Genomic DNA, 55,491 nt, shown 5'->3' on the forward strand with positions numbered 1-55,491 from the left:
CCGGCGACAGCGTCCTCCTCACGGAGGGCGGACCGAGCGACCGCTACGACGAGTCGTGGCGGGTGCTCGCACCGTTCGGACCGTTCCCGCGCCACCTCTCGGAGACCTACCCCCTGACCGCGGAGGTGCCCGAACGGATGGACGCCGAGGGACACCGGTCGGCCGCGAAGGGAGTCGCCCGACTCGCCGAGGCCAACCCCGAGACGGAGTTCACGCTCGCACACCACGACTGGCCCGAGCGCGCGCTGGCGGCCGTTCCCGACCGCGTGGCGACCGTCGACCTCGCGGAGTGAGGCGGTCAGGACCGCCGACGGCGTCGTCGAAGGATCGTCGTTACTCCCCCGCAGAGCCCCCCAGAACGAAGCTGTCGATCGGCACGGCCGGCGGCTCGAAGGTGACGACGACCCCCGTCCACGCGCCCGCGACCCCGAGGATGACGATCGCCCGGCCGAGCGCGCCGATCCCGCGGAACCACGCTCCGACGCGCCGGCCGAATCGGCTGGCCGCGACCGGTCCCGTCGCGGCCGCCCACGAGACGACCCCGATACCGAACCACACAAGCGAGACTCGTCCGGCCTCGTAGAGGTCGAAGGCTGGCGAGAGCGCGACGAGCGCCACCGTCCACGACGGCGCCAGGCGGCGGGACTCGCCGGACCCGGCGTCGGGGCGGTTGTCGGCCATCAGATCGACCGTCGCACGTCACCGACCTAACTGTTTTGCCACGTCCCACCGGCCGTTCGACGCGCGGCGTGTCTCGCAAGATAGTTGCGTCTCGCCCCCCGACCGGACGGTATGACCGACTACTTCGAGATTCACCGTCGGGACGGCCCGGCGCGGATCGCCGAGTTGCGCCTCGCCGAGCCGGTGACGACGCCGGCGATCGCGGAGGCGGAGCCCCGCTCGGCCGACGGGCCGCCCGGCGGTCGCCGGGGAACCGTCGCCGTCGCCGACGCCGGCAGTCTCTGGACCGCCGACCGCGACCTGCCGGAGGGCAACGACGACGCACTGACCGTCCTCCCGCACCGGGGGTTCCCGAGCGGGACCGACGAGGCCGTGATGGACTCGTTCGCGGTCGAGTACCCCGACGTCGACTACCCGAGCGCGGCGGTCGTCGCGCCCGAGACTGCCGGCGACTACGGGACCGACGCCTACGTCGCCTCGGGCGCACAGGGCTTTGTCGGCCACGGCGCGGGGTTCAAAGACGCCGTCGTCGAACTCCGCGAGTCGATCCCCGCCGACAGCGCGCTCTACCTGCCCGGCGTGGCGACGCCTGCGAACGTGGCGACGCTGGTCTACGCGGGCGTCGATCTGGTCGACGCCGACCGGGCGGTCGTCGCGGGGACACAGGGCAAGTACCTCACCACCGAGGGGACCCACTACCTCGAGGACCTCTCGGAACTGCCCTGCGCGTGTCCGGCCTGCCGGACGCCCGTCTCGGAGTTCACCCGCGCCGACTGCGCCGAGCACAACGAGAACGCGCTCCGGGCCGAACTCGGCGTCGTCCGCGAGCGCATCCGGGCGGGCCGACTCCGCGACTACGTCGAGGGGCAGGCCCGTCACGACCAGTGGCTCACCGCCGCGCTCCGGGAGTTCGACCAGCAGTGGTCGTACCTCGAACAGCGCGCGCCGGTGGTCCGGGACGCCGAACTCGCGGTTGCGACCGAAGACACCCTGCGGCGGGTCGAGATCCAGCGGTTCGCCGAGCGCGTGACGACCCGGTATCGCAACCGCTTCGACAACCCCCTCGTGTTGGTGCCCTGTTCGGCGACCAAGCCGTACAGCGACTCCCAGAGCCACGGCCAGTTCCACGACGCGATCCAGTTCCGGGGCCACACCGTCTCGATGACCTCGCCGATCGGCGTCGTCCCCCAGGAACTCGAACTCACCTACCCGGCCCAGCACTACGACGCGGTGGTGACCGGCCGGTGGTCCGAAGACGAAACGGCGTTCGTGGCGTCGGTACTCCGGCGGTACCTCGAACGAAACGACTACCCGCGGGTGATCGCCCACGTCCCGCCGGAGGGGTACCGTGAGGTCTGTGAGCGCGTCGAGGCCGACCTCGGCGTGGAGTTCGAGTACACGGTCGAAGACCACCCCACGACGACCGAGTCGCTCGGCAACCTGATGCGGACTCTCGACGGCGAACTCAAGTACGGCAAGCGCGAGCGCCAGCACAACACGGTGAAGGCGATCGCCGACTACCAGTTCGGACCGGGCGCGGGCGACGCGCTCTTCGAGGAGATCCGGACCGAGAGCCGCTACCCCAAGCTCCGGGTGCAGGATCGGGACGGCGTCCAGCTCGCGGCGATGGTGCCCCAGTACGGCGTGCTCTCGTTCACCCTCGCGGGCGCGCGCCGGTGGGTCGACTCGGAGGCGCCCACCAAGCGGGTCGAGATCGACGCGTTCGCGCCCCACGGGAGCGTGCTCGCGCCGGGAGTCGTGGACGCCGACGACGACGTCAGGGTCGGCGACGAGGTCGTCATCGAGGGCCCCGAAGCGTTCGCTGTCGGGCGCGCCGAGATGTCCGGCCCGGAGATGTCCGAGAGCACCCGCGGGATCGCCGCCAACGTCCGCCACGTCGAGGAGAAGTAGCCCGCGAAGCGGGCCCGTGCTCGGGCGTATCGCCCCAATACCCATGCCGATCGGCGGCGTAGCCACCGGCGACATGGGAACGACGCAACTGGAGTTCGACAGCGACGTGGAACGTCGCGTCTACGAGTACGTCGAGGTCCGCGGGGCGGCCGCCCGCGAGGAGGTCCGGGACGCGGTCCGGGTCGCGGAGACGCCGGGCGCGAAGCCGCCCCGGTCGGGAATCGAGTCGGCGACCCGGCTCTCGGTGCCGGCGTGCAACGAGCACATCGACGAACTGCTCGACGACGGGGCGCTGGCCGAGCGCGACGGGACCCTCTACGTCTCGCCCGACGCCGGGACCGACCGCCACGAGACCGACGAGTTCGAGTACGTCGTCCGCCCCGCCGACGAGCGCGACCGGGCGGCGGTCGCCGACCTCATCCGATCGGTCGCCGCCGAGGGGGCCATCGTCGTCGACGAGCGCGTGGCCGACGCCGTCGAGCCCCGCTCGACGAACCGCCGGACGCGGTCCGACGCCCCGACCGACCGCGAGGGCGCGCTGATCCGGCTGAACGACCGGGAGTCGCGGATGTTCTTCGTCGCCGAGATCCCGGGCGAGGAGGACGCGGCCGACGAGACGATCGGGTGGGTCAACGTCCACGGGTTCGAGCTTCCGGCCCGAGAACACACCGCCGAGCTCACCGTCGGCGTCGCCCCCGAGTACCGCGAGCAGGGGGTCGGCGGGGCGCTCCTCGAACGCGGGATCGCGTGGGCCGACGACGCCGGCTGTCTCAAGGTGTACCAGAGCATCCCGGCGACCAACGAGGAGGCCCTCGACCTGCTCGAAACCCACGGCTGGGAGCGGGAGGCGACCCGGGCGGACCACTACCGGATCGACGGCGAACTCGTCGACGAGGTCCAGCTCGCGACCCGCCTCGACGAGTCGGATTAGCGCTCGGCGAACACGCCGCCGATCAGAGACGCGAACAGGAGCGCACCGGCCAGCGCGCTCGCCCGGCCGGCGGTCACCGCGCCGGTCGACCCCGCTATCGCCCCCGAAAGCTCGGCGGCCAGTCCCGCGCCGACCAGCCCGATCGACGCCAGCGCGGTCCGGTCGGACGCCCCGGGAAACGAGCCCACCGTCGGCGGGTAGAACTGGTAGGTCGCCCCGACGATCGTCAGCCCGAGAAACCCAAGCGCGTTGAGCCGGAAGTGGACCGCCGTCAGCCCGCCCGCGACCCCGGCGAACGCGAAGTGAACCCCCAGCCCGACCCCCGCGAGCCCGCAGACGCCCCCCGCGAGCGGGCCGTACAGCCCGACCCGCCGGCGCTCGGATCGGGCGAACAGCCCGGCGTAGGCGGCCCCGAACCCGATCACGGCGACCGCTTCGAGCACCGCGCCGACCCGGAACCACGCCCCGCCGTAGAAGTGCCACGCGAGCACTCCGGGGCCGAGCGCGCCCGCGGGGAGGACGACCGCGACCAGCGCGCGCGGGGGCGCGGCCACCAGAAACCGCGGGAACAGCCGGAAGCCGACCGCGAACACCAGCAGGGCGGCGACGCCGGCCGCGAGCAGGTGGGCGGTCGGCGCGGCCCCGAGCGCCATCGGCCGCGGGCCGCCGACGCGGGTCGCCAGCGTGGCGTAGCTCCCCGCCAGCAGGTACGCGAGCGCGACCGGCACGAACGCGTTGGCGTACCGGTCGACCGACTCGCGGTGGGCGTTCGGGCCGCCGGTCCCCGTCTCGCGGCCCGTGGGGTTGTCCCGGAGCGTCCACGCGAGCGCGCCGACGAACACCGCGACCCCGCCGGCCCACAGGACCGCGCCCGCGACCCCGACCCAGTCGGGGACGCCGGCGAGCGGTTCGACCGCGAGACAGCCGGCGGCGAGCGCCGCGAGCGGGAGGTGGATCGCGGGCGCGGCCGGGGTCGCGAGCGTCCGGTCGAAGTACGACGGCACCAGCGAGTAGGCCTTCCCGAACACCGCGTGGAGGACGAACCCGTAGACCGCGAGTACGACGCAACTCCGACGGGGCAGGCCGGCGAGCGCGGCCGCCTGCCACGCGACCAGATAGCCGGCGCTCGCCGCGAGGAACCGCCGGGCCCGTCGGGACACCGCGTCGGCGGCCATCCTAGCAGCAGAAGATGAACGGGTACATCAGCGAGACCCGGTCACCGTCCGAGAGCTCGGTGTCGAGCCCCGCGAGGTGTTCGTTGAAGGTGCCGTCGATCGCCACCCGGGCGTACTGGCGGGTCTGCTCGCCCTCGGGGTTCTTGTGCCACGTCCCCGGGAGCTCGTCGGGCGGGTCGGCCCAGCCGTCGGTGGTCGCTTCGTCCTCGGTCTCGGCGATGAGCAGGTCTTTCACGTCGTACGCCTCGAAGAACGCCTCGAGGAGCGCCCGGAGGGTCGTCCCCTCGAAGGTGAACTCCAGTCCGGCCGCCCCGACCGCCTCGCGGACGTGGCCGGTACAGCGCACCTCGACGGTGGTCGTCTCGTGGGTCTCGCCGGTCGGCCGCTCGGCGCCGCGCTCGGTCGTAGTGGTCATAGTTGTGGCTACGTGAGCCACGGGGGAATAGGACCTTCCGAACATGTTCGGACGGATCCGGAGCGATCTGCCGTACCTATTTCAGCGACCAGCCACAACCACCGGACATGGACGAGATCTCGCTCACGCTACCCGAGGCGATCGTCGAATCGCTCCCGTCCGACGGCGACGACGCGGCCCGTGACATGGAGGAGGCGGTCGCCGGGTGGGAACGCCGGCTCAACCGCGCCATCGCGGCCGCCGACGCCGACGACGACGCCGCGGCCGCGGTCGTCGACGCCCTCGAACGGTTCGAGAACCGCTTCGAGCAGTACGACGACTTCGTGGCCGAACTCCGGGCGTGGGGCCAGTCGCCGATCTACGCGATGGCGTGGCGCGACCTGATGGGAGCGCTCGCCCGACAGCTCTACGACCACGAGGACCTCGGCGAGCGCATCGACCGCGAGCGCCACGCGCGGCTGGTCAGCGACGGCATCCGGTTCGGCGACTGAGGATGGGCGACCCCGACGGCGACGCCCCGAAACCGCTGGATCGGGTCCGGCGCGCGAAGGCCCGCCCGAGCGCCGACCGGTGGCTCGACGGCGGCGCCGTCGCGGCCGGGATGGTCGCCGCGCTCGGCCCGCAGGTGGTTCCCTCGATTCTGTTCGCCGCGAGCGTCCCCGAGACCGTCCTCACCGCGACGGCCGGGCTGACGGCGCTTTGCGTCCCGCTCGGGGGCGTCGTCGCGGGACGGCTCGGCGGCCCGGGTCGGGAACGGGGCGCCCGCCACGGGGCGGTCGCGCTGGTCGCGTCGACGCTCGCGGCGGCCGGGACCGCGGTCCTGCTGGTCGGCCCCTCGGTGCTTTCGATTCCGTTCGCGGGGCTCGCGCTCGCCGACTGGCTGGCGCCGGGCGTCGCGGCCGCCGGCCTCGCGGGCGGGGCGGTCGGCGCGCTCGGGGCGGGCCGGCGTCGTCCCGACGACTGAGGGTTTATGTCCGGGGCGGCGCAACCGTTCCCCATGGACGTGGAACTGCGGTTTTTCGCCACCTTTCGGGAGGCCGTCGGACAGAAAGTGCTCGAACGCGAGGTCGAGCCGGGAACCACGGTCGGGGAGGTGCTCGACGACCTCGTGGCCGAGTACGACCTCGACGTCTACGAGGACGGCGACATCAGATCGCAGGTGTCGGTGATGAAAAACGGGACGGACGTCTACCACCTCGACGGGATCGACACCGCGCTGGCCGACGGCGACGCGGTGAGCGTCTTCCCGCCGGTCGCGGGGGGATAGATGCGGGTCGAGAAGTCGTTTCGCGGCATCTCCGAGCGACTCGCGCGCCGGTACCTCTCGAACCTCGGCGGCGAGATCGAGGGCGGGGACCCCGAAGGCGACGGCGACGTGATCGCCGACGAGTGGCGCGCGAGCCTCTCCTCGGAGAAGGTCTCGATCGGCCCGTCGGTCAAACTGACCGAGGTGACGGTCGTCTTCGAGGGCGACGCGGAGCGCCTCGACGACCTCGTCGAGGCCTTCTCCCAGAAGGCGATGCGCGCGGGGGGATGACCGAGGACAACCCCGTCGAGGGGCAAGTGCTGGTCCTCACGGCCGCGAAGGCCAGCGTCGACGGCCGGCGGTTGCCCGAGCTGGTCGCGGCGGGCCGGCGGGCGGTCGAGCCGCGGGTCGACGAGTTCCGGCGCCGGTTCGAGTGCGTCCACGAGGACGACGTCCGGGCGGTCTTTCTCGCGCCCGAGGGGTTCTGGGCGGAGGTCGGCGAGGCGCTCGGGTGGTCGCGGCGCGAACACGAGGCGGTCGCGCGCGCCCACGCCGAGCAACTGCTCAGGGTCGGCGGTCGCGAGGACCGCCGCGAGGAGTTCGAGACCGCCCTCGACCTGCGGGCGGCGGTCGTGGTCGGCGCCGACGCGTAGGCGGCGTCAGTCCATCGACGCCGAGGCCTCGGAGGGGTCGGCGTCCCGGGGGTCGGTTTCCGCGGCGTCGATCGCCTCGAAGCCGCGTTCGAGGTCCGCGAGCAGGTCTTTCGGGTGTTCGACTCCGACCGAGACCCGCAACAGCGTGTCCGTGATACCCAGTTCGGCGCGCTCCTCGGCGGGGAGCGGCGAGTGGGTCATGCTCGCGGGGTGTTCGATCAGGCTCTCGACGCCGCCGAGGCTCACCGCGAGGGTGAACGCCTCTAGGGCGGCGACGAACCGCTCGACGTCGGCGAGGTCGCCGTCGATCTCGAACGACAGCACCCCGCCGTAGCCGTCCATCTGGTCGGTCGCGAGGTCGTGTTGGGGGTGGGCGTCGAGTCCGGGGTAGTGGACGGCCCCGACCCGTTCGTGGGAGTCGAGGTACGCCGCGACCTCCGCGGCGTTGGCCTCGTGCTGGCGCATCCGCATCGGGAGCGTCTTCAGCCCGCGCAACACCATGTAGGCGTCGAACGGCGCCATCACGTTGCCCATCCCGACCTGCTGGAGGAACCCGATCTCCTCGGCGTAGGCGTCGTCCGAGAGGACCGCGACGCCGCCGAGCGAGTCGCTGTGGCCGTTGATGTACTTGGTGGTGCTGTGGACGACCACGTCGGCGCCGAGTTCGAGCGGCCGCTGGAAGTACGGCCCCATGAAGGTGTTGTCGACCCCGAGCAGGGCGTCGTGGTCGTCGGCGACCGCGGCCATCTCCTCGATGTCACAGAGCCGCAACAGGGGGTTCGTCGGCGACTCCATCCAGAGCAACGCGGTGTCGTCGGTGGTCGCCGCCCGCACCGCCTCGGGGTCGGTCGCGTCCACGAACTCCACCGCGACGTTCAGCCTGTCGCGAAACAGCTCTTTCAGCATCGTGTTGGTGCCGCCGTAGAGGTCCTCGAACGCGACGATCCGGTCGCCGGGTTCGACCGCGGCCATCACGCTCGCGACGACCGCGCTGGTGCCCGAGGCGAACGCCATCGCGTGGTCGCCGCCTTCGAGGGCCGCGACGCGCTTCTCGACGGCGTGGCGGGTCGGGTTCGACAGCCGGGTGTAGAGAAACTCGTCGGCGTCGGGGTCGAGGTCCTCGAGCGCGGTGTCCATGTCGATGCCGTCGACCGCGTACGTCGACGCGAGGTGGATCGGCGACGTGACGTCGCCGACGCCGTTCGAGAGGTCGGGCTCCTCGCCGTGGGTCACCGCGAGCGTTTCGAACCGCCGGCCGTCCTCGCCCGAGAAGTTGTCAGGGCTCATGCGTAACACTCTCACGGTATCACGACCCGCCATATTATTCCTTCGACTATTTAATGCACTGAAAGAATGTGTGCGAGCCAGAGATAACCGTGGAGAATACCGGCGGTTTTCGCCGGGACGAGCGGGGAAATTTCAGCGGTCAGCGCGGTCGGATGGAACTCGCGCGCGGTCACCGCGCCTTCGCGTAGACGTTTTCGGTTCGGGTCGTCCCGTCGAGTCTGGTCTCTGCCTCGTCGGTCTTCTCGAAGCCGCGTGACTCGTAGAAGGCCTTGCCGATCTCGTTGTCGGCCAGCACCATCGCCTGCAGGCGCTCCATCCCCATCTCGGTCAGCCGCTCCTCCATCGCCTCCAGCAGGGCGGTGCCGATCCCCTCGTTCCACCGGCCGGGACGGACGTACAGACGCAGGATGTCGCCCTCGGTGTCCCGGGTCGCGCCGTGACAGAATCCGACCACCTCACGGTCTTCGACCGCCACCAGACACACCTGCTCGTCGTCGCCGATGAGTCGGGTCATAGTCTCGTCGGCGTACCACGCCGAGACCGCGTCGTCGACGACCGACTCCGGGACCGCGTCGGCGTACGCCTCGGTCCACGCCTCCCGGGCGACCGACCGGACGGTCGAGACGTCTCGTTCGCTCGCTTCGCGAATGTCCATGCGAAAAGATAGCACGCAAGGTGGATTAGCAGTAGCGGTCGGTTTCGCGGGTGGACGTGACCGAGCGAAGACGAATCGCGAATCCGACAGCGAGCGACGCGACCACACGGGCAACTGTACCGCGAGCGGCCCAAGCGAGGACCGTCGGGAAGAGCGCCGTGTCTGCGTGAACGGAGTGAACGCAGGCTCGGGAAAGCGAAACTCTCCCGGCGTTTTTGGTCGAGCGTTTGCAACGGCGCGGCGCTCGTGTCCTGCCCTTGCAAACGGTCGCTAGTCGTCGCTCGGAGCGGCCGCGCCGCCGGAGCTCACGCCGGTGCCCGGGCCGACCTCGATGCCGAGCTCGTCGAGCTTCTCGTCGGGGACGACGCCGTCCTCCCAGTCACGCACCTCGTAGTACTCCGCTTTGAGCTGGTCGAGTTCGACGAGCGCGCCCTCGGAGCCGCCCTGTCCTGGGATCGCCTTGGGATCGCCCTCGACGAACCGGGCGGGCAGGTCGTCGTCGCTCCCGTCGAAGCCGACGAGGTTGTTGTAGTAGCGTTCGAGGTTGTAGATGCGCTCGCCGGCTTCCAGCAGGTCGTCCTCGGTCACGTCGAGGCCGGTCATCCCGCTGTACTGGAGCACGTACTCCTCGATGCCCTCCGCGAAGGCGTTGAACTTACAGATGTCGAACGAGTCGCTGATCGCGTGGAGGTCCTGGAAGGTCGCACAGAGTTCGCCCTTCCCCTCGGGCTCGCTCGGGTCGACCTTTTCGGGGATGCCGAGGATCTCGGCCGCCGGGGTGTACCCCCGGAGGTGGCAGGCGCCGCGGTTCGAGGTGGCGTAGCCGATCGCCATCCCCTTCATCGCTCGCGGGTCGTAGGCCGCCATCGTCTGGCCCTTCACGTCGAGGGACATGTCCGGGTCGCCGAACTCGGCGGCGGCCCGACCGGCGCCCTCCGCCAGCGTGTCCGGGAGGCCGTCCTCGCGGTGGGCGATGCGCTCGATCATCTCGATCATGGTGTCGGCGTCGCCCCAGTCGAGGCCCTCCTCGATGTGGCCTTCCTCGGTCGCCTCCATCGCCATCGCCATCGTGTTGCCCACGTCGATGGTGTCGACGCCCATGTCGTTACACCGGTCGATCATCATCGCGACCTTGTCGCGGTCGTCGCTCATCGAGTTCGGGCCGAGCGCCCACGCCGACTCGTACTCGTAGGACTCCATCCGGACGTTGTGGTCCTCGCCCTTGTGGTGGACGTCGACCTCGACCTCCTTCTTGCACGCGACCGGACACGAGTGGCAGGTCGGTTCGTCGACCAGGATGTTCTCCCGGACGTTCTCGCCCGAGACGTTCTCGGCGTCGATGTTCGGCGCCGAGTCGTCGCCCTCCTGCTCGCTGTGGGTCGAGGTGTACTGGGCGTTCCGCGTCGGCAGTCCGTCCATCTCCTCGGTGAGGTTCATCAGGACGTTGGTGCCGTACATCGACAGTCCGCCCTCGTTCGGGGCCGTGACGTCCGACTCCTGGATCACCTGCATCGCCTGCTTGTGGCCCTCCTGGAACGTCTCCTTGTCGGCGGGCTTGGGCATCTTGGTGCCGGACTTGACCACGACCGCCTTGAGGTTCTTCGAGCCCATCACCGCGCCGGTGCCCCCGCGGCCCGACGCTCGGTCGTCCTCGTTGATGATACAGCCGTACCGGACCTGATTCTCGCCGCCGGGGCCGATCGCCATCACCGAGACGTTCTTGCCGACCTCGCCGTCAACCTCCTCGCCGAGGTGGTCGATCGTGTCGTGGATACCGGTCCCCCAGAGGTGCGAGGCGTCCCGGAGCTCTACCTCGCCGTCTTCGACGTAGGCGTACACCGGCTCGTCGGCCTTCCCCTCGAAGAGGAGGCCGTCGAAGCCGGCCCACTTGAGTCGCGCGCCCGACCAGCCGCCGTGGTGGGAGTCGGTGACGGTGTTGGTGAGCGGGGACTTGGTGACGATCGCGATCCGTCCGCTCATCACGGTCTGGGTCCCCGTGAGCGGCCCGTTCATGAACGCGAGCAGGTTGTCGGGTCCGAGCGGGTCTACGTCCGGCCCCTTGTCGAAGAGGTACTTCACGCCGAGGCCTCGCGCGCCGATGTACTTGCGCGCGTCCTCGTCGTCGATGCTCTCGTAGTCGACGCCGGCCTCGGTCAGATCGACTCTCGCAACGTTGTCTTGGAATCCGCCTAAATCAGTCATAAGTAACGTCGTACGCTTATATTGGGCCGCAAGTGAGTTAGTCATTGCCGTGTGGCCGTAACTGGAACCGGTTACGCCGGGGTGGGGTCGTCGACCGCCGTCTTTTACTTGCGGTCCCGAGAACGTCTCGCCGATGCGATTCGAATCACTGGGACCGCCCGGGTGGGTTCGCTGGCTCGGTGTCGCGGTCGTCGCCGGCGTCCTGTTCTACGGGTCGGTACTCGACGCGCCCGGTTCGGGGCTGTCGCCGCTCGGTCCGTTCGGCACGTTCGGCCTCGACAAGTGGCTCCACGGTCTCGGGTACGCGGCGCTGGCGGCCGCGCTGGCGTCGGCGCTGGCGGCCGACCGGAGCGCGCTCGTCGCGGCCCTGCTGGCGGCCGCCATCGCGGTCGCGTACGGCGTCGGCATCGAGTTCGTTCAAGCGTCGATCCCCGAGCGGTCCTTTTCGGTCGGCGACATGGCGGCCGACGCCGTCGGCGCGGTGCTCGCGGTCGTCTGCTGGCGCCTCGCGGTCGGCGGCCTGCGGCGCTTCGAGTCACCCCCATCGGAGGGCTGAGGAGACGACTCGGACGCGCTGAACCGTCGACGAGTCGCGGTCCCGACGGCCGTTCGGGGTTTCGGGGTTGCGAGGCCGTCGGGGACCCGAAGCCGATTTACGCCCCCGACGACTACTCGTGGCCAATGAGCGAACCGAGTCCGGAGGTCTACGAGCAGGGCCGGGGGATGGACGCCCACAACGAGGTGATGCGCTCCATTCGCGCCCAGAAGGACAAAACGTACGACCCGCACGAGCCGACCCGGGTCTGGATCGACGAGGACCGGACGCCCGGCGGCGTCTACCAGAGTCTCACCATCATCCTCAACACCGGGGGCTGTCGGTGGGCGCGGGCGGGCGGTTGCACCATGTGTGGCTACGTCGCCGAGTCGGTCGAGGGCGGGTCGGTCGCCCACGACGCGCTGATGGACCAGATCGACGCCTGTCTGGCCCACGAGCGCGACCAGATCGAGGCCGGGGAGGCCGACGGCGAGTCGGGGCTCGTCAAGATCTACACCTCCGGGTCGTTTCTCGACGAGCGGGAGGTCGGAGCCCAGACCCGGCGGGCCATCGCCGAGACGTTCGCCGACCGCGAGCGCATCGTGGTCGAGAGCCTCCCGGACTTCGTCGACCGGGCGAAGATCGAGGACTTCACCGAACGGGGCCTCGACACCGACGTCGCGATCGGACTCGAAACCGCGACCGATCGGGTGCGCCACGACTGCGTGAACAAGTACTTCGACTTCGAGGACTTCGTCGAGGCGAGCGAACACGCCGAGGCGGCCGGCGCGGGGATCAAGGCCTACCTCCTGATGAAACCGCCGTTCCTCTCCGAATCCGAGGCCGTCGCGGACATGAAATCGTCGGTCCGGCGGTGTGGCGAGTACGCCCACACCGTCTCGATGAACCCCACGAACGTCCAGCGCTACACCATGGTCGACGAACTGTACTTCCGGGACGGCTACCGCCCGCCGTGGCTCTGGTCGGTCGCCGAGGTGCTCGAAGACACCGCCGACGCCGACGCCATCGTGGTCTCGGACCCGGTGGGCCACGGCTCGGATCGCGGCCCGCACAACTGCGGGGACTGTGACGACCGGGTCCAGAAGGCGATCAAGGACTTCGACCTCCGGCAGGACCCCTCGGTGTTCTCGGAGGTCTCCTGCGAGTGCGAGGCGACGTGGGAGGCGGTTATGGAGCGCGAGACGAGCTACAGCCTGCCGCTGGCGCGGTAGCGCGCCGCTCGACCCCGGTTCAATCTACAATTCTGCATCCTAAGACGACCGTACCGCCCGGATACGCTCCGGATAACAAAGGTGGCGTCGCTCCTTGGAGACGCCCGGGGGTGGCACATCCGGGGCGTCCCGGCGACCGACCGGTCGCCGGTCCGATGTGCGGACGACTATGTCACATGGACGGAGCGACTACGAGACGATCTTCTGCTCGAACGGCTGGATAGAGATACGAAACCGCGAGGAGACCGACGACCAGTGGATCGCGAGCGACGCGCCGATCGAGATAGAGCGATGACGGTCACGGCCGGGCCAATCTCGTCGTGGTCGCTCGTCGTGCTCGTCGGCTGGGTGCTGGTCGTGGCGTTCGTCTGGCTGTTGCTCTTCGCGCACGGCCGCCAGTCGCCGGGCTAGGCCTCGAACCCGCGGAGGACGCCCTGTCCGTCGGTCTTCCCGACGTCGGGGAGCGTGATGCGCTCGGGGTGGGGCATCAGCACGGCCACGTTCTCGCGCTCGCCGAGCACGCCCGCCACGTTCTCTTTCGACCCGTTGGGGTTGGCCGCGGGCGTCACCGCGCCGTCGGCCTCGCAGTATCGGAAGAGCACGCGGTCCTCGTCGTTCAGCGTCGCGAGCCGGTCGTCGGTGACCTCGAACCGGCCCTCGCCGTGGGCGATGGGAAGTTCGATGACTTCCCCTTCCTCGTAGGCGGCGGTCCACGGCGTGTCGGCGTTCTCGACCCGGACGGTGACCCGCTCGCACTGGAACCGCGCGGAGGCGTTCGTGGTGAACGCCCCGGGCGTGAGCCGCGACTCGGAGCCGATCTGGGCGCCGTTGCAGACCCCGAGCACCGGCGTCCCGTCGGCGGCCGCTTCGCGGACTTCGGCCATCACGGGGCTGTTCGCGGCGATCGCGCCAGCCCGGAGGTAGTCGCCGTACGAAAAGCCCCCGGGGAGCAGAATGCCCGAGGCGTCGTCGGGGATGCCGTCCTCGTGCCAGACGAGTTCGGCGTCGATTCCGAGATGGTCCAGCGCGCGCTCGGCGTCGCGGTCGCAGTTACTGCCCCCGAACTGGACGATGGCGACCGTCACGCGGATCGCCTCCCGTGGCATCCGCAGACGGTCGGCGTCGGATGGGTCGGGACAGTCATTCGCGGGGCTCGACCTCCACGGCGTAGTCGTGGATGGTCGGGTTCGCCAGCAGGCGCTCGGCCATCTCGTCGGCGCGGTCGGCCGCGTCGTCGGCCGACTCGGCGTCGAGGTCGAGTTCGAACCGGTCGGCCGAACGCAGGCTCTCTAACTCGAAGCCGAGTCGCTCTAAGGCCTGCTTTGTGGTCTCGGCCTCGGGGTCGAGGACGCCCTGCTTGAGGCGCACGGTGACCGTGGCGGTGTAGCCAGTCATCGTCGGAAAGTGGTCGTCCATGCTCAAAAGCTCTTTTGGAATCCGTGTTCGTTCCACGAACGTGGATACCTCCCGGCCAGTGTTGCGTCGAGCCGCCGGCTTTTATCTCCGAGACGCCTACGCCACCCACCAATGGCTGTCCAGTCGGTGGTACGATGACCGAGACCGAACTGACCGAAATCACCGTCGTCGGCGACGACGACACCGGGCTGATCGCCCGCGTCACGACCCTCCTGTTCGAGCGCGGGATCAACATCGAGGACCTCGATCAGGCGGTTCGCGACGACCTGTTCCGGATGACGATGCGGGTCGACGCCTCGGACGCCGAAGTCGACCGCGAGCGCCTCCGAGCCGACCTCCGCGAACTGGGACGGGACCTCGAGGTGGACGTGCGGGTCCGGTACCCCTCCGAGCGGGAGGCCCGCCGGCTGGCGGTGCTGGTCACGAAGGAGTCTCACTGTCTCGAACGCATCTGTGAGGCGGTCGCGTCGGGCGAACTCGACGCCGAGATCGGCGTCGTCGTCGGCAATCATCCGGACCTCCGGCCGGTCGCCGAGGCGTACGACGTCCCGTTCCACGACGTGGGCGACGCCGACGGCAACCCCGACGAGGACGAACTGCTCGACCTGCTCGCGGAGTACGACGCCGATCTCGTGGTGCTGGCCCGCTACATGCGCATCCTCGGGCCGAACGTCGTCTTCCGGTACGAGGGTCGGATCATCAACGTCCACCCGAGCCTACTGCCGGCGTTCCCCGGCGCGAAGGCCTACCGGCAGGCCAAGGAGGCCGGCGTCCGGGTCGCCGGCGTGACCGCCCACTACGTGACGACCGACCTCGATCAGGGGCCGATCGTCGCCCAGCGCGCGTTCGACGCGCCCGACGATGCGACCGTCGAGACGCTCAAGCGCCGCGGTCAGCCCCTCGAAGCCGACGTGTTGCTCGAAGCGGTCCGGCTCCACCTCAACGACGACGTGGCGATCCACCGCGGGCGGACCGAACTGCGCGGCGACGCCGACGACTACCAGCTCGGGATGGGGCCGGCGCTCGACCGGGCGACCCCCGACGCGCCGACCGACGACGGGCTGGCCGACCCCGACCCCGCCGACGACTGAGCGTTCGGACTCAGAGTTCGCGCACCGCGGCGACCGCCTCGTCGAGCGGCGGCGCGTCGAACAGTTCTCGGCCGACGTAGGCGTTCGTCCCCGCGGCGTACAGATCGCTGGCGGCCGCGATGATTTCCTCGGCGAGAGGCTCGGGGCCGTTCTCGCACAGCGACTTCCAGTCGGCGAGCCCCCGGGACTTGGCGGTCGCCTTCGCCTCCTCGACCGCCTCGACCCACTCGAGCTGGGTCCGCTTGTGGTACTGGCGGAGAAACTCCTTGCTGACCTGCTGGCCGTGGAAGGTAAAGCGGTTCTCGTCGAACGTCCCCACGACGTCGGCGACCCGGATCTCGCCGTCGAAGTAGAGACACTCGATCTTGCCGTCCTCGTGGGTCAGCTCTGCGGTCGCCGCTCGCTCGGTTACGACGCGGTTGACCTCGCGGGCGACCGATTCGAGCTCCTCGACGTCGGCCTTGCCCGCGAGCCGGTCGGCCTCCCGCCGGGAGAGGTAGCGGTCGCTCTCCTCGTACTTGGTCGAAAACTCCACGAGCGGCTCTTCGAGCTGGACGACGCCGTCGGGCCACTCCTCGAAGTCGAGGCCCACGTCGCTCGGCTCGGCCCGCCGGCGCAGGCTCGACCCCACCGGAACGCTGTTCCGGAAGACGACCTCCAGCGGGACGAGGTAGTTGTCCCCCGCCGCGGCGTGGTAGGCGTCGTAGTCGTACTCCCGGCCGGTCCGGGGCAGGTCGGGCACCTGCGTGAGGTCGATCGCCATCTCTGTCGGCGGCTCGTCTGTCTCGTCGAGGGCGACGACCTCGCGGTCGTCTCGCGGGTCGTCGCTCCCCGCTCGGTCGTCCGAGGCGCGTCGCGCCTCGCTGACGACGCCCCGGTAGTGGGTCGGGACGCCCTCGGCTTCGAGCAGTTCGAAGTTGCGCGCTCCCATCGAACAGAGGCTCGCGCCCTTCCGGGGGATCTCGTCGGGCATCTTGCCCCAGTCGAACACCGAGTAGTCGTCGGTGAAGACGAACGCGCCCGTCCCGAGCGCGTTCGGCGAGGGTTCGTCCTCGACGCGGAACTCCTTGACGCTCGTCACGCCGACCGCCTCCGCGGCTCTTGCATACGGTCCAGATGCCGGCGGTCGGACTAAGGCGTTTCCATTTTTGTGCGTATATTTTGCCGGAACGCCGCGAGGAGTATGCGCGTCCGTGCATTGGACCGACGGCGGCCCTGCCGTAACCCGGCGGTTTTTACTGCTCGGTCCCGTCGTTTCCGACGATGGCAGCCGATGCCCGGACCAACGTCCCGCGCGAGCAGTTCGACTTCGAGTGCGTCCCCGAGACCGACCGGTCGTTCGAGTCGGCGCTGGCGGCGGCTCGCGACGGCGACCGGCTCACCGTGGCCGACGCCGTGGAGTTGCTGACCACCGGGACCGACAGTCCGGGCGTCGACCTCGCGCGCAAAGAGCGCGTGCTCGAGGCGGCCGACCGCCGCCGGGCCGAGGTCGTGGGCGACGAGGTCACGTTCGTCGCGAACCTCAACAACAACGTCACGACCGCCTGCAACACCGGGTGTCTGTTCTGCAACTTCAAGGATACGGCTCGGGACTTCGAAGCCGACAGCGACGCCGACCACGGCGGGTTCACCAAGACGCCCGCCGAATCTCGCGAGATCGTGACCGCCGCCCGGGAACTGGGGGTCTACGAGGTCACGTCGGTCAGCGGCCTCCACCCCGCGCTTGCGCTCGACGACGAGCACCGCGAAATTCTGGAGGCCAGCGACCGCGGCGACCTCAACTACAAGCCGCCCGCCGCCTACGAGACCGATCCCGGGACCTACGTCGACCAGCTGGCGGCGATGAGCGTCGACGGCGTCCACCTCCATTCGATGACGCCCGAGGAGGCCTACCACGCCCGCCGGGGCACCGACTGGTCCTACGAGGAGGTGTACGGCCGGCTCGCCGACGCCGGCCTCGACAGCGTGCCCGGTACCGCCGCCGAGATCCTCGTCGACGAAGTCCGGGGCGTCATCTGTCCGGGAAAGATCGGGAGCGACGAGTGGGTCGAGGCGATGGAGGCGGCCGCCGCGGTCGGACTCGACACCACCGCGACGATCATGTACGGTCACGTCGAGAACGAGGCCCACCGCGCGCGACACCTGAAACGGATCCGGGACCTCCAGGATCGGACCGGCGCGATCACGGAGTTCGTCCCCCTCTCGTTCGTCCACGCGAACACGCCGCTTGCCGACCGGGGGATGATCGACGCCGGCGCGACCGTCCACGAGGACGAACTCATGATCGCGGTCTCGCGGCTCTTTCTCGACAACGTCGAGAACGTCCAGTCGTCGTGGGTCAAGTACGGCGACGAGCAGGGGCTGAAGATGCTCTCGTGTGGCGCGAACGACTTCATGGGCACCATCCTGAGCGAGGAGATCACCAAGCGCGCCGGCGGGGAGTTCGGGGAGTTTCGATCGTTCGCCGAGTACGTCGAGATGATCACCGCGATCGGGCGGACGCCAGTCGAGCGCTCGACAGACTACCGGACGCGGCGGGTCATCGACCCCGAGGACCCGCCGTTCGGCCCGGAGCTCGCGCCCGCGGCCGACGGGACGCCGCTGGCGGCCGACGCCGACGCGGCCCCCGAGACGGTCGCGGACGATTGACCCATGATGAACACGACCCACGCCGCGATGGGCGTGACCCTCGCCGCACCGCTGACCGCCCTCGCGCCCGAGTTCGCCCCGATCGGCGCGCTGGCGGGCTTTCTCGGCGGCGCGTTCCCGGACCTCGATCTCCTGTCGGGCCAGCACCGCCAGACGCTCCACTTCCCGGCGTACTACTCGGCGGCGGCGATCGCCGCGGTGACGGCGGCGCTGTTGGCGCCCGGTCTCGGGACGGTCGGCGTCGCGCTGTTTTTCGTCTCGGCGGCGGTCCACTGCATCTCCGACGCGGCGGGCGGCGGACTCGAACTCCGACCGTGGAAGGCGACCGACGACCGAGGGGTGTACGTCCACCCCGCGGGCCACTGGGTTCGGGCGCGGCGCTGGATCCGCTACGACGGCGCACCCGAAGACCTCCTGCTCGCGAGCGCGTTCTCGCTTCCGGGGCTGGTGCTTTTCGACGGCGTCGTCCGCCAGTTGACGATCGGCGCGCTCGCGGTGTCGGTGGTGTACGTCGCGGTCCGCAAGCGTCTCCCCGACTTAGAGACCCGCTATCTCCGGTGACGCGCCCCCCGATCCCGCGAAGTTTTGCCCCCGGGGCTCGTACCGTCGGTCGATGGCAGACGGACTCGTCGACGCCCTCCGCGACCGGATCGGGTTCCGCTCGGCGCTCGTCGGCGTCGGCGTTCTCGTGGTGCTCCGGACGGTCCTCGACGTCTCGATCGCACAGTTGGCGACCACGGCCGCGACCGGGGCGATTCTCGCGCTCTCGAAGGTGGTCGAGGACGCCTACGACCTCCGATCGAGCGTTCGGGGGCTCGGCCTCGGCGTCGCGGCGATCGTCTACGGCGGCGCGCTCCTCGCGTTCGACGACGGCGACGCGTGGCTGTCCGTGGTGTTCCTGCTGGCGGGGACGTGGCTGGTCGCGGACGCGATCCAGACGCTCCGCCACGACGGTCTCGTCGAGCCCGAGACGCCCCGCGACGGCACCGAGGTGTACCGGACGTACGTGACGCGTCGGGTTCACGAGACGCTCGACGAGCGCCCGCGGACCCGACGCGAACTGTCGGAGGCCCTCGACGCCGACGAGCGCGACATCGACCGGGCGCTCGACGCACTCGGCGAGCGGGGCGTCCTCGAACGCACCGGTAGCGAGCTACGAATCGTCTCCACAGATCCCACGACGTTCGAAACCGCCCGCGACGGGGTCCGGTCGGGCGTCGACCGACTGGCGCGACCGATCGCGCTGGAACTGGAGACCGACGAGGAGTGAGCCGGCGGGGCCGTGCCCGCGCGATCAGCCCCCGAGGACGGCCCGGTAGCGCTCGCCGGCGGGGGTCTCGGCCTCGATCGCTCGTCGGATTCGCTCGGGCACCCACTCCTCGCCGCCGTCCCCGCCGAGCGACTCCGGGAGGTACCGCCGGTAGACGGGGAGGCGCTCGCGCAGGAGCACGCCCGCCTCGTCGGCGATGGCTTCGAGTTCCCGGAGGGCGGGCCACTCGTAGTCGGGGTTGATGTGGTCGTCGGTGATCGGCGAGACCCCGCCCAGATCGTCGACGCCGCAGTCGAGCAGTTCGCGGGTCGGCGAGAGGTTCGGCGGCACCTGCACCGAGACCTCCGCCGGGAGGCAGTGGCGGGCCATCGCAACCGTCCGTCGCATCGTCTCGACCGACGGCCGCTCGAAGGTCGACCGCTCGTTGGGGACGACGTTCTGGACGATGACCTCCTGTACGTGGCCGTACCGCTCGTGGAGGTCGCGGATCGCGAGCAGGCTCTCGGCCCGGTCGCGCCACGCCTCGCCGATGCCGACGAGCAGTCCCGTCGTGAACGGGACGCCGAGTTCGCCCGCCGTCCGGAGCGTGTCGAGGCGCTGGCCCGGCGACTTCCTGCGGGGGCCGGCGTGGGCGTCTACGTCCGCGGTCGTCTCCAGCATCACCCCCATCGAGGCGTTGACGTCCGCGACGGCCGCCATCTGCTCGCGGGTCTGGTCGCCGGGGTTGCTGTGGGGCAACAGCCCCACGTCGAGCGCGATCTCACAGACCTCCCGGAGGTAGGTGTGGATCGAGTCGTGGCCCCACTCCTCGAGCTGGCCGTGGATCCGGTCGTAGCGGTCGTCGGGGTCGTCGCCGAACGTGAAAAGCGCCTCGGTACAGCCCGCGTCCGCGCCGGTTTCGAGGATCTCTCGGACCTCCTCGGGCGACAGTAGCGAGGCCTCGCCCGGCGGATCGAAGTACGTGCAGTAGGTGCAGGTGTACCGGCAGGCCGTCGTCAGCGGGACGAAGACGTTCTTCGCGAACGTGAGTTCGTCGGCCGGTTCGACGTCTTCGGGGCCGACCTCGAGCAGTTCGGCCACCGTCGGTTCGTCGAACGCGAGGTCGATGTCGTACTCGTCGGCCCCGGGAATCATCGTCCCGTCGTTGCGCGCCGGCCCGGAAAACGGTTGCTACTCCCGGACGACGCCGACCCGGCTCTCGTCGCCCGCGAGTTCGAACCCCGCGGCGTCGAGCCACTCGTACGACCGCCTCTCCGTCGGAGCCCCGTCGGCGTTCGGCGGCTCGCTCGCGCCGTGGATCAGCACCTCCGCAAGGTCCTCGCGCTCGTCGACGTCGGTCGCGAGCCGGTGGGAGTCCACGACGTCTACGCTCGCCCCGACCTCGCGTGCGATCCGGCGGTGATCGAGATACGACGTGCCGTGGTAGTCGACCCTGAACCCGGGGTGGCGGGCCACCAGCGCGTTCGTGCCGCCGCCGCGTCCGGGGACGAGCGCGACCCCCGCGTCGGCCTCGAACAGGTCGGCCAGCGCCTCGGGCGTCGCCAGCGCGAGGTCGGCCATGACGACCGCGACCGCGCCGTCGGTCCCGGCCAGCGCGGCGTTGACCGCCGGGGTGAGCGGCCGCTCGTCGACCGTGACCGGCGCGTCGACGTCGACCGGCGCGGTCGCGAGCACCTCGGGCTCGCGGCCCGCCCCGCGGACCGCCGCCAGCACGTCTTCGAGCATCGCCGCCGCGAACGACGCCCGCTCGGCCGGCGAGAGGACGCCCTCCAGACGGGTCTTTGGCTCGCGGGCGGCGTACGGCACCACGACTCTCATGCGTTCGGACTGCGTCGGCCGTCGCTTAAGAGACTACGGAAACGGATCGGAGAGCGGGTCGGAAAACGAAGCTCGCGTCGGTCAGCCCAGTTTGTCGTAGCTGTCCTGCTGGGAGCGGTACCACAGCGCGCCGCCGATGATCGCGACCAGCACGACGAGGCCGATCCCGCCGTACAGCAGCATCTGGGTCTGTTGGTTCGACTCGGCCGCGGAGTTTGCGGTCTCCTCGGCGTCGCCCGCGAGGTCGGTCGCCAGTTCGAAGTTCTCGCCGTCGAACGCCGAGACCGCGCTGTCGAACTGGTCTCGGGCCTCCGAGACGTCGGCGCCCGAGTCCTCGGCGTCCGCGATCGCGGCGTCGGCGTCGTCGAGCGCCGAGCGGGCCTCGTCGCTTTCGGTCGTGTACGGCCGGAACTGCCAGCTCTCGATCGCCTGCGAGGCGCCGCCGTCGCGGGCCTGGTCCAGCTCCGCGAGCAGGGCCTGCTGTGGCGGGGCGTAGCTGAAGTTACCCGGGTTGGCGACGGTTCCCTCGACGGTGACCTCGACTTCGTTGGCGTTCGAGTCGGTCGACAGCGAGTGGTTGAACGACTGACCGTCGTAGGACTCCTGTCCGACCTTGTCGTCGGCCTGATCATAGAGTTTGACCGTCCAGGTCACGCCTTCGAGTTCGGTCGCGCCGTTGAGCGTCCACTCCTCGTACTCGCTGAACGGCTGTTCGAGCGTGAAGGTCGCGGTCACGTCCTCGCCGACCTCCGCCTCGCTCGGGGCGTCGCTGGACGCGACCGACACGACGGCCGCGGCCGGCGCGACTGCCGAGACGACCAGCGTGGTCGCCAGCAGGAGCGTCAGGAGCTTAGAAGAGTGGTTCGAGTTCATCATCATCGTCCTCGACGAGTTCTTCGAGGTTCTCTTCGCTCTCCTGGCGGATGTCGTCGATGTTGTCTTGGGCCTCGATGGCGACCTCCTGAAGCTCCTTGATGCGCGGGACGTTGTTCACGCCCGACAGGAGGATGACGCTCGCGACGTAGTCGGAATCGGCGACCGGGTAGTCGCCACCCCGAACCTCCATCGACCCGGTCTGGTCCTCGAGCCACTTCCGCCCGCGCTCTATGCCTTTCCGATTGAGGTGCTGGGGCGGACCGCTCATCACGAGCAGGGCGCGCTCGGTGCCCTCGATCTCGCATGGGAGGGTGAGTCGGCCGAGCGCGGCCTTCCGGACGAGGCTGGTGATCCGGTTGGTGGTGTTTGCGGTGTCGGTCGGCTCCTCGTCGCCGCCGGTGAACCGCGACAGCAGGCCGCTGCCCGAACTGTTGGTCTCGACTTCCTCGGCGGCGTAGCCGATGGTCGAGACGCCGCCGCCGGCCAGCGTGTTGATGATCTCGCTGGAGTCGACGACGCTCTCGGCGACTTCGTCGTTGCCGCCGATTTCGCCCGCCCCGAACAGGATGCCGAACCGCCGGACGATCTCCTCGTTGATCTCTGCGTAGCCGCTCTCGATGGACTCGCCCGACTGGCGCCACGCGTCGTTGTCGAACACCATCAGGTTGTCCACTTCGCGGACGAACGTCTGGAACGACCGGGCGGCGTTCAGCGTGTAGATGCCCCCCTCGTCGCTGCCGGGCAGGATGCCCAGCCCGTACACCGGTTCGGTGTAGATGCGCTTGAGGTGCTTGGCCAGCACCGGGGCACCCCCGGAACCGGTCCCCCCGCCCATCCCTGCGATAATGAGGAACGCGTCGACTTCGTGGACAGGGATGTTGTCGACCGCACCCTGCACTTCGTCGATGTCCTCCTCGGCGATTTCCGCGCCGAGTTCGTTGTCAGCGCCGACGCCGTGACCCTTGACGCGGGACTGGCCGATCAGGACGCGGTTGTCCTGTGGCACGTTATCGAGTCCCATCAGGTCGGCCTTCGCGGAGTTGACCGCGACGGCCGACCTGACGATGTCACTTCCGGTTCGCTGGTCGTGCTCCAGGAACCTGTCGACTATTTTCCCACCTGCCTGCCCGAAACCAATCATTGCGAGCTTCATTTTCCGTACCGTGCTCCGTTGGGAGAAACACAGCGTTGATGGGCGGATAAGTTTTTTGGTCCGACTCCCGGCGCGCCGAAACGGCGTATTACGAAAAATCGCAAGACGGTAATCGGTCGTTACGCGGAATTTCCGTTCGATACCATCTTGTGGACATGTCCTTTTAACTTTATCGGAAATAAGACCTATTGTCGGCGACAAAAGTCCGACGCGCGTCTGACGCCCCTATTCGACACCGAGATACGACGCCAGCGTCGTCAGCTCCGACTCCTCGACGCCGAACGACCCGATATCGTTGTCCGCGACGGTGTTGTCGAAGTTAAGCGACCGATACTGGTCGCGGCCGAACGGGACGACCGGCACCGGCTCGGCCGCGGTCATGCCGACCTTCGCCAACGCCATCGGGATCGAGAGCACCGTCACCGACTTGCCCTCCGCGCGGTAGACGAGTCGGGTCACGTCCGCGAGCGTCAACACCTCGGGCCCGCCGAGTTCGTAGGTCTCGCCGTCGCGGTCCTCGTCGACGCACTCGGCGAGCATCGGCGCGAGGTCGCCGACCCAGATCGGCTGGAAGCGAGTGCGACCGCCGCCCGGAAGGGCGGTGACGTACGGCGTCGTCAACTGCTTGGTGAAGCTCACGAACTCCCCGCCCTCGCCGAAGACTACGGACGGCCGGACGATGGTGTACGCGAGGTCCGAGTCCTCGACGACCTGCTCGGCCTGTCCTTTCGTGCGGATGTACTCGGTCGGTCCCGAGGGGTCCGCGCCGAGCGCGCTCATCTGGACGATCTTTCGGACGTCGTGGCTCTCGGCGGCCTCGACCACGTTCTGGGTCCCGCCGAGGTGGACGTCCGTGTGGGAGGTGGCGCCGGTCGGCTTGAACAGCGGCGAGAGCGCCACCAGATTCACCACCGCGTCCTGTCCCTCGAAGGCGGCCTCGATGGAGTCGTAGGCGGTCACGTCGCCCCGAACGCGCTCGACGTCCGACGGGAGGTCCGCCCCGTCGGGATCGCGTGCGAGGACCGTCACGTCGTGGTCGCGGTCGAGCAGTTCCTCAACGAGGGCCGTGCCGATGAACCCGGTTCCTCCGGCAACGAGAATGTTCATACCCGAGATAGGTATCCCCGGAAAGTAAATGTACGGGCCACGGCCGCGTTCGCGTTCGGGCGCCGACCCGTCCCGACTCGCAGGTCTTTATACCGAGCCGCGACCACAACCGCGTATGCTCATCACGCTGGAGGGGCTCGACGGGAGCGGCAAGACGACGGTGTGGGAGGTCCTGCGCGAGGAGTTTCCGGAGTTCGTCTACACCCGCGAACCGACCGACACCTGGTACGGCGAGGCGGTCGACCGGTCGGTCGCCGCCGACGACGCCGACCCCGTGGCCGAGCTGTTCCTCTACACCGCCGACCACGCCGCCCACCTCTCGGAGACGGTCCGGCCCGCGCTCGCCGACGGCGAGGTCGTCGTCTCCGATCGGTACTCCGACTCGCGGTACGCCTATCAGGCCGTCAGCATCGAGGGCGAAGTCCGCCGTCCGCTGGAGTACATCCGGGGCGTACACAAGCCGTGGACCCGACCGCCCGACGCCACCATCTACCTCGACGTCGACCCCGAGACGGGCGCGGCCCGGAGCGGCGCGACGAACAAGTTCGAGCAGGCGGCGTTCCTGAGCCGAGTGCAGGACAACTACGAGCGGCTCATCGACGCCGAGCCCGATCGGTTCGTCAGGGTCGACGCGACGCGGCCGCCCGAGGACGTGCTCGACGGCGTCGTCGACGTGATCGAACGCCTCCGCGAGGAGGCGGCGACCGGCGACGAGTAGCTCTTTTGGGCTCGGGGCCGTACCGACCGGCATGGCCGACGAGGACGCCGGCCGACCCCGCGAGGACGACGAGGGGCTCAGCCTCTCGCTCCCGCCGATCTCGCTCCCGGCGGTCCGGCTCCCCGACCGGATCCGGCTCGTCTTCCCGGTGCCGGACCCGCCCGAGCCGATCGCGCGGCCCCGGCGCGTGCGGACCTCGTGGGTGTTCGTCGCCGTCGCGCTCGCGGACGCGCTAGACGCCGCGGCGGTGCTGGTCGGCGGTCCGACGGCGCTCCCGTGGGTGCGGGCGACGGCCGGAACGGTGCTGTCGATCCTGTTCGCTGGCTTGCCGGGCCTGCTCTACTCGTGGGAGCTGTTCGCGGCGCTCGGCGGCCGCGGCTGTCTGTCGGTCGCGCCGACCGCGACGCTGTTGGTGGTCGCGGGGCTGTTCGTCGGCGACTGAGCCGCCCGCCGACTCACCCCGCCTTCTCGGGCATCTCGATCTCGTCGGGCGACGGGAGCCAGAACACGTCAAGCGACACCGCCAGCGTGAACGGCAACACCCACACGAGGATGAGCGCGGTGGCGCGGTCGCCGACGCCGCCCCCGCCGAAGCCGACGAACCCCGACAGCAGGATCGTCGTCACGAAGTAGATCAGGGGGACGAACAGCGCGGTGTACAGCGCCGCGCCCCAGGTGGTCGCGAGCCGCAGGCGGAAAAACCGGATCGCGACCGCCGCGACGACGGTGTTGACGCCGATGATGAGCAGGAATCCGATCGCGGTCGCGGCCGATGACATCTCTGGGCGGAGCTTGGGACCGCGCGCTCTTGTGCGTACCGGATGGCGACGGGCTCAGAACCGGTCGATCCCGAACGCAGAGACGTCGGTGGCGGGCTCGTCGCCGACCGCCGCCTGCGCGACGAGCTTCCCGCTGTAGGGGCCCAGCTGGAGTCCGGTCGCGCCGTGGCCGGTCGCGAGGTACGCGCCCTCGACGTCGGGGACCGCGCCCAGAACCGGGAGCCGGTCGGCCGAGACCGGCCGGAGGCCGACCCGGATCTCGTCGAGCGCGGCGTTGGCCAGCTCCGGCGCCACCCGGAGACACTCCTCGAGGACCTCCCGGACCCCGCCCGCGGTCCGCCGGGGTGCGAACCCGGAGTCGCTCTCGCGGGTCGCGCCCGCGACGACCCGTTCGTCCCCCCACGGTACCACGTAGTGGCCCCGGAACGGACTCACGATCGGCCAGTCGGCCGTCTCGCGGTCGCCGGCGTCGAGGTGAGCGATCTGCCCGCGGTGGGGTTCGACCGGAATCTCGACCCCGAGCTGGTCGCCGAACGCGCTCGACCACGCGCCGCCCGCGACGACGACGCGCTCGGCGTCGAGCCGGCCGTCGGCGGTGTCGAGACCGGCCACCGAGTCCTCGTCGAGCCGGATCCGTCGGGCGTCTGTGTGCTCGATCGCGAGCCCGTGGTTCTCGCCGGCCTGCCGGAGCGCCCGCGTCAGGAGCCGACCGTCCACCCGTCCGGCGTTCTCGTAGTGGGCCGCGCGTCGGACCGAGTCGGCAAGCGGCGGGAACCGCTCGCGCGCCTCCTCGACGGGGATCTCGGCGAACGCGTCGGGATCGGGTCGACCCAGCTCCGCCTGCCGGCGCTCGATCCGGTCCAGCCCCGCCTCGAAGTCCTCGACCTCGGCGTCGGTCGCCGCGACGCTGAGCAGTCCGGGCCGGGCGTAGCCGGGGTCGCCGTCCTGTTCGGCTTCGAGCGCGTCGACGAGTTCGGGGTAGTAGTCGACCGCCTCCACAGCGAACTCGAACCACGCGTCGTCGGCGGTGCGACTGCTGGTCGCGGGCGAGAGGATGCCCGCGCCCGCGGCGGTGGCCCGCCCGTCGTCCTCCCGATCAACGAGGACCGCGTCGACGCCGTCGCGCGCCAGATGGTAAGCGACCGACGAGCCGACGATGCCCCCGCCGACGACTGCGACTTCGTACATGTGTCGGTCTGTCGTTGGTCGGGACGGCCCTAAGAGGTGGGGTTCGCGGCGATCCGGACGCGTCCGCGTCAGGTCGATCGGGGGCCCGTCCCGCCGGCGCTCGCGCCCGTCGTCGACTCCCCGGCGGCTCCGGCCGCGGTCTCGACGGTTCGGAGCCGATCGGGGCGAGCGAGGACGTAGAGCACGTCGCCCGCCCCGAGGAGTCGGTCGCCGGTCGGGAGGGTCTCGACGCTCCCCTCGCGTTCGACCGCGACGACGCTCGCGTCCAGCGCCGACACCGGCGTCCCGTCGAGCGGGCTCCCGGCCGCGACCGTGACCGCGCCGACCGTCTCGTCTGCGGCTCTGAGCCGCGCGCCGAACTCCCGGTCGGCCTGCGGTTCGGTCGGGAGCGTCGCGAGCCGGTACTCGGCGTCCGGGTCGAGGTCGGCGGCGTTATCGGCGCCGACCGCGAGGGTCGCCACGTCGCCGACCGCCGCCCGGAGTTCGGCGGTGGCGATCCGCTCGGGGCCACTCGCGGCGGCGCCCGCGTCGGTCGCTTCGCCCGCCTCCCGGGTGCGCCACACCTGTACGAGGTCGCCGGGGCTCGCGCCGAACGACGGGTCGGCCCGGACCGCCACCGCCACCGTCCCGGCGGGGAGCGTCGGCCCGACGCCCGCGACTCGGCCCCCGAGCGCGAGGTACGACACCGAGCCCGTCTCGTCGACGTCGGCGTCGACGCGCCCCACGCCGTAGTCGTCCCGGAGCCGATCGGCGAGGCGCTCGCTGAGCTGGGCGACGGTCAGCCCCCGGGGAAACCGGAGCGTCTTGCCCGCGAGCGCCGCCTTGGTCTCGGCGGCGACCGGCTCGTAGCCGTCGATGTCGTCGACAGTCTCGGGGAGTTCGACCGTCGTGAACCGCCCGACGGTCCTGACCAGCCGGCTCACCTCGCCGTCGAGCGCGCTCGCGCCCGAGAGGGCGGCCGCGTCGACGGCGAGCCGTCCGCCGACTCGCGCACCCGCGACCGCCGCCACGCTCCCGAGGCAGAACGCCGCGACGTTGACGAACGCGACCGCCGGCGAGGGGATCGGGTCGCCGCTCCCGAGGTACTGCTGGAGCGCGGTCGCGGTGTTGAGCCACAGCCCGACGGTCCCCAGTCCCACGAGCACCGCCAGCCCCGCGGGCATCCGCTGGCGGGCGTACGACTCGTAGAGGAAATCGACGATCGCGGCGACCGCGCCCGCGAGCAACGCGAGTCCGAACACGCGGACCGCCGACCCCGCGAGGTCGGCGAGCGCGACGAGGAGGCTCACGCGACCACCGCCTCGAACCGGTCGAGCGCGCCCGGCGACCCGACCGCGTACAGTTGGTCGCCCGCGTCGAGGCCGGTCGTCCCCCGCGGCGCGAACGTCCACGAGTCGCCGCGCCGGATCGCCAGCACCGCGACCTCGTGGGGCGGCTCTTCCGTCTCCTCGGGGGCCGTCTCGCCCGCCCCGCCGAACCCGGCCGCCGGACGCATGCCGTCGAGCGATCCCGGGCGCCCGACCCGGACCTCGCGGAGCCGCTTGCCGTCGCGTCTGAGGAGCGCGAGGAGTTCGAACTCGCCGCGAGTCCCCCGGGCGTGGACCCGGACCGCCGCCCGGTCGGCGGCCAGCAGGGCGGGGGCGTCCCGGGCCGGCACGCCGAGGGTGATCCGCCCGTCGCCGCCCGTCGTTCGGGGCGCGGCCCCCGCGGTCGGGAGCGGGCGGTCCGCGCTCCCCTCGGCGTCGTCGGCGTCGGCGGGCGCGGCGCTCGCGGGCGGCGACCCGTCGGCGTCGGTCCGGGCGCTCAGGACGGTCCCGGTCACCGCCTCGTCGCCGGTCGCGACCGTCGCCTCGTCGCCGCGTGCGACCCCGGTCGGGACGAGGGCCTCGACCGACACCGCGCGCTCGCCGGTCGGCACGCGCCGCGAGAGCGCGCCCACCGGGGGCGCGGCGCTGATCGTCGCCCGCCCGCGGTCGTCGATCGAGGCGGCGACCGCCGCCAGATCGTGGTCGGTCCGGAGGCGCTCTTCGAGCCGGGTTTCGAGCTCCGACAGCGGGAGGTCTGCCGGAAAGGTCCACTCGCCGTCCCGGATCGTCGCCCGGAGCGCGTCGGGGAGCGGCGGGTACCCCTCGACGTCGCCCACGTCGCCGGTCGTCCGGACCCGGACCTGACCGAACTGGCCGACGCGCTCGATCGCGTCGGCCGACAGCCCCCGGTCGCGTAGCGTCCGGAGCGTGATCCGGTGGGGGAACTCCGCGCCCATCCGGTCGCCCTGCGCGTGGGCGTACAGCGTCACCATCATCACGACCAGCGCCGAGACGAGCGCGGTCGGCGAGCCGAGGATCTGGGCGTCGAGCAGGCCGAGCAGGCCGCCCTGCACGCCGGCGATCGCGACCCCGAGGACGAGCACACCGAACCCGGGGATCGTGACGCCGGTGACGTACTTGAACGTGAATCCGAGCGTCCACGCGACCAGCGCGGGGACGACCGCGGTGAGCGCCCCGAGATAGAGCCCGAGAAGCGCCTGCACGGGAAGCGAAGCGTCCATTTGTTGCCAGCAGGCACACCGGGCCTAAATCAGTACCGACACTTTATCTACCGCGCCGGGAACACTGGGGTGTATGGAGACCGGCTGGCGCGACTGGGTCGGCGTCCGCGTCGCGGTCGCGCTCACGTTCGCGGTGGCGGTGCTGTCGATAGCCACGGGCGTCTCCAGCATCGGGTTCACCTCGTCGGTCGGCCTGTTCGGCGGGACCGTGCCGGTCTGGGTTCGGCAGGCCGCGGGGTTTACCGGCACCGTCACCGGCTTTCTGATGCTCGCCAGCGCGTTCGGGATGCGACGGGGGCTCAGGGCGGCGTGGTACTCGGCGCTCGTGTTCTTCCCGCTGACCGCGATTCAGGGTCTGTTCCAGTCGAGCCCCTACTCGGTCCCGCTGGTGGTCGCGTCGGCGGCGGCGTTCCCGACCGTGGCGCTCGGCCACCGCCACTTCGACCGCCAGACGGATTTCAGCCTCTCCCAGCTCGCGGCGCTGACCGCGCTCGTCGGCGTGCTGGCCTACGGCACCGTCGGGACGTACGCGCTCGCCGACGAGTTCGCCGGCGTCGAGACCGCCCTCGACGCGTTCTACTACACGCTGGTCACCGCGAGCACGGTCGGCTACGGCGACGCCACCCCGACGACCCAGACCGCCCGCCTGTTCGCCTCGTCGGTCGTCGTGCTCGGCACCGCGAGCTTCGCGGTCGCGCTGGCGACCCTGCTCGGACCCGCGATCGAGGCCCGAATCACCCACGCACTCGGAAAAATGACCGAAACACAGCTCGAACTCCTCGAGGACCACGTCGTCGTCCTCGGCTACGGCGAACTCACCGAACCGATCCTCTCCGAACTCGACGGCAAGAGCGACTTCGTCGTCGTCACTCCCGACTCCCAGCGAGCCGGGGAACTCTCGGACCGCGGGATGAAGGTACTGACCGCCGACCCGAGCGACCAGGAACCGCTCGAGCGGGTCGGCATCGACCGCGCCCGGGCGGTTGTCGCGGCCACCAACAACGACGCCGAGGACGCGCTGGCGGTGCTGACCGCCCGCCAGCTCAACCCCGATATCCGCATCGTCGCGGCCGCGACCGAGCGCGAGAACGTCGACAAGCTCAAGCGCGCCGGCGCCGACACCGTGATCAGCCCGGCGACCATCGGCGGCCACCTCCTCGTCCGGTCGGCGCTCGGGAGCGACGGCATGGAGGACATCGCCGACAGGCTCACCGGCCACTCCTCGAAGTGAGTCAGCGACCGCCCCGGTGGACGATCGCCACGTCGCACTCAAGATCGTGCAACCGCTCGAAGGTCGGCGGCGAGACGAACCGCGAGGCGGTCGAGCGGTCGGTGCTGGCGCCCATCACCACGAGGTCGTAGTGGGCGTCGTTGGCCGACAGAAACGACTCGATCGACGACCGCGACACTCTGGTCTCGAACGACCCCTCGAACGTCTCGACGAGGTTCGCGAGCGTCCGCTCGGTCGACCGGCGCTGGCGCTCGGAGTCGATGCAGGTACAGACGCTCACGCCGCCCGTCCGTCCGGCGAGCCGCCGCCCGAAGTCGATCATCGCGTGGGCGGTGTCGCCCGCCCGACGGATCGGCACCAGCACGCGCTTCCAGCGTTCGCGGACCGTCGACCCCGGTGCCGACCGGAAGGCGACGGTGTCGATATCGCCCCCGAACAGCCCGGCGACGAACGGCGACAGCCCGCCGCGCTCCTCCTCGTAGGGCGCGACGATCAGGTCGCAGTTGGTCTCGCGGGCCGCCTTCAACACCGTCGCCGCCGGATCGGGGCCGTCGCCGACGACCGCGACCTCGCAGGGGACGCCGACCCGCGTCTCGATGCGGTCGGCCTCGCCCTCCAGTCGCTGTGCGGACTCGCCGGCGGCGCGTTCGGTCGACTCCTCGTCGGGCGCCCCGTCGGTCACGAAGTCGAGCAACACGACCTTCCCGGCGTCGTGGGCCGCCGCGAGCCGCGCCCCGAAGGTGGCGGCGGCCTGCGGGTGTTCGCCCCGCATCGGCACCAGAACGTGGTCGTCGCCTTTCGTCGACTGGTAGAGAAACCGGGAGCGTCGCTCGTAGAACTGCCGGCGCCAGACCCCGAACGCGGCGGCGACGATGGTGCTCGCGACGAACACCGAGCCGGCGTACTGGACGAAAAACGCCCGAAGACCAGCCGTGTCACCGAACGCCGGGGCCACCAGCGCCAACAGCGCGGTCGAGAACGCCGACGGCTCCTCGAAGTCGAGCGCCCACGTCGCCCCGCCGGTCAGGAAGATGGCGAGGGCGGCCGCCGCCGGCGAGACGAGCAGGCCCGTCCCGCTCGCGGGACTCCGGAGCCCGGTCACGGCGGCGACCCAGACCGCCGCGGTCCCGCAGACCGCCCCGGTGGTGAGCCCGCCCACGAACTTCGCGGGCGACGCGTACTCGCCTTCGGGGTCGGCGAACAGGGTGAACGTGCCCGAGGCCAGCGGCGGAAAGAGAACGAACGGGAGCACGTCCACGGCGTTCGAGACCGCGGTGACCCCCGCGATGAGCAACGGGACCAAGAGCAACACCGAGAGGTGGATGAGGTTTGCGGTGTGCTCGATCCACCGCTGGAACGCCGCGACCTCGCGGCGCTCGATCCGGCGGAGCCGCCGTAAGACGGCGTGGTATCGCTCGCGGAGCCCGTCCGACATTGTCGAAGCGTCTGGCGTCGGGCCCCAAATGTCTGTCCCTCGACCCTACGCCGCGAGGTCGACCACGGCGTCGAGCGTGATGCGGATGGCGCGCTCGACGTTGTTCTTGGCCTTCTCGGGGAGTTCCTCGTCGTCGGTCTCGCCCTTCTGGGTGCCCTCGACGAGGTTGCCGTCGACGGTGCAGATCGCGCCGGCCTGCATCTCCTTGCGGCGCGCGAGCGAGAACACCGCGGCGGCCTCCATCTCGACCGAGAGGATGTTGGCGGCCTCCCAGTCCTCGACGTACGCGTCGGTCTCGGCGTAGAAGGCGTCGTCGCTCGCGATCGGGCCGACGTGGACGTCCTCGCCGTTGTCCTCGGCGGAGTCGACCAGCGCCGACAGCACGTCGTAGTCCGGCACCGCGGGGTACTCGACGGCCTCGTAGCGCTCGCTGGTGCCCTCGTTTTTGGCCGCGCCGGTCGCGACGATCATGTCGCCGATCTCGATGCCTTCCTGGAGCGCGCCGGTCGTGCCGACCCGGATCACGGTCTCGACGCCGACGGCGTGGAGTTCCTCGACCGCGATGGCCGCCGACGGACAGCCGATCCCGGTCGAGCAGATCGTGAGGTCGGTGCCCTCGTAGGTGGCGTTGACGATCTTGTACTCGCGGTTCTGAGCGACGACCGTCGAGTCCTCACACAGCCCCGCGATGCGGTCGACCCGGCCGGGGTCGCCCGGGATGAGCGCGATGTCGTTCACGTCGCCGTCCTCGACGAGGAGGTGCGGTTGTTTCGCCATGCCCGTGGGTTCTCGCGACCGGGAGAAAAAGCGTGCGGGTTCGCCGGCGCTCAGAACTGCCCGTCGAGGAACGCCTCGACGTCCTCGAACGACGGCGCGGTCCGGGCGCCCTCCGCGGACGCGGCCAGCGCGCCGCAGGCGTTCGCGAACTCCAGGGCGCGCTCGTAGTCGGCGTCGGGGCCGAGCGGGTCGCCGGCCCGGAGCAACACCGCGAGGAAGCCGGCGGCGAACGCGTCGCCCGCGCCGGTGGTGTCGACGACCTCCGCGTCGAAGCCGGGGTGGCTGAACGAGCCCTCTGGCGTGTCGACCTCCGCGCCCGCCTCGCCGTGTTTGATCACGACGACCCGACCGTGAAGCTCCGAGGAGGGGTGTTCGAGGTCCCGGTCGAGCAGGGTCTCGGCCTCCCGGTCGTTGAGAAAGACGACGTCGGCGTGGGCCAGCGCGGTCCGGAAGTCCCGCTCGGCGAGTCGCCGACCGGGGTCGAAGCTCACCGTCACGCCCGCCTCGGTGGCGACGCGGGCGAGTTCGGCGGCGGTCTCGGGGCGCTGGCTCGTCAGGTGGAGGTGGCGGGCCTGTCCGACGGTCGCCGGATCGACGTCGTCGGGACCGACCGCCTCGTTGGCGCCCTCGTTACCGAGCACCATCACCTCGCCGTCGGCGTCGACGATGAGGTACTTCGTTGTGGTCTCTGCGTCCGGGACTTCGAGCAGTCGCGAGCAGTCGACCCCCGCCTCCCGGAGTTCCCGGCGGGCGAGCAGGCCGGTCTCGTCGTCGCCGACGCTCCCGACGATGCCGGCGTCGTACGACAGCCCGGAGAGCGCGACCGCGACGTTGGCGGCGCTACCGCCGCCCGAGCGCCGCTGGGCGTCGATGCGGGCCTCGCCGTCGGGAGCCGGCAGGGCGTCGACCCGGAGGGTCACGTCCCAGTTGACGTGGCCGGCGGTGATCACTTCGACCATGACTGGCGACCGTGGCGTCGATTTGCGGGCGACATACCGCCACGGTACGAACCCGCCGGTCAAAACGCTGGCGGGTCCGGGGGTCGACTCCCGAGGCCCCGGATACGCGGCGGCTCAGCCCGCGACGACGAACAGCAGGAGGTTGTGTGCGCCCGGGCCCAGCCCGACCGCGCCGACCGCGCCCAAAAGCAGGTAGCCCTCGCGGGGGTCCTCGCGGACGAGCTCCGCGAACAGCACCACGACCGCCTCCGCGATGACGAGCTTGACCAGCACGAACAGCCAGCCGACGCCGATCACGTCGGCGGTCGGGAGCCCGGCGGCGGCGTCGAGGACGATCTGGGACACCGGGGTGCGCTCGCCGAACCCGAGCACGTCGACCCCGACCGCCGTCGAGACCGCGTCGAGCGCGTGGCCGAACAGCGCCAGCACGCCGGCGGCCCCGGTCGCGGCCGCCGCGTCCGGATACGTCCGCCGGGTCCCGATCCAGAGCGCGACCGTCACGCCGACCGCGACCGCCAGCGCGACCGCCGGCCAGAACACCGCGAGCTCGCCCGCTCGGATGCCGCGGGCGAGCGCGTACCCGACGACGACGAGCGCGACCGCGGTCCCGGTCGCGGCCAGCGCACGCTCGGCGCTCACGGGCGTCGACGGGGCCGCGAGCCACACCGCGCCGGCGACCGCGAAGGTCGTCAGATACACCGCGGGCGTCCCGAGCAGGGGCCGGACGGCGCCGGGGACCCACTCGACCACGTAGAGGACGTGGAGGGCGGACCCGACCGCGACCCACGGTGCGAGCGCCACCACGGTCCGGTCGGTGACCGACGGGCCCGTCCGGTAGAGCGCCCCGGCGACCAGCGTCACCGCCGCGACCAGCCCGAGGAGGTACGGGACCGGCGGGAGCGCAAAGCCCTCTGGGAGTACCATGCCCGAAACGGCGGAGCGCGGCGCCGAAAGGCTTGCGATCCGCGGGAGACTGCGTCCCGTCCCACGATAGAGCGGGCCCGTAGCGACGTCCGTTTCGGCCGTAGTTCGATCCTCCGAACCGACTCCGTCCGATCTGGCCGAGTTCTCCGTCGCCCCTCGACCGTTTGGGATGTGCTCGGCATCGCAGTTCGCCGCCAACGGCCGATTCCGTATATCGGAAACGGGTTTATTCAGCTCCCGGTCTCTCGGTTTTCGAGCGACGACGATCCGGTCGCTCTCGACTCTCGGCGCGCGGGAAAGCGTCGATCCGACACCACACCCACCGGTCCACAGCGTGTCCCGTTCGCGCCGTGCGAACGCCGGTCCCCGGATCGCGTCGGAGTCGTCTGCAGGCGTAGCGGGTCGGCGCGCGTCGGCCGACCGACCCGTCGCGAGGGAAGAGCCCGACCGGTCGTGCGTAAACCGCATCGGACGATAGAAAGTAGCCGCGTCGGAGGGTGAGACAGTTCAGGTCCGGAAGAACTCGGCATCGGGAATCGCCGCCCAGTCTCGACCCGACCGTCGCAGGGACCGATCGCGAGCCGGCGGGTCCGGAGCCTACACCTGCGCGATCGGCTTCTCGACCGGCGTCTCGTAACACTCGATCTCGAACCGCGCGCCGCCCTCCTCGCCCTCGGTGAGCGAGATCTCCCACCCGTGGGCCTGCACGATGTCCCTGACGATGGCGAGGCCGAACCCCGTCCCGTCCCGGTTCGTGGTGTAGCCCTGCTCGAACACCTCCTCGCGGTCGTCCGCCGGAATCCCGCCGCCGGTGTCCTCGACGTAGAACCCCGACCGGTCAGACAGGCTTCCGACCCTGACGGTCAGCTCGGTCGCGTCGTTGTGTTCGACGCTGTTTCGAAACAGGTTCTCGAACGCGCTGAGCAGTCGATTGCGGTCGCTTTCGGGGCAGAGCGCCGTGTCGACCTCGAGCGTCGCTCCGTCGGTGTCGACGCTCCCCCACGCCTCGCGGGCGACGGTTTCGAGGTCGACCTCCTCGGTCTCCGTGACGGTCTCGCCCGACCGGGCCAGCGTGAGCGAGTCGGTGATGATGGCTTCCATCCGGTCGAGTTGGCGCCTGACGTTGTCGATCGACTCCTCGTGCTCGGCGTCGACGTTGGCCTCGAGGAGGTCTGCCCGACCGATCGCGACGTTCAGCGGGTTCCGGAGGTCGTGGGCGACGATGCTCGCGAACTGATCGAGACGTTCGTTCTGGCGCTCTAACTCCCGCTTGCGTCGGCGCTTCTCGGTCACGTCCCGCGCGTTCAGCACGATGCCCTCGACGAAGGGATCGTCGAGCAGGTTCGTCGCCCGAGCCTCGATGAAGTGCCAGTCGCCGGCCGCGTCGTCGACTCTCGCGACGTACGTGTCGGTGTAGCCGTACTCGGTGCCGTACTCCGAGAGGTCCGCGAGCAGTTCCGATCGATCGTCGGGGTGGACGCGGTCGACGACCCTCTCGCCGACCAGTTCGGTCGGTTCGCACCCGAGCACCCGCTCGACCGACTCGCTGGCGAACGTGACGGTGCCGGCCTCGTCGAGGACGACCACCATGTCCGAGGACCGTTCGATGAGCCGCTGGAACCGCTCTTCGGCGATGCGGCGTTCGGTCACGTCGCGGTAGATGAGCAGGTACCCCATCACCGACCCCGTCCGGTCGGTCAGGGTCGTCCGATTGATGTCGAAGTACCGCGGGCCGTCCTCGGATTCGACGACCACGTCGGCCTCGGAGCTTTCGCCGCCGCTCTCCAGTGCGTCGTCGGAGGGGACGATCTCGTCGGCGGGCCGGCCGAGCGGTTGTTCGACTCCGTCGAGGAGTTCGGCGCCCGCGGCGTTCACGTCGACGACCTGATCGCCGAGGTCGACCACGAAGATCGGGTCGGACATCTCCTCGACGAGCGTGTGTCTCGCGATGGGAACCAGATCGAGGAGGCCAAAGCGGAACAGCGCGACGGCGAAGACACCGCCGGTAATCGTGAACGCGAACGAAGTCGGATCCAGCGTCGCCACCGGATTCCCCCGAGACAGCAGTATCGCGCTGGCCGCCAACGGGATGACGCCGCCGAGCAACATCAGCCCGACCTGCACCCGGTAGCGGCCGCTCCTCCGGATACCGACGAGCGCGATCAGGACGTACGTCGCCAGTATCAGCGCGTACTGGTAGACGAAGTTCAGCCAGACCACGGGCCCGTCGACTCGGTCGACGCTCGCGATCGGCGGACCGGGACTGAACTCGACGACGTTCCACAGCAGGTCGTGCATCGGTGCGGTCCCGACCAGGACGAGGACGAAAATGGGCCAAGCGACCAACAGCGCCCAGTGTCGCCGACCGAGCAACGACTCCCGCCCGCTGTAGGTCAGCCCGAACCAGAGCTGGGTCGGCCCGAGCCCGAGGATGCCGACGTACTTGACGAAGGTGCCCACCCGAAAGGTCGCGAGGGTCGTGCTTCCGGTTCGAATCGCGTTTCCGAAGGCGTACAGCGAGACGCAGATCATGATCGCGACGAACGGAACCGCGCCCCGGACCCCGGACCCCGGACCCACGAGGTCGGTTCGGGTCGAGGTCGTCTCCGCCTCGGTCTCGACGATCCGGTCTGCCGTCGGGTCGCTCGGACGTTATTTCGGGGCGAGCGCTGACGCCTCGCCGACCACCCCGCCGCTTTTGGGTCCCGGCCGCGTACCGACGCGCATGAGCGAGCACTTCGAGATCCATCCGACGGTCGAGGCGGTCGCCGAGGACATCGCCTCGATGGAGATCCGGGGCGCGGCGACGATCGCGGACGCGGCGGCCGACGCGCTCGCGGTTCAGGCCGCCGAGAGCGACGCCGACTCGCCCGACCGGTTCCGGGCGGAACTCCGGGCCGCGAGCCGTCGACTGGTCGAGACCCGGCCCACCGCGGTCAGCCTCCCGAACGCGATTCGGTACGTCCTCCGAGGGATGGAGGGGTCCGACGTGGCGCGACTGCGCGCGAGCGTCACCGACAGCGCCGCGGAGTTCCGGTCCGAACTCGATCAGGCCCAGGAGAACCTCGGGCGGATCGGCGCGAACCGGCTCCGGGACGGCGACACCGTGATGACCCACTGTCACTCGACCGACGCCCTCTCGTGTGTCGAGGCCGCCCTCGATCAGGGCAAGGAGATCGAGGCCATCGTCAAGGAGACCCGCCCGCGAAAGCAGGGCCACATCACCGCCCGGTGGCTCCGCGAGATGGACGTGCCGGTCACGCTCGTCGTCGACAACGCCGCCCGCCGGTACCTCGACGACACCGACCACGTCCTGGTCGGAGCCGACTCCATCGCGGCCGACGGCTCGGTGATCAACAAGATCGGCACCTCGGGGCTGGCGGTCAACGCCCGCGAGCGCGGCGTCCCAGTCATGGTCGCCGCCCAGACGCTCAAATTCCACCCCGACACGATGACGGGCCACACCGTCGAGATCGAGATGCGCGACGAGCGCGAGGTGCTGGGCGCCGAGGCGGCCGAGGAGATCGGCGACCTCACCGTCGAGAATCCCGCTTTCGACGTGACCCCGCCCCGGTACGTCGACGCCATCGTGACCGAGCGGGGCCAGTTCCCGCCCGAGAGCGTCGTGACGCTGATGCGCGAGCTGTTCGGCGACCAGCACGGCGGCGAGCCCTGGGAGGAGTAGCCGAGTCTTTTTGGGCCGGCGCGCGTACCACCGGCCATGACCCGATTCGACGCCGCGACCCCCGAGGAGCGCCGCAAGCTGTTCGTAGCGGCCATCGATGCCCACCGCGAGCGCGCGAGCCCGTACGCGACCTTCGAGGCCCACGAGGACGTCCGAGCCGACGACGAAGACGCCGACGACCGGCTCCCGCCGTGGGTCCAGTTCGGCGACGGCACCCTCAATCTCGACTGCACCGACAAGGAACTCGACGCCCTGAAATCCCTGCTCGGGGAGTTTCCGGCGTTCAAGATCGACGACCTCGCCCGCCCCGAGGAGGCCGAGGGCGTCAACGTCCGGGTGTCTGCGCTGGCCGACCCCAACCGGGTCGCCCAGTGTATCGACGCGGTCTTCCGGGACGTCTACGGCCAGCCCGAGGAGTTCCGGGCGTGGGTCGCGGCGGTGTGAGCGGGGCGTCGACCGCCCGAGGCCTCCGATCGCCGGCGCTCAGAGCTTCGCGGTCACGTCGTCGAGTACGCCCGTCTCGACGAACGCCACGACGTGGTCGCCGGGCTCGACCACGGTGTCGCCCCGGGGGACGACGTACTCGTGGTCGCGGGTGATCGCCCCGACGACGAACCCGGCCGGGAGGTCGCCGACCGCCTCTCGGATCGGTCGGCCGACGAGCACGCTCTCGTCGTCGACTTCGATCTCGATGACCTCCGCCCGGTCGTTCTCGATGAGCGAGACGTTTTCGGTGCGGGTCTCGCGGGTGAATCGGGTGATCTCCTCGGCGGTGACCTCGCGGGGGTTTACCGCCACGTCGACGCCGACCGTCTCGAAGACGTCGACGTACTCGCCGTTCTCGACCACCGCGACGGTGCGGCTCGCGCCGAGTTGCTTGGCGAGGATCGACACCAGCAGGTTCTTCTCGTCGCTCTCTAAGGCCGCGACGACCGCGTCGGCCTCGTCGACGTGCTCGCGGGTGAGGAAGTCGGCGTCGGTCGCGTCGTTCTCCATCACGACCGAGTTCGGGAGGTCTTCGGCGAGCGCGCGTGCGCGGTCGTGATCGCGCTCGATGAGCCGGGGGTTGAGTCCCCGCTCTTCGAGGAGTCGGGCGGTGTGAAAGCCGATGTTGCTCCCGCCGATTATCACGAGGTCCTCGGTACCCGAGGGGGTCTCGCCCGGCGCGACCTCGACCGCGAACCCTTGGACGCTCTCGGGGCTCCCGATGACGACCGCCTTGTCGCCGGCTCGGATGACGGTGTCCCCGCGCGGGATCTCGACGTCGCCGTTCCGGATGAGGGCCGCGAACGTCAGCGAGTCGAACCGGTCGGCCTCCTGGACCGTCTGGTCGACCACCGGGCTGTCGTCGGCGATCTCGAACTCGGCCATCTGGACCGCCCCGCCGGCGAAGGGGTCGACGTCGCGGGCCGCGGGTAGGCCGATCACCCGGACGATGTCCTCGGCGGTCAGCAGGTTCGTACACACCATGAAGTCGACCCCGAACGCGCGCTCGGTCTGGCGCCACGTCTCGAGGTAGTCGGTGCTCTTGACCCGCGCGATGGTGAACGGGTCGTCGATGGTCTTTGCCGTGCCGCAGGTCACTAAGTTCGTCTCGTCGTCGTCGGCGCTGGCGATGATCATGTCGGCCTCCGCGATGCCGGCCTCTTCGAGCGTCGCCAGCGACGTGCCGTCGCCCTGAATCGCGAGCACGTCGTGTGAATACGTCAGTGCGTCGACGCGCTCGCCGTCGATGTCTATGACGACGACCTCGTGGCTGGTCGCGAGGCTCGCGGCGATCGAGGAGCCGACCTCGCCCGCCCCGACGATGATAATACGCATTAGTAACCCTCCCTCGTCATTACGAACAGCGTAGCCAGTCGCGCCCTAAGATGATTTCCCTTCGGTCTCGGCGCCGAGGTCTCAGGAGGGGTTCTCGCCGGCCCGTCGCTGGGCCACCGCCGCCGGGAACCGGTAAGTCCGGTCGCCCACGACCGCCGCGCCGTACGATGCGTCGAGCGCCACCGGATCGACGCCGTCGCCGCGGCCGACCCCGAACCGGACGATGCGCGCGTCGGGGCCGAACCGCTCGACGGCGTCGTCGAACGTCCGGCCGTCGGCGTCGCCATCGACCGACGTGTACTCGAACCACCCGCTCGTCCCGCCGGTGTCGCCGGTCGCCCGCGCCAGCACGTCGTGGGTGCGCCACTCCCCGCCGGCGTCGCCGTCGTGGTAGGTGAGATACATCCCGTGGCGGCCCGAATCGGTCTCGACGACGAGGAACGTCTCGTCGGGGACGCCGCCGTCGTCCGGCCCCGCGTAGTAGTCGTACGAGAGGGCGTCGAGGTCGCCGAGCGCGGGGGCGCCGTCGGGTCGGAGGACCGAAGCCGCGTAGTCGACCGTCTCGCGACCGTCGGAGGTGATCCGTACCGGCCGGGGGTGGGCGTCGTCGGCCACCGGTTCGGCGGCTCGCTCGACGGTCGCGCCGTACTCGCCGTCGTCGTCGAGGTCGAAGAGGACCGCGCCCGGCGGGAGCGACGCGTCGACTCGCTGTCGGACCGCGTTCGCCACGGGCTCTCGTCCGTCCGAAGACGCCGTCGCGACCCCACTCCCCGTGCCCCTCGCTGTCAGCCACCCGCCCGTGACCGCGGTGGCGGCCGCGGCCTTCAGTACCTCCCGTCTGGACCAGTCCATATCGGTGTCACGCCGGAGATCGTGTTATGTCTTCGTGCCGATTCAGCCCCGATTCAGTTCGAGGGTCACGGTCACCGGGTCGTCGGTCGCGTCGAACGCGATCGCGCCCGAGTACCGGTAGTCGTCGCGGCCGCCGCCGGCCACGGCTCCCCGGACCACGTTGCCGTCGACGGTGTCGCCCCGGTCGGCGTGGTCGCCTTTCTGCACGCGACCGCTCACGCGGAACTCGTAGTCCGCGTCCCGACCGGTGGATCTGATCTCGACGCGGTTGGGGAGCCGTCCCGTGTTGTCCCGGATCAGATCGCCGTTCACGAACACTTTCCCCGGGCCGGTGAGGTCGAGTTCGCGTATCTCCCCGGAGAACCGGAAGCTGTCGGCCCGGCCCTCGCTGGCCGCGCCCTCGACGGTCCGGGCGTCGAGGAACTCGTCGCCGCTGTCGCTCTCGTAGGGGCCGCCGCGCCGGATCTCGCCGCTCACGCGGATCCGGTATCGAAACACTTCCTCGCTGGTCGAGCGGAACGTGACGACGTTCGGCGTCGCGCTCGCGCTCCCGGCGAACGCCGCGCCGGCGACGCCCGCGGCCGCCCCGCTCAGCATCGTTCGTCGGGCGATACCCCGGTCGCTCGCGTCGGTCGTCGTGTCGTCGGGCATCTCTCTCCCCCGGTCGGGGCGTCGGGCGCCGCGCGCTTCAAACCGGTCGGCGCTCAAGCCGACTCAACCCGGATCAATCGGTGTTCCCGCCGAATCAAACGGCGTTCACGAACGCAACGACTGATTGTCAACTGACAACGTATGTCAGTAGTTCTCGCGGCGACAGGTCGGGGCGCCGACCGAGTCGCGCGAAACCCCGGCGTTCGGGTCGGCTCGCCGTCACGTTCGGGCGACGCGAGGGTCCGGGAGGTTTTAGTGACCGGGGTCGAAGGCCCGAGGCATGTCCGCCCAGGTTACGACCGCCCCGGCCGAGCCGGTCTCGGTCGCCATCGACCCGCACGTCCACTCGCAGGCCTCCTACGACGGACACGAGCCGGTCGAACTCCTCTTGGAGCAGGCCGCGGACGTGGGTCTCGACGGGATCGTGATCACCGACCACGACGAGATCGGCGCGTCGCTCAGGGCGGCCGAGATCGCGCCCGACTACGGTCTGCTCGGGATCCCGGGCGTCGAGGTCTCGACGGCCGCGGGCCACCTCCTCGCGATCGGCGTCGAGGAGCGCCCGGCCCCGGGCCGACCGCTCGACGAGACCGTCGAGACCGTCCGGGACCTCGGCGGGGTCGCGGTCGTCCCCCATCCGTTCCAGCGGACCCGCCACGGCGTCCCCAAGCGACATCTCCGGGACTGTGACGCCATCGAGGTGTTCAACTCGTGGGTGTTCACCGGCTATCGCAACCGTCGGGCAAAGCGGTTCGCCCGCGAACACGACTACCCCGGCGTCGCGGCAAGCGACGCCCACTCGGCGGGGTACATCGGCCGGGCGTACACCGAACTGGCGGTCGACGACGCGGCCTCGAAGGCAGACCTCGACGGCGATCGGGTGGTCGAGGCCATCCGCGAGGGCGAGGCCGAGATCCGCGGGCGGCGCCAGCCGATCCACCGGAGCGCCCGCCACTATCTGGCCGGCGCGGGCCGGAAGGTCGGCTGGGCGGTCCGGCCTCACGTTCCCGGGCTGTGACGGCCCAGCCGCCACGACCGCGGGAAGTCGGTCGTTCGGTTACGCCGTCCGCCGGAGGTAGACGCCGCCGCCGACGAACCCGAGCGCGACGAGCGTCAGTCCCAGTTCCGCCCCGGCGAACCAGTAGGGGAGCCACGGCGCCGCACCCCGCGCCAGACTCACCGCGGGGTCGAGGACGGGGAGCCTATCGGCGCCGGCGCCCGCCGCGGCGTTGTACCGCTCGCCGGTCGGGCGCTCGCCCTCGGGGAGTCGCTCGGCCTCGTAGGGGATGTGTTCGGTGGTCGCGCTCCAGACGACGGTCCCGTTGGGCGTGACCTCCAGAAGTCGCTTGTTGAGCGTGTCGGTCACGAGGGTGTTGCCGTTCGCCAGCCGGTCGGCGTCTCGGGGCCAGTCGAACGGGATCCCGCCGGCCGAGTCCAGCTCCCAGGCGACCGTCCACTCGCCGGTCGACTCCTCGCGGTGCAACTCGACCACGCGGTTGTTGTCGCTGTCGGCGACGAGGACCGCGCCCTCGCCGAGCCACTGGGGGTTGTGCTGGTGGTTCAGCAGGCCGGGGTCGCCACACTGCACGTCGCCATCGCCGTCCGCGTCGCTCAGCTGGCCGCGCTGTGTGCAGGTGGCGTCGTCGCCGCCGTCGTCCTCGTTGATGACCTCGACGACGCCCTCGCCGCGCTCGACGACGAGGACCTGATTGGCGTTGCGCAGTGACACCAGATAGCGCCCCTCGTCGATCACGTCGACGTCGTTGATGTGGAGCCAGTCGGTCCGGGTGGGATCGTCGGGCGCGTCGTAGAACGACGACCCGCGCCACTCCCAGACGGTCTGGTTGCCCGAGACGATCGCGATCCGCTCGTGCTCCATGTCGGTGACGAGATACTCGCCGTCGCCGACGCGCTCGACGTCGTGGACCTCGCTGTTCGTCGGGGTCCGGACCGGGAACGAGTACTCGGAGACGACCTCGGGGGTCGGTTCGGGGTCGATGATCCGGAACCCGGTGTGCGTGCACGGCGACTCGTAGGGGCCACAGTCGTCGTACCCCCCGTGCATGAACCCCGCCATCACGCTCCCGTTGTCGAGCATCGTCACGTCGAAGTAGCTGTCGGCGCTCCCCTCGTGCCAGACGACCTCGCTCCGCTCGAAGAGCGTGACGCCCCCGTAGTCGTGCCACCCCGCGCCCCCGCCCTGTACGCCGACGAGCGTCCGGCGGTCCTCGTCGGCCGCGACGCTCCGATCGGGGGTGGTGAGCCCGCTGACCGCGAGGGTCCCGATCAGGAGCGCGACGCCGATCGCGAGAACGACCGTACTGCGCGTCTTCCTATCCATCACGGAACCACTCGACGCGGACGCGGGAAAAGGCTTCGAACGTTCGAGTTGTCGGGGATCCGACCGGCGCTACTGACGCGGAGCCGTCGCTCGTCGTCGCGAAATGCGGGAAGAAGTGGGCCGGCGCGAATTCGAATCGAGCGAGACTCGCTACGCTCGTCTCGCGTACTCTCGTTCGCTTCGCTCACGAGAACGCGGTTACGGATCGAGCGTTCCAAACGATTTCGCGGGTCCTGCCGGGCATGCGGCCCTCCGGGCCGTTCCGGGCGGGCTTCCACCGTCCAAGGCCGACGGACCTCACCCCGGACTTCACCGGCAGGGTGCGCTCAATCCAATCCCGGCCCGCAAACTCGCCCGTGCCCCAGAACAATGGCACGAAACTCTCCCGACAACAGGCTTGAACCCCTCACACCACGCGACGCAGTGGATCTGTACAAACAAGACCGTGAACGCGAACTCTCAGACGCGACCCTGCAGTCACACGGATACAGACTACAACGCTTCGTGGAATGGTGCGACCAAGAAGAGATTGACAACTTGAACGACATCACCGGCCGCGATGTTCAACGCTTCAAAATATTCCGGAAACAGAAGGTGAGCGATGTCACGCTTAAATCTAACCTGGACACACTCCGTGTCTTCCTCAGATTCGCTGTCAGCATCAACGCGTGTATCGACGGCCTCGATGAAACGGTCAACTCCCCCAGTTTAGCTGACCCGGGCGCGCAAGGCACCGACACGGTCCCCCGACAGAAGGCCGAGCAGATCCTGAAGTACCTCGATAAGTACCAGTACGCGTCCCTACAACACGTCATCTTCCGGATCCTCTGGGAGACCGGGATGCGGATGGGCGCAGCACGAGCAATCGACCTGCAACACTACCACCCGCGAGACGAATACATCGAACTCCGACACAACCCAGACACCGACACCCCACTGAAGAACAAGCGAAAAGGGGAGCGGGCAGTCGCAATCAGCACGCGGACCTGCAGGATCATCGATGACCACATCGAACACCACCGTCACGACGTACAGGACGACCACCGCAGAGACCCGCTTTTAACAACGAAACACGGTAGAATCACGAAGAACACGATCCGACTCAACGTGTACCGAGTCACCCGGCCGTGTACGTTTAACGGCGGTGACTGTCCGCATGACCGCGACACGGACGAGTGCGAAGCAATGGATAACATGGCTGCGAGCAAATGCCCGTCTAGCACTGCTCCGCACTCGATTCGACACGGAGCGATTACTGACTACTTATCGTCAGATGTCGCTGCAGACGTCGTCAGCGACCGGATGAACGTCGGTACGGACATTATTGAGGAGAGATACGATCACCGTGATTCGCGGTCGAAAATGCGGCAGCGGAGAGAACGCATCGACTGGCTGTAACCCGCGGGTGAGAGGGCAGGCACCCCAAACCGCGCTCACTTCCCAGTGTCCTCTTCGAGCACGTACCGATCCAGATTATCCAACGCCCGACCAACAGTCCGCGGAGCGACACCCAATCGCTCCGCACCTTTTCGCTTCGATAACGAATCCGGGTGGTCATCATGAACCATCGATAGTACAGCTCGCACCTCATCGTAGTCATCCCCAGGAACGACTTTCCCCGAGTCGTCGTAGGTGAAGCCGAGCGGAGCCCGCCCGCGGTCACGATCGAGCCCATCACACCACCTTCGAACGTCACGAATCGCAGCCTCACGCTGCAACTCCGGACCACTCTTATCGAGCGATTCCAGCACCCCCAGCACCGCGTCCGCGGAATCACTATCGATCTCTGCAGCGACATCGTTCAGGTGGAGTGTCACACCAGAGTTGATCAGCGTTTCAACGCGGTCACGAATCTCTTCATGACCCTTACCGAGCGTTTCGATACTGTCAACGACGACGTGACGAATGTCGTCAGTCTTCTCGCTCACGCTCACACCATTCACGACGTGCCGCCGTTCGGGATCGATCCCCATCGCAATTCCACCAACGTCGATGGGGAACGCGCGGTCGGGGAGTTCGATCTTCCCGCTCGCAATTTGGTGTCCGTAGTCAGCGCGCGTTGCAGAGTCGATGTCTCCCGTGTCCACAATCTGGTTGGCGTGCGCTAAGCACGACCGTACCGACTGTGCGAGTTCCTTCCGGGTTGGTTGGTGAACGATTACGCAGCACTTGTCAACCTCGCTGTCACCGTCAGTGTCACTGTCACCGAGCGAGTCGATGTCAGTCAACTGTAACTGATCCTCGTCGTCTAACTCTGCCTCTGTCATTACATGTCAAGGTAGTCCCGTCACGACCATAAGTTTTCACAGGGGGTTTCCGCACCTGTGCGAAAACCATACGCGGAATAGGCGAACCCGTGGCGGAAACCCTACGCGAAAACGAAACAATGGGGTGCGAAAACCATGCGCGAAACCCATTCAGAGCAGCCATCTCAAACTATTGAGGTTTGAAAACACCGCGCGGTAGCTAAGGTGTTTATAGATGCTACAAAGAAATCTGAGGCTGCGGATGGGGTTTGGCCAGGGTGTAATATCGCCTCTCACACCCGGATATGTGTGTTGATGTAGAGGGTGTGGAGGATTTACCCCCCAAGAGTTTGAGACGTTCGCCCACTGGGGTGGCGGGCGCTCATGCGCCACTGGGCTTCGAGACAGTGACCGCGGTCAGGGTGAGTGTAACCCCCTCTGAAAACCACACGAAGAACCCCACGGCAAGGAGACATTATACCAGAACCAGAAAATAACATATGCGCGAGCACCCTCCAGATCCACGTGACCCGCACGACCCGAGACGACAATCCAGTAACAACGCGCCTGCCCCGCTCACCCGAGTTGATACTGGCGGGTTCACCGATCGGCACTTAGAGACATACGGGATCACGAGCGATGAAGCCGCATTCCTGAAGGCTGTCGTGAAAGCGATGAACGGCGAGTTGGCCGGATACAACCTCACAGAGTCGATGTCATCCACAATCAAAACACTGTACGACATTGACGACGACAAACTCCAAGAGCTGGGGTATCTGAAACTCCATACAGGAGTCGCACGAAGACGCTATTACACCGTCACATCGGAAGGACAGAGAGCATGTAGGATGACGAAGAAACACGGGTTCGACATCGGCGATCCCGGTGATGACACCCCGCATCGAGTCGGTGTTGCGCTCACACGGCAGTACTACGCAGCGCGCGACGACGTCACCCGGGTCGAAGTCTCACCACGCGAGGGCGGGAACCGGACTGACTTAGTCGTCGTGGATACTGACTTCAATCGTATCGCTACGGTTGAGGTGGAAGGCGGACGCGTCAGTTCGGATCCTGGGGTGCCTGACGATGCGAGCCCCGGAATTAACGACTATTCGAGCCTCCGTCACGATTATCGTGTCCTGGCGGATGCTGATGGGGAGTCCGTGTGGGTCGTTCGTAACCACGAAGTCGCAGTTAACGTGTTACGGGCGTTGACTGCTGGCGAGTCGATCCCGGTTCACATCGACCGGGAGACACTCAAGGGGATTGAGACTGGGCGGGTGAAGATTGGGGAGTTCAACGACGAACTCGATACGTTCGATGCACCAGGGCTCGATAGAGTGCTGACGTTCCAGCAGATCCGTAACCGACTCTAATCTGTTTCTGAAGGAGGTTCCCCCGCCAATCACACTCACGCGCCGCTGGGCTTCGAGGAAAGTGTCACGACCCGCGGTCAGTCACAGTGTCACGCACACCCTGGGGTGCCAGGCGACGACGACGCGCGACAGTCACGATCGACACGCGCGAACCTGTCAACGCTCACACGCCGCTAGTGCTCAGTCAAAACGAAGAAACCTATAACGACAACCCAGAGACCATCCGAGGCAGCGCACCACCGCTGCCACGCGGGTCACACACTCTCTCTCTCTTCGAGCCCATCCACCACCGGGCTCACGCTTCCACACAGAGACCGCTCACACGCCGCTCCAGCTGCCGCGGTCAGGACACGTCACGCCCCTCATCGAGCCAGCACACCCCGCCAACACGCGCACGCGACAGCAGGAGCAACGTGACCATCGATCCAGACGCTGACGCTCACCCGTCCACAACGAGCGCGGCAGCCGCCGCGCCCTCCCCATCGATACCTCCAACTTCTTCCCTACTATATTGGGGGTCATTTCGCTGGGAGAGCGCGCCCAAACTATCAGATAATTTAGGACCAATTGTTATAGTGGAGTTGATGTGAATTGGTGGTCAGATATTTGATGATTTGGGGAGAGTGGCTCAGCAAAATGACCCACAACATAATCGCGCGCGGAGGAACAACGGGCTCACTGACAATCTGTTAACGATTACTGTCTCATCCAGTGACCCCCGGGGGTATCGGCACTCTACGAGGTTTAAGCGTGACAGAGGGTTGTAAGTCGTTGCCAGCAATTGATGCAGTCCACCTCACCCCTACAGCCAGCGTCAGAAGCCACCTCGATCCTCTGATCGCCCGAGGGTGGCGTGTTATGGAATTTTGAGAACTGCGAGGTGGCGCGGGGGTGCCCTCGAAAACTCATTGTTATAGGTTTCGATGACTACAATCACGTTGCGGGTAGTCATCGGTTAGAAGGCTCGAAACCCCCGAATCCTATACCCACTTGAACGTTAGCGCGAGCGTTTATTAGTCCCCCATTCATACATGATGATAAGCTCACTCGGGGCGATCAACGTCGCCACTACACAGATCTCACATCCATCTCTCGGATGATGGAAAGTACACCAGGAGGCGTAGAACGCCTCCCGGGTGAGTGACCTCTCAAGAGGAGGTACCCAGAATGACATACGACTCACAAGGTAATAAGAGTGGTTGCATCGAAGCCGAAACTGACGTCGGATCAGACCGTGAGGAATTGGTTGCTGACGGTGGTCGTGACGTCGAAGAACACCACAGTAACGATGACCGTCTCCAGCTCCGTGACCCAGTAAACGGGGGTGAAGAGTAGTGGCAACGGAGAGTCAGCCGGACGACATCAGCATGCCGGACACGGACACACCAACCGCCCGGCTCAACGCAGCATTCGAGACGTACCTGAACGACGTGAAAGACGCGGACAACGCAGGGACCGCGATGAAGTTGTGTCTCGATGCTGCAGAGGACTTCGCCGAGTTAGAAGTCGAAGCCAGTGACGACAACACCGGCAGTATCCACGCGATGGCGAAAGCCTACCTGAACCAGCTGTCAGATTCGAAGAACGGTGTTGCGCGGAAGAACGTGCGGAAACACTGGTTGGACAAGATTGACGAGTTGGAAAAGAAGCAAAAGCTCGCAGACGGTGAAGACGTCTGGTTCAGTCAGATCATCAGCAACCACCTAGTTGCTGTGACGAAGAAGGTGAACACGGACCGGTCAAGCACGGAAGAGACCGAGTACGTATTGGAATTCGATGCCGGCCCGAACCTCACCGTCACGCAGTCAGTGCTGTTCGATCGGCGGAAGCTGTGGAAGGCGTACACGAGTTCGCGGGAAGGTGAGTATCCGGATCGGCGTGACGATGACGACGACGATCGTGATGCCTGGGATAACCTGATGGGGAGCATCATCGAGCAGATCGGTGAAGACGTCGAACGCGAACACGGGCCGCGGACAGCAGCACTGCAGAGCTTAGAAGACTACGTGTCCAACACGACCGCGTACGGGAACCGGCAGGACACGGTTGAGAACGGTGGCGTGTACGTCGATACAGAACCGCCAGGGCACGATGAGGTAGTGGTGCCCCGCGAAGCGATTGCATCGATCACGAACACGCACGAGATCACTGACCGTGCGCTGCAGTCGGAGATTGCAGCGCGTGGCCTGTCAGGACCATCGACCGCTGGGAAGACAGTGTCGCAGTCAACGACGGTGCACGGGAACTGGCAGACGTTCTGGTACCTCGATGGAGACCATTTCGACGAGGTTGGTGACTACAAGGAAGAAGCCGATGACCCCATCGACCGGATGCCCGATGCTCCCGGTGACGACGACAACGATGACGACAGTGCCGGTGATGCGAACGCGTCCGGTGGCAACGACGATGATGACAGCAGTGACGGCGGGTCAGTTGCAGACACGACCACCAGCAACACCGGTGACACTGACGGTGGTAGTGAAGTTGTAAACGACACCACCAGCCAGTCCAACACGGGGTCTGACGGGGGTAGCGACGATGACGGTGACAGTGAACCCGGGAAAATCGGCTCTTACGGCCCCGACACGGGGGGTGATGCGTGATGCCCCGGGAAGCAACCAACTACGATGCAGCGACGGACTACGAGGACGCGAAGCCCCCAGCAGCTGTCCGCGAAGGACTACCAGACGAACTCAAGGACGCCCGCATCAAAGGCGCGGAGACGCACCCGGTCACTGACAGTGTCCGCCTCAACGGCCCGCCTGGCGTGGGGAAGACCACGCAGGTGTGCCTGCGGCTCGCAGTGCTCATCGAGACCCACGATGTCGATCCCGGCGATATTACAATCGTGACGTACCGTCGGTCACTCGCCGGAGAAATCACAGAACGGCTCCAGTCGTGGGGAATCCTCGATGACGACACTGACCCGGAGATGTGGACGACAGCGCACGCAGTCGCAAACCGCGTTACCGGGCTGCTGTCCCGTGATAAAGCCGACTACAAGCAGAACAGCGGCCGCGGACTCGGGCCTGCAGTCACGGCATTCGAACAGTCGTGCTTCTGCCGCGAGGTGCTCAACGTTCAGTACTGGGCCCCGCAGCCGTGGGAGACAACGCGCGGACAGTTACTGTTCGACGTGTTCGAGTACGCTGCGAACAACCTGTTAGACGTTCACGACGAAAGTGACCTGTTCGATATCCCGGCGTACGAAGACCTCCGCGAGGAGTGGCCCGGGGTGGACGTCGGCACACTGCATGACCGGTGGGAGGAGTTCAAAGACAGTCAGGACTTAGTTGAGTTCTCAGAGCTCCTCGATGCCGCCGTTGACGGTCCGCTGCCACCGAGTGAGGTAGTTGTCGTGGACGAGTACCACGACGCGTACCCAGCGCTCGCACGAGTCGCTGAACGGTGGGTTGACGCGGCCAACACGGCAATCGTGGCAGGCGACCCGTTGCAGGTTGTTAACGCCTACGCTGGCGCGGACCCCCGGTTCTTCACGGATCGGATGGACCACCTGCCGGAGGTGCTCCTCGATAAGTCGTGGCGGGTGCCGGAAGAACACTGGCAGGCGGCGACGCGGATGCTGCAGAAGGAGTTCGAAACCCCTCCAATCGACCGTCACGGACGTGGAGAGATTCACGAGTACGAGTCGCCGGAGTTCCAGTACGCACAGGGTGCTGGGTGGACCGCCCCGTCGGCGAATCAGCCCGGGTCACCGGGCGCGTTAGTAGACGAGTACATCGCCGGTACCGACAGTGACATGCTGTTGCTGGCGAGGACGCAGAAACAAGCGCAGGGCGTCAGCGCCGCCCTCGACCGCGACGGTATCGTGCACGAGACACAGGACGTGGACGACGTCGGCGGATGGACAGAACACCGTCTCAACACGCTGAACGCGGTCCTGAAGCTGGCTGTCGTGCCCGGGTCGTACGGGCAGGACAGTAGCCAGTACGGTCTGCAGAAGTACGGTGATGCAGCTGCAGAGCTCCGGCTCACGACTGACGGGACGGCAGCGATCCTTCAGCACGCGCACGGCGGGACGCTTGACTTGACGTCGGACGAGGTTGACCAGAGGATTGAGTCGCTCCGTGACGACGACACGGACCGAACAGTGACTGCAGACGACCTTGATGGCCTTGTCACCCCGGCGTTCTGGCGGAAGTACACGGACGGGTCGGCATCGGTGAAACGGCTCACGAAGGCCGGTGAATTCGAGGATGAAGACCTGAAAGCACTGCAGAACGCCGCCGTCAGGTACGACGACCCCGTGCCGGCGGATGCGTTGAAGAACGTCCGTGTGCTCACCATTCACGCCAGCAAAGGCAGTGAAGCGACGGACGTCGTGATTTACGATGGGATCACATCCACGATCGCCACCGAGATGGAACGGTCACGGGAGACACGGGAGAATGAAGCCCGGACGTGGTATGTCGGTCTCACACGGTCGAGCGAACGGTTGCACATCATGCGCGGAGGTTTCTCGTGGATGCAGCCGCACCTCCCGCGAGACATCGCGCCCGTGGCAGCGGCAGCTGCCGAACGCGCCACCACGGATGATACCGGCACGGACTCCGGCACTGACACGGTCGGGAGCACTGACGAGCCGGTTGACCCCGTGGAGCTGTACGCGGCTCAGTACGACGGTGAGGGCGCGGTGTCAGTTGCAGGACGCGTGTCCCGGGCAGTCAGTGGAGACGTGAACGTATCGGACCTGAAGGCGCGCGTTGAAGCTGCCCGTTCGGACGGGGGTGGTGCCGATGCGTGAAATGTTCCGCGAACTGGAACGCGCGGAGAGCGCGGTTGAAGTCGTTGAGGTGGGCAAAGAGTACGTCACACTGGATGTCCCTGAGTCAGTGCACGATGCGCCGCGAGCGGTGCCGTACGAACTGGTAGAGTTCGGGCAAGACGCCCGGAACTGGTTCGTGTGGGACATGGCGGAGAAGCAGCCGCGCGCCCCGCACAACGGCGGCTACGCTGGGAAAGTACAGTGGGGGCGACCGAATGTGGCCTGGGATAACCGCGCCGGAGGGACGTTCGAGAACGTGATGGACGCCCTTGACGGGAATATAAACGGACACGTCGCTGACAGTTGGCGGTGGGGAACCGTGGAAGACGAACACGGGAACGAGGTTCCGGAGGAACCCCGTGAACTGTACCCGATGGCGATTGTTCCGCACGCGGACTTCAGCCCGGAGCCGGGGTTGATGTTCTTCGACTTCGACGACGTCGTCGAACTGCAGGGCGACGGGACGGCGGTGATGACACGGGAAGTGTGGGGCATCATTCAGCGGCTTGATTGCTACGCTGAACTAAGCACGTCGTTGTCGGGCGTTCACTGCTTTGCGCTCGGTGAAATGCCGGCGCGGGTTGATGGGAAGAAGGTCCTGAAAGACCTGAGTCAGTCGCTCCCGGGCGGGGAAGTCGGTCACATCGAGATCTACGGGTACCCCGCGAACGGTCGTGTGATGGGGACGACGTGGATGCATATCGATGCTACTCCCCGTCACACTGTTACGGAGCGGCAGGAGACGATCGACGCGCTTGCCGACGAACTGTTGGATGAAGAAGACACGATCACTGACGGTGAGCAGGCTCAACAGGCGTTTGACGAACGGACGGACGTGGACCACGGTAACACCGGTGGCGGGTCGAAGTCGGCGTACTACGGGCTCAATCCGGAGGTTATCGCTGACACGGGCCCGTTCAGCAGGCATGGTCGGAACGGGCAGGGCCCGCACCCAACCCACGGTGGCACCAGCACCCCGGATTCGGAGTCTACGAACTTCGGCGTGGACGCCGATGACGGGTGGAAGTGCTGGGCTCACGACGACGGTGGCGGTGCCCTGCAACTCATTGCAGTCATCGAAGACATCCGGCAGTGTGGAAATGCGTCTGACGTGATGGGCGACCCGATCGATGCGTTTCGAGTATGCTTGGCGGCGCGGGACAAGCACGCCAGCGCTGCATTGGAGGGTGAGAACCCGCCAACCCAGGCGCTCCGGGGTGTGTTGGAGGTTCAGGGCGTGGACTACAACGAAGACGGGCGGTTGTCGAAGGCGAACTATGCGTTAGCGATTGGGCTGTTCGAGGAAATGGAGTACACGGGGTGAACGAGATTGTCAACAACTGATTCAACGACGACGACGGCGACGTGGCAGTCGAACCGCGCGAGAGACTTGACGCGGTCAGAGGCTGCGCTCATCAGCTCGCACTGGAGCGAGGTAACGCAGTATCTCGTCCCGCCAGGAATCGCGTGGCAGTGGGGTGAATGCGCAATCTCGCATAAGGTGAAGTACAACTGGAAAGAAGACGGGCTCATCCGACGCGCGCCGGGCGGCAGACGGTGGTTGACGACGGAGACGCTGTGGCTGCATGTGATCGCCCGCGCGGACGACGACGAAGTCGTTGGTGCGCGTGCACAGGGACAGCAGGTTCTCGATGCCCCGGCGAAGACAGGGAGTTCGCGTGTCCTCGCTGACGACACGTCGATTCCGTCCCGGCGGGTGCAATCGACGCTGACGGGTGACACCGCGGACCGGCAGACTGTTCGGTCACAGCATGAGCCGGATTGGACGGTTGTCAATGCTCGGAAGGGCATGCACGGTGAAGACGACGGTCGTGAGGATGCCGCTCGGCACCCGGGTCAGTCGCGCTTGTCAACCTTCGAGGACTACGACCGATCGAACTGGGATGTGACGACGCCGTGGTTCCGTTCGAGTGCAGTGACGGTTCCGGCCGGTCAGGTGTACTGACCCGAGGCACTGTTTTTCGCGCCGGGTTCATTTACATTGATTGCTGATTCGGGTGTTACGGAGGGTTGTACCGCGTGTTTTCCGCAGATGCACACTTTCTGCATAACACTACTGCAGAGGGTGTTATGTTATTGCAAGGGCGTTCAGGGACGTGTTTGACCCCCGTGACACTCCGAATCAATGCAATTCCAGTCGTTGCAAGAGACTTCACAGTCCAGATCCGCCCCGTCCTGTTACATTGATCCAGGATTTAGGTGTTACGCGGCTTGATGTCGGTGTTTTCGGGATAATCACACTTTCTTCAGTGCTGTTTCACAGTGTTCTGGGGGTAACACTGATCCTGACCGCGACCCGCCCGGTGTTGTCAATCGAAGAACTCTCTGACGGTGTCGATGCGACACTCCCGCGTGGCGCGCTAAAGGAGAGTGTTGGTGTATAGTGTGCGCGCGACCGATCGAGCGACCGGGCAGCGGGTAAGATTCCGATCAATGAAGTGGGTATAACACGTAGACTGAATGCCGCCCGGGCGCTTCCGGGCGGCGTGTTCCCGGCAAGAGAGAGAGAGAGAGAGAGAGAGAGAGAGAGTGAGATTCCCGGTCGTGGTGGGCCGGGGCTCATTCGGACCGCCGGAGGTACGGCGGTCCATACATTCGGACGGGCAAACAGACGCACACCCGACCGTACACGGAGACGGACGTAAGTACGTACACGAGCACGTACACTGCGGTGTACACGACTACGAACACAGACACTCAATGGCGGACGCGTCTACGTACCGGGGGGACGATGGGTGTGCTTCCACTCGCATACGTTTTTACCGCCACGTACGCCGGTTTTCATTTGGTATCCGCGCGAACGGTGTTACCTCTCTTATCTGTGTAATCCCCCTACCTGAGAGTATAGCG

General features: G+C 68.2%; 55 protein-coding genes (1 of these 55 only partly in view). 27 read left to right on the plus strand and 28 right to left on the minus strand.

The window, feature by feature from the left end:
- Nucleotides 1-293, plus strand: the 3' end of a protein-coding gene (gene tgtA, locus EPY72_RS13205) for a tRNA guanosine(15) transglycosylase TgtA (RefSeq protein ID WP_135806713.1). It extends 1,183 nt beyond the left edge of the window; 293 of the gene's 1,476 nt are visible here — the last part of the coding sequence; its start codon lies beyond the left edge, outside the window; it ends in the stop codon at nucleotides 291-293.
- A gap of 40 nt (nucleotides 294-333) precedes the next feature.
- On the opposite strand, the gene EPY72_RS13210 is transcribed toward tgtA, so the two are convergent.
- Nucleotides 334-681 carry a hypothetical protein gene (locus EPY72_RS13210; RefSeq protein ID WP_135806714.1) on the minus strand — a complete coding sequence of 116 codons (348 nt, stop codon included), beginning with the start codon at nucleotides 679-681 and terminating at the stop codon, nucleotides 334-336.
- 111 nt (nucleotides 682-792) lie between these two features.
- On the opposite strand from EPY72_RS13210, the gene arcS reads away from it, so the two are divergent.
- Together arcS and EPY72_RS13220 are read left to right on the plus strand one after the other, a co-directional pair.
- Nucleotides 793-2,592, plus strand: coding sequence for an archaeosine synthase subunit alpha (gene arcS, locus EPY72_RS13215; protein WP_135806715.1), 1,800 nt, complete (start codon nucleotides 793-795; stop codon nucleotides 2,590-2,592).
- Between the two features lie 73 nt (nucleotides 2,593-2,665).
- Nucleotides 2,666-3,523 (plus strand): GNAT family N-acetyltransferase, encoded by an 858-nt coding sequence (locus tag EPY72_RS13220; protein ID WP_135806716.1) that lies wholly within the window; start codon nucleotides 2,666-2,668, stop codon nucleotides 3,521-3,523.
- Here EPY72_RS13220 and EPY72_RS13225 read toward each other — a convergent pair.
- Both EPY72_RS13225 and EPY72_RS13230 read right to left on the minus strand, forming a co-directional pair.
- On the minus strand, nucleotides 3,520-4,698 hold the full coding sequence (locus tag EPY72_RS13225) for a hypothetical protein (RefSeq protein ID WP_135806717.1): 1,179 nt from the start codon (nucleotides 4,696-4,698) through the stop codon (nucleotides 3,520-3,522). The two genes, EPY72_RS13220 and EPY72_RS13225, sit on opposite strands and share 4 nt — an antisense overlap.
- A gap of 1 nt (nucleotide 4,699) precedes the next feature.
- Nucleotides 4,700-5,113, minus strand: coding sequence for a MoaD/ThiS family protein (locus EPY72_RS13230; RefSeq protein WP_134671383.1), 414 nt, complete (start codon nucleotides 5,111-5,113; stop codon nucleotides 4,700-4,702).
- 107 nt (nucleotides 5,114-5,220) lie between these two features.
- Between EPY72_RS13230 and EPY72_RS13235 the strand changes: the two genes are divergently transcribed.
- From EPY72_RS13235 to EPY72_RS13255, 5 genes are read left to right on the plus strand one after another with little or no spacing between them, the layout of a single operon-like run.
- Complete coding sequence (locus tag EPY72_RS13235) at nucleotides 5,221-5,604, plus strand: DUF7971 family protein (protein ID WP_134671384.1); 384 nt, start codon at nucleotides 5,221-5,223, stop codon at nucleotides 5,602-5,604.
- A 2-nt stretch (nucleotides 5,605-5,606) separates the two neighbouring features.
- Nucleotides 5,607-6,077, plus strand: a complete 471-nt coding sequence (locus EPY72_RS13240; protein WP_134671385.1) for a hypothetical protein — start codon at nucleotides 5,607-5,609, stop codon at nucleotides 6,075-6,077.
- Between the two features lie 33 nt (nucleotides 6,078-6,110).
- Nucleotides 6,111-6,380 (plus strand): ubiquitin-like small modifier protein 1, encoded by a 270-nt coding sequence (locus EPY72_RS13245; RefSeq protein ID WP_135806718.1) that lies wholly within the window; start codon nucleotides 6,111-6,113, stop codon nucleotides 6,378-6,380.
- Nucleotides 6,381-6,650 (plus strand): MoaD-like domain-containing protein, encoded by a 270-nt coding sequence (locus EPY72_RS13250; RefSeq protein ID WP_134671387.1) that lies wholly within the window; start codon nucleotides 6,381-6,383, stop codon nucleotides 6,648-6,650. It begins immediately after the preceding gene.
- On the plus strand, nucleotides 6,647-7,012 hold the full coding sequence (locus tag EPY72_RS13255; protein ID WP_134671388.1) for a DUF8048 family protein: 366 nt from the start codon (nucleotides 6,647-6,649) through the stop codon (nucleotides 7,010-7,012). The genes EPY72_RS13250 and EPY72_RS13255 overlap by 4 nt, the downstream gene beginning before the upstream one ends.
- Before the next feature lie 6 nt (nucleotides 7,013-7,018).
- Here EPY72_RS13255 and EPY72_RS13260 read toward each other — a convergent pair whose 3' ends face one another.
- The 3 genes from EPY72_RS13260 to EPY72_RS13270 form a co-directional block, all read right to left on the minus strand.
- Nucleotides 7,019-8,299 (minus strand): trans-sulfuration enzyme family protein, encoded by a 1,281-nt coding sequence (locus EPY72_RS13260; protein ID WP_135806719.1) that lies wholly within the window; start codon nucleotides 8,297-8,299, stop codon nucleotides 7,019-7,021.
- Nucleotides 8,300-8,468: 169 nt separating this feature from the next.
- The gene (locus EPY72_RS13265) at nucleotides 8,469-8,954 is read right to left on the minus strand and encodes a GNAT family N-acetyltransferase (RefSeq protein WP_134671390.1); all 486 of its coding nucleotides are present in this window, start codon (nucleotides 8,952-8,954) and stop codon (nucleotides 8,469-8,471) included.
- 270 nt (nucleotides 8,955-9,224) lie between these two features.
- Nucleotides 9,225-11,156 carry an aldehyde ferredoxin oxidoreductase family protein gene (locus tag EPY72_RS13270; RefSeq protein WP_135806720.1) on the minus strand — a complete coding sequence of 644 codons (1,932 nt, stop codon included), beginning with the start codon at nucleotides 11,154-11,156 and terminating at the stop codon, nucleotides 9,225-9,227.
- A 133-nt stretch (nucleotides 11,157-11,289) separates the two neighbouring features.
- Between EPY72_RS13270 and EPY72_RS13275 the strand changes: the two genes are divergently transcribed.
- From EPY72_RS13275 to EPY72_RS19990, 3 genes are all read left to right on the plus strand, one after another.
- On the plus strand, nucleotides 11,290-11,712 hold the full coding sequence (locus tag EPY72_RS13275; protein ID WP_134671392.1) for a VanZ family protein: 423 nt from the start codon (nucleotides 11,290-11,292) through the stop codon (nucleotides 11,710-11,712).
- 125 nt (nucleotides 11,713-11,837) lie between these two features.
- The gene (locus tag EPY72_RS13280) at nucleotides 11,838-12,923 is read left to right on the plus strand and encodes an archaeosine biosynthesis radical SAM protein RaSEA (RefSeq protein ID WP_135806721.1); all 1,086 of its coding nucleotides are present in this window, start codon (nucleotides 11,838-11,840) and stop codon (nucleotides 12,921-12,923) included.
- Nucleotides 12,924-13,092: 169 nt separating this feature from the next.
- Entirely contained in the window at nucleotides 13,093-13,218 is a 126-nt protein-coding gene (locus EPY72_RS19990) for a hypothetical protein (RefSeq protein WP_280177993.1), read from the plus strand.
- A 112-nt stretch (nucleotides 13,219-13,330) separates the two neighbouring features.
- On the opposite strand, the gene purQ is transcribed toward EPY72_RS19990, so the two are convergent.
- Together purQ and purS are read right to left on the minus strand one after the other, a co-directional pair.
- A complete protein-coding gene (gene purQ / locus EPY72_RS13285) occupies nucleotides 13,331-14,008 on the minus strand; it encodes a phosphoribosylformylglycinamidine synthase I (protein WP_135806799.1) in 678 nt (225 codons plus the stop codon).
- 55 nt (nucleotides 14,009-14,063) lie between these two features.
- Nucleotides 14,064-14,318, minus strand: coding sequence for a phosphoribosylformylglycinamidine synthase subunit PurS (purS, locus tag EPY72_RS13290; protein WP_134671395.1), 255 nt, complete (start codon nucleotides 14,316-14,318; stop codon nucleotides 14,064-14,066).
- A gap of 155 nt (nucleotides 14,319-14,473) precedes the next feature.
- Between purS and EPY72_RS13295 the strand changes: the two genes are divergently transcribed.
- The gene (locus EPY72_RS13295) at nucleotides 14,474-15,430 is read left to right on the plus strand and encodes a formyltetrahydrofolate deformylase (protein WP_135806722.1); all 957 of its coding nucleotides are present in this window, start codon (nucleotides 14,474-14,476) and stop codon (nucleotides 15,428-15,430) included.
- Between the two features lie 10 nt (nucleotides 15,431-15,440).
- Here EPY72_RS13295 and EPY72_RS13300 read toward each other — a convergent pair whose 3' ends face one another.
- Nucleotides 15,441-16,511: a phosphoribosylaminoimidazolesuccinocarboxamide synthase gene (locus EPY72_RS13300; protein ID WP_135806723.1), complete on the minus strand. Its 1,071-nt coding sequence runs from the start codon at nucleotides 16,509-16,511 to the stop codon at nucleotides 15,441-15,443.
- 182 nt (nucleotides 16,512-16,693) lie between these two features.
- Between EPY72_RS13300 and cofH the strand changes: the two genes are divergently transcribed.
- The 3 genes from cofH to EPY72_RS13315 are packed head-to-tail and all read left to right on the plus strand — an operon-like array spanning nucleotide 16,694 to nucleotide 19,349.
- Entirely contained in the window at nucleotides 16,694-18,079 is a 1,386-nt protein-coding gene (gene cofH, locus EPY72_RS13305; RefSeq protein ID WP_135806724.1) for a 7,8-didemethyl-8-hydroxy-5-deazariboflavin synthase subunit CofH, read from the plus strand.
- A gap of 3 nt (nucleotides 18,080-18,082) precedes the next feature.
- Nucleotides 18,083-18,640 carry a metal-dependent hydrolase gene (locus EPY72_RS13310; protein WP_135806725.1) on the plus strand — a complete coding sequence of 186 codons (558 nt, stop codon included), beginning with the start codon at nucleotides 18,083-18,085 and terminating at the stop codon, nucleotides 18,638-18,640.
- Nucleotides 18,641-18,692: 52 nt separating this feature from the next.
- On the plus strand, nucleotides 18,693-19,349 hold the full coding sequence (locus tag EPY72_RS13315; RefSeq protein ID WP_135806726.1) for an MFS transporter: 657 nt from the start codon (nucleotides 18,693-18,695) through the stop codon (nucleotides 19,347-19,349).
- Nucleotides 19,350-19,373: 24 nt separating this feature from the next.
- Here EPY72_RS13315 and cofG read toward each other — a convergent pair whose 3' ends face one another.
- The 5 genes from cofG to EPY72_RS13340 form a co-directional block, all read right to left on the minus strand.
- The gene (cofG, locus tag EPY72_RS13320; protein ID WP_135806727.1) at nucleotides 19,374-20,483 is read right to left on the minus strand and encodes a 7,8-didemethyl-8-hydroxy-5-deazariboflavin synthase subunit CofG; all 1,110 of its coding nucleotides are present in this window, start codon (nucleotides 20,481-20,483) and stop codon (nucleotides 19,374-19,376) included.
- 36 nt (nucleotides 20,484-20,519) lie between these two features.
- Nucleotides 20,520-21,167: a 2-phospho-L-lactate guanylyltransferase gene (gene cofC / locus EPY72_RS13325; RefSeq protein ID WP_135806728.1), complete on the minus strand. Its 648-nt coding sequence runs from the start codon at nucleotides 21,165-21,167 to the stop codon at nucleotides 20,520-20,522.
- Nucleotides 21,168-21,248: 81 nt separating this feature from the next.
- Nucleotides 21,249-22,040, minus strand: a complete 792-nt coding sequence (locus EPY72_RS13330; protein WP_135806729.1) for a hypothetical protein — start codon at nucleotides 22,038-22,040, stop codon at nucleotides 21,249-21,251.
- Nucleotides 22,018-23,196 (minus strand): tubulin/FtsZ family protein, encoded by a 1,179-nt coding sequence (locus EPY72_RS13335; protein ID WP_134671405.1) that lies wholly within the window; start codon nucleotides 23,194-23,196, stop codon nucleotides 22,018-22,020. Before EPY72_RS13335 ends, EPY72_RS13330 begins: the two co-directional genes overlap by 23 nt.
- Before the next feature lie 225 nt (nucleotides 23,197-23,421).
- Nucleotides 23,422-24,303 (minus strand): complex I NDUFA9 subunit family protein, encoded by an 882-nt coding sequence (locus EPY72_RS13340; RefSeq protein WP_135806730.1) that lies wholly within the window; start codon nucleotides 24,301-24,303, stop codon nucleotides 23,422-23,424.
- Nucleotides 24,304-24,418: 115 nt separating this feature from the next.
- Here EPY72_RS13340 and tmk point away from each other — a divergent pair, with 115 nt between their 5' ends.
- Together tmk and EPY72_RS13350 are read left to right on the plus strand one after the other, a co-directional pair.
- On the plus strand, nucleotides 24,419-25,021 hold the full coding sequence (tmk, locus tag EPY72_RS13345; RefSeq protein ID WP_135806731.1) for a dTMP kinase: 603 nt from the start codon (nucleotides 24,419-24,421) through the stop codon (nucleotides 25,019-25,021).
- A gap of 31 nt (nucleotides 25,022-25,052) precedes the next feature.
- Nucleotides 25,053-25,463 (plus strand): hypothetical protein, encoded by a 411-nt coding sequence (locus tag EPY72_RS13350; protein ID WP_135806732.1) that lies wholly within the window; start codon nucleotides 25,053-25,055, stop codon nucleotides 25,461-25,463.
- A 13-nt stretch (nucleotides 25,464-25,476) separates the two neighbouring features.
- Here EPY72_RS13350 and EPY72_RS13355 read toward each other — a convergent pair whose 3' ends face one another.
- The 4 genes from EPY72_RS13355 to EPY72_RS13370 form a co-directional block, all read right to left on the minus strand.
- Complete coding sequence (locus EPY72_RS13355) at nucleotides 25,477-25,800, minus strand: DUF7991 family protein (protein WP_134671409.1); 324 nt, start codon at nucleotides 25,798-25,800, stop codon at nucleotides 25,477-25,479.
- 54 nt (nucleotides 25,801-25,854) lie between these two features.
- Complete coding sequence (locus EPY72_RS13360) at nucleotides 25,855-26,988, minus strand: NAD(P)/FAD-dependent oxidoreductase (protein WP_135806733.1); 1,134 nt, start codon at nucleotides 26,986-26,988, stop codon at nucleotides 25,855-25,857.
- Nucleotides 26,989-27,056: 68 nt separating this feature from the next.
- Entirely contained in the window at nucleotides 27,057-28,277 is a 1,221-nt protein-coding gene (locus EPY72_RS13365) for a TrkA C-terminal domain-containing protein (protein ID WP_135806734.1), read from the minus strand.
- The gene (locus EPY72_RS13370) at nucleotides 28,274-29,536 is read right to left on the minus strand and encodes a DUF8167 domain-containing protein (RefSeq protein ID WP_135806735.1); all 1,263 of its coding nucleotides are present in this window, start codon (nucleotides 29,534-29,536) and stop codon (nucleotides 28,274-28,276) included. Before EPY72_RS13370 ends, EPY72_RS13365 begins: the two co-directional genes overlap by 4 nt.
- Before the next feature lie 73 nt (nucleotides 29,537-29,609).
- Between EPY72_RS13370 and EPY72_RS13375 the strand changes: the two genes are divergently transcribed.
- Nucleotides 29,610-30,767, plus strand: coding sequence for an NAD-binding protein (locus EPY72_RS13375; protein WP_134671413.1), 1,158 nt, complete (start codon nucleotides 29,610-29,612; stop codon nucleotides 30,765-30,767).
- A 1-nt stretch (nucleotide 30,768) separates the two neighbouring features.
- Here the strand turns inward: EPY72_RS13375 and EPY72_RS13380 are convergent, their stop codons facing one another.
- The 5 genes from EPY72_RS13380 to EPY72_RS13400 form a co-directional block, all read right to left on the minus strand.
- Nucleotides 30,769-32,202: a universal stress protein gene (locus tag EPY72_RS13380; protein WP_134671414.1), complete on the minus strand. Its 1,434-nt coding sequence runs from the start codon at nucleotides 32,200-32,202 to the stop codon at nucleotides 30,769-30,771.
- Nucleotides 32,203-32,247: 45 nt separating this feature from the next.
- A complete protein-coding gene (locus EPY72_RS13385; protein WP_135806736.1) occupies nucleotides 32,248-32,979 on the minus strand; it encodes a guanosine phosphorylase in 732 nt (243 codons plus the stop codon).
- A gap of 50 nt (nucleotides 32,980-33,029) precedes the next feature.
- Complete coding sequence (locus tag EPY72_RS13390) at nucleotides 33,030-33,938, minus strand: ATP-dependent ribose-1-phosphate kinase (RefSeq protein ID WP_134671416.1); 909 nt, start codon at nucleotides 33,936-33,938, stop codon at nucleotides 33,030-33,032.
- A 114-nt stretch (nucleotides 33,939-34,052) separates the two neighbouring features.
- Nucleotides 34,053-34,862 carry a DUF63 family protein gene (locus tag EPY72_RS13395; RefSeq protein WP_134671417.1) on the minus strand — a complete coding sequence of 270 codons (810 nt, stop codon included), beginning with the start codon at nucleotides 34,860-34,862 and terminating at the stop codon, nucleotides 34,053-34,055.
- Between the two features lie 597 nt (nucleotides 34,863-35,459).
- A complete protein-coding gene (locus EPY72_RS13400; protein ID WP_244605576.1) occupies nucleotides 35,460-37,442 on the minus strand; it encodes a sensor histidine kinase in 1,983 nt (660 codons plus the stop codon).
- A gap of 145 nt (nucleotides 37,443-37,587) precedes the next feature.
- On the opposite strand from EPY72_RS13400, the gene EPY72_RS13405 reads away from it, so the two are divergent.
- Both EPY72_RS13405 and EPY72_RS13410 read left to right on the plus strand, forming a co-directional pair.
- Nucleotides 37,588-38,547 carry a ribose 1,5-bisphosphate isomerase gene (locus EPY72_RS13405; RefSeq protein ID WP_134671419.1) on the plus strand — a complete coding sequence of 320 codons (960 nt, stop codon included), beginning with the start codon at nucleotides 37,588-37,590 and terminating at the stop codon, nucleotides 38,545-38,547.
- A 36-nt stretch (nucleotides 38,548-38,583) separates the two neighbouring features.
- Nucleotides 38,584-38,991 carry a DUF7975 family protein gene (locus tag EPY72_RS13410; protein WP_135806737.1) on the plus strand — a complete coding sequence of 136 codons (408 nt, stop codon included), beginning with the start codon at nucleotides 38,584-38,586 and terminating at the stop codon, nucleotides 38,989-38,991.
- A gap of 39 nt (nucleotides 38,992-39,030) precedes the next feature.
- Here EPY72_RS13410 and trkA read toward each other — a convergent pair whose 3' ends face one another.
- From trkA to EPY72_RS13425, 3 genes are all read right to left on the minus strand, one after another.
- Complete coding sequence (gene trkA / locus EPY72_RS13415; protein WP_135806738.1) at nucleotides 39,031-40,368, minus strand: Trk system potassium transporter TrkA; 1,338 nt, start codon at nucleotides 40,366-40,368, stop codon at nucleotides 39,031-39,033.
- A gap of 81 nt (nucleotides 40,369-40,449) precedes the next feature.
- Nucleotides 40,450-41,220 carry a hypothetical protein gene (locus EPY72_RS13420; RefSeq protein WP_135806739.1) on the minus strand — a complete coding sequence of 257 codons (771 nt, stop codon included), beginning with the start codon at nucleotides 41,218-41,220 and terminating at the stop codon, nucleotides 40,450-40,452.
- Nucleotides 41,221-41,262: 42 nt separating this feature from the next.
- Nucleotides 41,263-41,871 (minus strand): hypothetical protein, encoded by a 609-nt coding sequence (locus EPY72_RS13425; RefSeq protein WP_135806740.1) that lies wholly within the window; start codon nucleotides 41,869-41,871, stop codon nucleotides 41,263-41,265.
- Nucleotides 41,872-42,151: 280 nt separating this feature from the next.
- Between EPY72_RS13425 and EPY72_RS13430 the strand changes: the two genes are divergently transcribed.
- Nucleotides 42,152-42,889 carry a CehA/McbA family metallohydrolase gene (locus tag EPY72_RS13430; protein WP_135806741.1) on the plus strand — a complete coding sequence of 246 codons (738 nt, stop codon included), beginning with the start codon at nucleotides 42,152-42,154 and terminating at the stop codon, nucleotides 42,887-42,889.
- A 39-nt stretch (nucleotides 42,890-42,928) separates the two neighbouring features.
- Here EPY72_RS13430 and EPY72_RS13435 read toward each other — a convergent pair whose 3' ends face one another.
- Complete coding sequence (locus EPY72_RS13435) at nucleotides 42,929-44,212, minus strand: arylsulfotransferase family protein (RefSeq protein WP_135806742.1); 1,284 nt, start codon at nucleotides 44,210-44,212, stop codon at nucleotides 42,929-42,931.
- A 369-nt stretch (nucleotides 44,213-44,581) separates the two neighbouring features.
- On the opposite strand from EPY72_RS13435, the gene EPY72_RS13440 reads away from it, so the two are divergent.
- Nucleotides 44,582-45,610 carry a tyrosine-type recombinase/integrase gene (locus tag EPY72_RS13440; protein WP_135806743.1) on the plus strand — a complete coding sequence of 343 codons (1,029 nt, stop codon included), beginning with the start codon at nucleotides 44,582-44,584 and terminating at the stop codon, nucleotides 45,608-45,610.
- Between the two features lie 35 nt (nucleotides 45,611-45,645).
- Here the strand turns inward: EPY72_RS13440 and EPY72_RS13445 are convergent, their stop codons facing one another.
- A complete protein-coding gene (locus tag EPY72_RS13445; protein WP_135806744.1) occupies nucleotides 45,646-46,479 on the minus strand; it encodes a hypothetical protein in 834 nt (277 codons plus the stop codon).
- Nucleotides 46,480-46,958: 479 nt separating this feature from the next.
- Between EPY72_RS13445 and EPY72_RS13450 the strand changes: the two genes are divergently transcribed.
- The 5 genes from EPY72_RS13450 (at nucleotide 46,959) to EPY72_RS13470 (ending at nucleotide 54,586) form a co-directional block, all read left to right on the plus strand.
- Complete coding sequence (locus EPY72_RS13450) at nucleotides 46,959-47,834, plus strand: hypothetical protein (RefSeq protein ID WP_135806745.1); 876 nt, start codon at nucleotides 46,959-46,961, stop codon at nucleotides 47,832-47,834.
- Nucleotides 47,835-49,168: 1,334 nt separating this feature from the next.
- Nucleotides 49,169-50,437 carry a hypothetical protein gene (locus EPY72_RS13455; protein WP_135806746.1) on the plus strand — a complete coding sequence of 423 codons (1,269 nt, stop codon included), beginning with the start codon at nucleotides 49,169-49,171 and terminating at the stop codon, nucleotides 50,435-50,437.
- Entirely contained in the window at nucleotides 50,437-52,599 is a 2,163-nt protein-coding gene (locus EPY72_RS13460; RefSeq protein ID WP_135806747.1) for a UvrD-helicase domain-containing protein, read from the plus strand. The genes EPY72_RS13455 and EPY72_RS13460 overlap by 1 nt, the downstream gene beginning before the upstream one ends.
- On the plus strand, nucleotides 52,592-53,944 hold the full coding sequence (locus EPY72_RS13465) for a hypothetical protein (RefSeq protein WP_135806748.1): 1,353 nt from the start codon (nucleotides 52,592-52,594) through the stop codon (nucleotides 53,942-53,944). Before EPY72_RS13460 ends, EPY72_RS13465 begins: the two co-directional genes overlap by 8 nt.
- A gap of 6 nt (nucleotides 53,945-53,950) precedes the next feature.
- A complete protein-coding gene (locus EPY72_RS13470; protein WP_135806749.1) occupies nucleotides 53,951-54,586 on the plus strand; it encodes a hypothetical protein in 636 nt (211 codons plus the stop codon).
- Nucleotides 54,587-55,491 lie beyond the last annotated feature (905 nt).

Source organism: Halorussus marinus (assembly GCF_004765795.1).
Classification (GTDB): Archaea; Halobacteriota; Halobacteria; order Halobacteriales; family Haladaptataceae; genus Halorussus; species Halorussus marinus.

Coding starts and splice junctions, on each gene's coding strand:
- EPY72_RS13210 (WP_135806714.1), bottom strand. CDS start 681: ATGGCCGACAACCGCCCCGACGCCGGGTCCGGCGAGTCCCGCCGCCTG.
- arcS (WP_135806715.1), top strand. CDS start 793: ATGACCGACTACTTCGAGATTCACCGTCGGGACGGCCCGGCGCGGATC.
- EPY72_RS13220 (WP_135806716.1), top strand. CDS start 2,666: ATGGGAACGACGCAACTGGAGTTCGACAGCGACGTGGAACGTCGCGTC.
- EPY72_RS13225 (WP_135806717.1), bottom strand. CDS start 4,698: ATGGCCGCCGACGCGGTGTCCCGACGGGCCCGGCGGTTCCTCGCGGCG.
- EPY72_RS13230 (WP_134671383.1), bottom strand. CDS start 5,113: ATGACCACTACGACCGAGCGCGGCGCCGAGCGGCCGACCGGCGAGACC.
- EPY72_RS13235 (WP_134671384.1), top strand. CDS start 5,221: ATGGACGAGATCTCGCTCACGCTACCCGAGGCGATCGTCGAATCGCTC.
- EPY72_RS13240 (WP_134671385.1), top strand. CDS start 5,607: ATGGGCGACCCCGACGGCGACGCCCCGAAACCGCTGGATCGGGTCCGG.
- EPY72_RS13245 (WP_135806718.1), top strand. CDS start 6,111: ATGGACGTGGAACTGCGGTTTTTCGCCACCTTTCGGGAGGCCGTCGGA.
- EPY72_RS13250 (WP_134671387.1), top strand. CDS start 6,381: ATGCGGGTCGAGAAGTCGTTTCGCGGCATCTCCGAGCGACTCGCGCGC.
- EPY72_RS13255 (WP_134671388.1), top strand. CDS start 6,647: ATGACCGAGGACAACCCCGTCGAGGGGCAAGTGCTGGTCCTCACGGCC.
- EPY72_RS13260 (WP_135806719.1), bottom strand. CDS start 8,299: ATGAGCCCTGACAACTTCTCGGGCGAGGACGGCCGGCGGTTCGAAACG.
- EPY72_RS13265 (WP_134671390.1), bottom strand. CDS start 8,954: ATGGACATTCGCGAAGCGAGCGAACGAGACGTCTCGACCGTCCGGTCG.
- EPY72_RS13270 (WP_135806720.1), bottom strand. CDS start 11,156: ATGACTGATTTAGGCGGATTCCAAGACAACGTTGCGAGAGTCGATCTG.
- EPY72_RS13275 (WP_134671392.1), top strand. CDS start 11,290: ATGCGATTCGAATCACTGGGACCGCCCGGGTGGGTTCGCTGGCTCGGT.
- EPY72_RS13280 (WP_135806721.1), top strand. CDS start 11,838: ATGAGCGAACCGAGTCCGGAGGTCTACGAGCAGGGCCGGGGGATGGAC.
- EPY72_RS19990 (WP_280177993.1), top strand. CDS start 13,093: ATGTCACATGGACGGAGCGACTACGAGACGATCTTCTGCTCGAACGGC.
- purS (WP_134671395.1), bottom strand. CDS start 14,318: ATGACTGGCTACACCGCCACGGTCACCGTGCGCCTCAAGCAGGGCGTC.
- EPY72_RS13295 (WP_135806722.1), top strand. CDS start 14,474: ATGACCGAGACCGAACTGACCGAAATCACCGTCGTCGGCGACGACGAC.
- cofH (WP_135806724.1), top strand. CDS start 16,694: ATGGCAGCCGATGCCCGGACCAACGTCCCGCGCGAGCAGTTCGACTTC.
- EPY72_RS13310 (WP_135806725.1), top strand. CDS start 18,083: ATGATGAACACGACCCACGCCGCGATGGGCGTGACCCTCGCCGCACCG.
- EPY72_RS13315 (WP_135806726.1), top strand. CDS start 18,693: ATGGCAGACGGACTCGTCGACGCCCTCCGCGACCGGATCGGGTTCCGC.
- cofG (WP_135806727.1), bottom strand. CDS start 20,483: ATGATTCCCGGGGCCGACGAGTACGACATCGACCTCGCGTTCGACGAA.
- cofC (WP_135806728.1), bottom strand. CDS start 21,167: ATGAGAGTCGTGGTGCCGTACGCCGCCCGCGAGCCAAAGACCCGTCTG.
- EPY72_RS13330 (WP_135806729.1), bottom strand. CDS start 22,040: ATGAACTCGAACCACTCTTCTAAGCTCCTGACGCTCCTGCTGGCGACC.
- EPY72_RS13335 (WP_134671405.1), bottom strand. CDS start 23,196: ATGAAGCTCGCAATGATTGGTTTCGGGCAGGCAGGTGGGAAAATAGTC.
- EPY72_RS13340 (WP_135806730.1), bottom strand. CDS start 24,303: ATGAACATTCTCGTTGCCGGAGGAACCGGGTTCATCGGCACGGCCCTC.
- tmk (WP_135806731.1), top strand. CDS start 24,419: ATGCTCATCACGCTGGAGGGGCTCGACGGGAGCGGCAAGACGACGGTG.
- EPY72_RS13350 (WP_135806732.1), top strand. CDS start 25,053: ATGGCCGACGAGGACGCCGGCCGACCCCGCGAGGACGACGAGGGGCTC.
- EPY72_RS13355 (WP_134671409.1), bottom strand. CDS start 25,800: ATGTCATCGGCCGCGACCGCGATCGGATTCCTGCTCATCATCGGCGTC.
- EPY72_RS13360 (WP_135806733.1), bottom strand. CDS start 26,988: ATGTACGAAGTCGCAGTCGTCGGCGGGGGCATCGTCGGCTCGTCGGTC.
- EPY72_RS13370 (WP_135806735.1), bottom strand. CDS start 29,536: ATGGACGCTTCGCTTCCCGTGCAGGCGCTTCTCGGGCTCTATCTCGGG.
- EPY72_RS13375 (WP_134671413.1), top strand. CDS start 29,610: ATGGAGACCGGCTGGCGCGACTGGGTCGGCGTCCGCGTCGCGGTCGCG.
- EPY72_RS13380 (WP_134671414.1), bottom strand. CDS start 32,202: ATGTCGGACGGGCTCCGCGAGCGATACCACGCCGTCTTACGGCGGCTC.
- EPY72_RS13385 (WP_135806736.1), bottom strand. CDS start 32,979: ATGGCGAAACAACCGCACCTCCTCGTCGAGGACGGCGACGTGAACGAC.
- EPY72_RS13390 (WP_134671416.1), bottom strand. CDS start 33,938: ATGGTCGAAGTGATCACCGCCGGCCACGTCAACTGGGACGTGACCCTC.
- EPY72_RS13395 (WP_134671417.1), bottom strand. CDS start 34,862: ATGGTACTCCCAGAGGGCTTTGCGCTCCCGCCGGTCCCGTACCTCCTC.
- EPY72_RS13405 (WP_134671419.1), top strand. CDS start 37,588: ATGAGCGAGCACTTCGAGATCCATCCGACGGTCGAGGCGGTCGCCGAG.
- EPY72_RS13410 (WP_135806737.1), top strand. CDS start 38,584: ATGACCCGATTCGACGCCGCGACCCCCGAGGAGCGCCGCAAGCTGTTC.
- trkA (WP_135806738.1), bottom strand. CDS start 40,368: ATGCGTATTATCATCGTCGGGGCGGGCGAGGTCGGCTCCTCGATCGCC.
- EPY72_RS13420 (WP_135806739.1), bottom strand. CDS start 41,220: ATGGACTGGTCCAGACGGGAGGTACTGAAGGCCGCGGCCGCCACCGCG.
- EPY72_RS13425 (WP_135806740.1), bottom strand. CDS start 41,871: ATGCCCGACGACACGACGACCGACGCGAGCGACCGGGGTATCGCCCGA.
- EPY72_RS13430 (WP_135806741.1), top strand. CDS start 42,152: ATGTCCGCCCAGGTTACGACCGCCCCGGCCGAGCCGGTCTCGGTCGCC.
- EPY72_RS13435 (WP_135806742.1), bottom strand. CDS start 44,212: ATGGATAGGAAGACGCGCAGTACGGTCGTTCTCGCGATCGGCGTCGCG.
- EPY72_RS13440 (WP_135806743.1), top strand. CDS start 44,582: ATGGCACGAAACTCTCCCGACAACAGGCTTGAACCCCTCACACCACGC.
- EPY72_RS13445 (WP_135806744.1), bottom strand. CDS start 46,479: ATGACAGAGGCAGAGTTAGACGACGAGGATCAGTTACAGTTGACTGAC.
- EPY72_RS13450 (WP_135806745.1), top strand. CDS start 46,959: ATGCGCGAGCACCCTCCAGATCCACGTGACCCGCACGACCCGAGACGA.
- EPY72_RS13460 (WP_135806747.1), top strand. CDS start 50,437: ATGCCCCGGGAAGCAACCAACTACGATGCAGCGACGGACTACGAGGAC.
- EPY72_RS13465 (WP_135806748.1), top strand. CDS start 52,592: ATGCGTGAAATGTTCCGCGAACTGGAACGCGCGGAGAGCGCGGTTGAA.